This is a genomic window from Stenotrophomonas sp. GD03654 (genome assembly GCF_029845105.1).
Taxonomy (GTDB): domain Bacteria; phylum Pseudomonadota; class Gammaproteobacteria; order Xanthomonadales; family Xanthomonadaceae; genus Stenotrophomonas; species Stenotrophomonas africana.
Genome location: NZ_JAOCLC010000014.1, coordinates 1 through 56,710 on the forward strand (window position 1 = coordinate 1; position 56,710 = coordinate 56,710).

Genomic DNA, 56,710 nt, shown 5'->3' on the forward strand with positions numbered 1-56,710 from the left:
GGACCCACCCGCAGGCTCTCGACGGTTTCCTGCGTGCGCGGTTGCTGTAAAGCCGAGCCCATGCCCGGCTCTGGCCGAAGCCGGAGGGAAAGGAAGAGCAAAAGCAAAAGCAAAAGCAAAAGCAAAAGCAGCCAAGCATGGCTTGGCTCTACCAGAAGCGGTCATGCGTGCGCTCGCGGCTGTTGGGTCCGCCTTGTAGCGAGCCAAGCACCGCAGGGGAATCAGGGGCGAAGAGGCGCGGGTGTCTGAGCGAAGCGAGTTCCGCGCCGTCCCCTGATTCGCCGAGGAGCGCAGGGCACCGGCGCGCAGCGCCGGCTCGCGGATGGCGGCGCGTTTCTTTTGGTTACTTTTCTTTTCGCGCGAAAAGAAAAGTGACACCCCACCGCGGTCGCGGAAAGAGCCCGCCGGGCATGGCCCGGCGCTACGGGCGCGTGGGCGCGCGGAAATCCACTTATTGCAGGTCGCGAAGATTCAATTTCCGCAGCGTCGGGTTCTTCCATGCGGTGATCCCGGCCACGCTCAGCACGGCGAATCCACCCAGCACCACGGCCGGCACCAGGCCGAGCAGCTTCGCCATCGTGCCGGCATAGAACGCGCCCAGCTCGTTGGACGAACTGATGAAGATGCCGTTGATCGACGACACCCGTCCGCGCATCTCTTCCGGCGTGGCCAACTGCAGGATGGTCGAGCGGATCACCACCGAGACGCCATCGAAGGCCCCATAGAACAGCAGGATCAGCGCCGACAGCCAGAAGTGCTGCGACAGGCCGAAGCCGATCACGCACAGGCCGAACCCACCCACCGCGAACAGCAGCACGCGGCCTGCATTGCGATGCAGCGGGTGGCGGGCCAGCCACAGGCCCACGCACACCGAACCGAGTGCCGGCATCGCGCGCAGGATGCCCAGGCCCTCCGGACCGTGGTGCAGGATTTCGTGCAGGAAGGCCGGCAGCATCGCCACCACACCGCCCAGCAGAACCGAGAACATGTCCAGCGCCATCGCCCCGACCATGATCCGGTTGCCGACCACGAAGCGCGCGCCTTCGGCGATGCTCTTGAAGATGGGCGCGGCAGGACCGGTGTGCACCGGTTCTTCCACCTTCAACGTAGCCAGGCAGGCCATCGCCACCAGCGCAAAGGCTGTTGCCACCGCGTAGGACAGGCCCTTGCCACCGAAGCCGACCAGCACGCCGCCCAGTGCCGGACCGGCAACCATGCCGGCCTGGAACACCACCGCGCCGAGGCCGGCGCCGCGCGCGAACTGGTCGCGGGCCAGCACGCGGGCGAACAACGCGTTGTAGATCGGCGACAGGAAGGCGCGGACCATGCCGGTCAGGGCGATGGCCGCATAGATGGGCCACACGCCTTCGAACGGCAGCCAGCCCTTGGCCACGCTGGTCAGCACCAGCGCGGTGGCGATCAGTCCGGAGCAGGCCGCCATGCCCAACCGGCGCCGCGGCAGGTGGTCGACCAGATAGCCGGCGAATGGCGCCACGCAGAAGAACGGCAGAACCTCGGCCAGGCCGATCAGTCCCAGCGAGAACGGATTGCGGGTGACTTCGTAGATATGCCAACCGACGGTGACCGCCACCACCTGGTAGGACAGCATCGCGAAGATGCGGTAGGCCAGCAGCTTGGCGAAGCCGGGCCGGGACAGCAGGCCCAGCGCGGTGTCTTCGGCTGTGGCAGGCTCGCTCACGACGGATCGCGCTGCAGCTGCGCCTGCGCGGTCTCGCGGATGAAGGCCAGCATCGCCGCCACACCGTTGCTGCGGGTGGGGGAGAGGTGGCGGGCCAGGCCGATGTCCTGGATGTAGCTCGGTTCGGTGGCGAGGATCTCCTGCGCCGAGCGCCCGGAGTACACACGCAGGGCCAGGAAGATTAGGCCGGAAACGATGGCCGAATCACTGATGGCATGGAAGCGCAGCGACTGCGCGTTGCCTTCCGGCACGATCCAGACCATCGACTGGCAGCCGAGCAGGCGATGCTCTTCGGTCTTCCATTCTTCCGGGAAGGCCGGCAGCTTGCGGCCGAGGTCGATCAGGTACTGGTAGCGCTCGGACCAGTCGCCGAAGAAGCCGAATTCCTCGGCGATGGCGGTCTGTGCCTCGGCGGCGGTGGGTTCAAGCGGGAACGGGGAGTCGGTCACAACGGTCTCTACGGTGGGGCGTGGCCGGCGGACCGGCCACGGGGCAGGGCAGGTCAGCCGCGCTTGCGCGACCAGCGCACGCCCTGCGGGGTGTCTTCCAGCACGATGCCTTCGGCGGCCAACTGGTCGCGGATGGCATCGGAACGGGCGAAGTCGCGGGCCTTCTTGGCGGCGGCACGCTCGTCGATCAGGCCCTGGATGCGGGCATCGTCGCCGCCGTCGCTGGCCGCAGTGCCGAACCACTGTGCCGGGTCGGCCTGCAGCAGGCCCAGCGCCAGGCCCGCACCAAGAAGCTCGCCCTTCAGGCGTGCCTGTTCGGCCGGGTCGGTGGCCCGGCGTGCATCGGCGGCGATGCGGGCCACTTCGGCCAGCGCCTGTGGGGTGTTCAGGTCGTCGTCCAGGGTCGCCTCGACCGTGGACGGGATCGCCACGACCGCGTCGACCGATGCCAGTTCGCGCAGGGTGCCGTACAGGCGGTCCAGGGTGCGCACCGATTGTTCGATCAGGCCGTCGGACCAGTCCAGCGGCTGCCGGTAATGGGCCGACAGCAGGGCCAGGCGCAGCGCTTCCGGCGGATGCTGGCGCACCAGATCGTGCACGCGCTCGATGTTGCCCAGCGACTTGCTCATCTTGGCGCCGCCGAAGTTGAGCATGCCGTTGTGCAGCCAGAAGCGGGCGAAGATCTTGCCGCCGTGGGCGCATTCGCTCTGCGCGATCTCATTTTCGTGGTGCGGGAACTGCAGGTCGACGCCGCCGGCGTGGATGTCGATGGTCTCGCCCAGATGGGCGGCGGCCATCGCCGAGCATTCGATATGCCAGCCCGGGCGGCCACGGCCCCACGGCGATTCCCAGCCGGGCAGGTCGTCGCTGGACGGCTTCCACAGCACGAAGTCGCCCGGGTCGCGCTTGTACGGGGCCACGTCGACGCGGGCGCCCGCCAGCATTTCATCCGGGTCGCGGCGCGAGAGCTTGCCGTAGCTCTCGAAGCTGGCCACCGCGAACAGCACATGGCCTTCGGCGGCGTAGGCATGACCATCGGCGATCAGCTGTTCGATCATGGTGATGATCTGCGGCATGTGCGCGGTCACTTCCGGCTCGATGTCCGGCGGCACCACGCCCAGCGCGGCCATGTCTTCACGGTAGGCGGCGGCGAACCTGTCGGTGATGGTGCTGATCGGCACCCCCTGCTCACGTGCAGCGGTGTTGATCTTGTCGTCCACGTCGGTGATGTTGCGCGCGTAGCGCAGGCCACCGAAACGGCGCCGCAGCAGGTCGGCCAGCACCCCGAACACCACCGGGCCACGGGCGTTGCCGATGTGTACGTAGTTGTAGACCGTCGGGCCGCACACATACAGGGTCGGACAGGCCGGGTCGAGCGGAGTGAACGGTTCGAGCTGGCGAGTCAGGTTGTTGTGCAGGCGCAGGGTCATGGGGCTGTGGCTGGGGGACAAGCCTGTGATTTTAGAACGTGTCGGCCCCCTTTGGGGGCACCGCCTGCCACCGGTGGACGCCGGGTCCGCCCAAGGTGGGGTGGGCAGGAGCAGCGTGGACGGGTAATGTTCAGCCCCTTGCGCTCGCCACTGCCTACACTATTGCCGTGTCCTTGCCCCCTTCGCCAATGAAATCCACCGCGTTGCTGACCCTGGCCTGCCTGTCGGCGCTGGCCGCCGTGGCCCAGGCGCAGGAGGCCGAGCCCCGCAACCGGGTGGTGATCGTGGAGAACGTGAAGTTCGACTACGCGCAGGTGCTGAACGTCGAGCCCGTGTTCCAGACCCTCCGCGCGACCCGTACCGAAGAGCACTGCGAGCCGGTCTCGACCCGGACTCTGGCGCCGGTCAATGTCACCGGCGAGGAGCCGGTCGAGGACAAGGGCCGGATCAGCCGCTTCTGGGACTCGGTGCGCTCGATGTTCAAGCGCAGCGATGAAGAGGTCTCCGAGGACACCGCCGCCGAGTCACCGGCCCCGGCGCCGGCACCGGCCAACAACGGCCCGATGCTGACCCGCGACTGCCGCATCGTGCCGGTGGGGCGTGAATTCCGCAGGCCCATCGCCTACGACGTGGATTACGTCTACAAGGGCACCAAGTACCGCTCGCGGCTGCCGGAAGACCCCGGCAACCGGCTCAAGATCCGGGTGTCGATCACCCCCTGGGTCGGCCCCGAGCAGGGCACAGCCAGCAACCCCTGATTCTGCGACCCCGGCCCCTTGCGCCGGCCCCAGCCGCATGCAAAGATAATTGACCATGAAGCTCACCGACTTCCAGCACGACAGCAGCGCAGCCCGACAGGCGTCGGGCATGACCTCGCGTGCGCGTCGACCGGAACCCCACATCCTGGCTGGGTAACCGGAGCTTTTTGCTGTTCGTCCGAAAAAAACCCAGCTGCCCGGCTGGGTTTTTTCGTTTCTGCGTTCTGAAAGCTGCAACTGCAACCTTTTCGTTCCACCTTTGCTTCCTGTTTTCCCTTCCACCGCGTCGAACCCGGCGCCGCCACGCAAGGAAAGATGATGTCCCCCATGCACTTCCTGAACACCCAGGACTGGAGCCGCAGTGATCTCGACGCGCTGCTGACCCAGGCCGCGCTGTTCAAGCGCAACAAGCTCGGCGACCAGCTCAAGGGCAAGTCGATCGCGCTGGTGTTCTTCAACCCGTCCATGCGCACCCGCACCAGCTTCGAACTGGGCGCGTTCCAGCTCGGCGCCCACGCGGTGGTGCTGCAGCCGGGCAAGGATGCGTGGCCGATCGAGTTCAACCTCGGCACGGTGATGGACGGCGACACCGAAGAGCACATCGCTGAAGTGGCCAAGGTGCTGGGCCGTTACTGCGACATCATCGCCGTGCGCGCGTTCCCCAAGTTCATCGACTGGGCCTACGACCGCCAGGACATCGTCCTCAACAGCTTCGCCAAGTACTCGCCGGTGCCGGTCATCAACATGGAGACCATCACCCACCCGTGCCAGGAGCTGGCCCACATCATGGCCCTGCAGGAGCACTTCGGCACCCAGGACCTGCGTGGCAAGAAGTATGTGCTGACCTGGACCTATCACCCCAAGCCGCTGAACACTGCCGTGGCCAACTCGGCGCTGACCATCGCCACCCGCATGGGCATGGACGTGACCCTGCTGTGCCCGACCGCCGACTACATCCTCGACGAACGCTACATGGGCTGGGCCGAGCAGAACGTGGCCGAGAGCGGCGGTTCGCTGAAGATCAGCCATGACATCGACAGCGCCTATGCCGGTGCCGACGTGGTCTACGCCAAGAGCTGGGGCGCGCTGCCGTTCTTCGGCAACTGGGAGCCGGAAAAGCCGATCCGCGACCAGTTCAAGCACTTCATCGTGGACGAGCGGAAGATGGCGCTGACCAACAACGGTGTGTTCAGCCACTGCCTGCCGCTGCGCCGCAATGTGAAGGCCACCGACGCGGTGATGGATTCGCCGCAGTGCATCTCCATCAACGAAGCCGAGAACCGCCTGCATGTGCAGAAGGCGATCATGGCGGCGGTTGCCGGGCGCTAGATCGAACAAGGGGGTAGAGCCGACCGTTGGTCGGCTGCTCCCGCAGCGGCGCATCCAACATTCCAGCCGACCAACGGTCGGCTCTACCGAATTCTCATCCCCCAAGTGGACCTGACCCCCATGAGCAACAAAGACGTCGTTCTCGCCTTCTCCGGCGGCCTGGATACCAGCTTCTGCGTGCCGTATCTGCAGGAGCGCGGCTACAACGTGCACACCGTGTTCGCCGATACCGGCGGCGTGGATGATGAAGAGCGCGATTTCATCGAGAAGCGTGCCGCCGAGCTGGGCGTGACCAGCCACGTCACCGTCAACGGTGGCCCTGCCATCTGGGAAGGCTTCGTCAAGCCGTTCGTATGGGCCGGCGAAGGCTACCAGGGCCAGTACCCGCTGCTGGTCTCGGACCGCTACCTGATCGTCGATGCCGCGCTGAAGCGTGCCGCCGAACTGGGCACCAACATCATCGCCCACGGCTGCACCGGCATGGGCAACGACCAGGTCCGCTTCGACCTGGCCGTGAAGGCGCTGGGTGACTACCAGATCATCGCGCCGATCCGCGAGATCCAGAAGGAACACACCCAGACCCGCGCCTACGAGCAGAAGTACCTGGAAGAGCGTGGTTTCGGCGTGCGCGCCAAGCAGCAGGCCTACACCATCAACGAGAACCTGCTGGGCCTGACCATGTCCGGCGGCGAGATCGACCGTTGGGAAGCTCCGGGCGAGGGTGCCCGTGGCTGGTGCGCGCCGCGCAGCGAGTGGCCGGAACAGGCGCTGACCGTCACCCTGAAGTTCGTCGAAGGCGAAGCCGTCGAACTGAACGGCAAGGCGCTGCCGGGTGACCAGATCCTGGCTCAGCTCAACAAGCTGTTCGCCCCGTACGGCGTTGGCCGCGGCGTCTACACCGGCGATACCGTGATCGGCCTGAAGGGCCGCATCGTCTTCGAGGCTCCGGGCCTGGTTTCGCTGCTGGCCGCGCACCGCGCGCTGGAAGATGCGGTCCTGACCAAGCAGCAGAACCGCTTCAAGCCGGACGTGGCACGCAAGTGGGTGGAGCTGGTGTACGAAGGCTTCTACCACGACCCGCTGAAGACCGACATCGAAGCCTTCCTCAAGTCCTCGCAGGCCAAGGTCAACGGCGAAGTGGTGCTGGAAACCCGTGGTGGCCGCGTCGATGCAGTGGCGGTGAAGTCGCCGCATCTGCTCAACACCAAGGGCGCCACCTACGCGCAGTCGGCCGACTGGGGCGTGGAGGAGGCCGAAGGCTTCATCAAGCTGTTCGGCATGAGCTCGACGCTTTACGCGCAAGTCAATCGCTGAGCGATTGAATTGCGCGCACGTCTCCCGCGCATTCCACCTTAACCCTGCGCCGTTGGCGCGCCCCCTTCAACAAGAAGGGGGCTCTCCACCAGACGCATCACGGTAGCGCCGGGCCATGCCCGGCGGAATTCCACAGGATCTTTGTTTCATGCTTGAACAGACGCTCGATCACCTGCAGGCCCTGGTGTCCTTCGACACCCGCAACCCGCCGCGTGCGATCACCACCGGTGGCATCTTCGATTACCTGCGCGCGAACCTGCCCGGCTTCAACGTCGAGGTGATCGACCATGGCGCGGGCGCAGTCAGCCTGTACGCCGTGCGCGGGACGCCGAAGTACCTGTTCAACGTGCACCTGGATACCGTGCCGGACTCGCCGCACTGGAGTGCCGACCCTCTTGTGATGCGCCGCCTGGACGACCGTGTGGTCGGTCTGGGCGTGTGTGACATCAAGGGCGCTGCCGCTGCGCTGGTGGCGGCGGCCAACGCCAGCGATGGCGATGCCGCCTTCCTGTTCTCCAGCGACGAAGAAGCCAACGATCCGCGCTGTATCGCCGCGTTCCTGGCCCGTGGCCTGCCATACGAAGCGGTGCTGGTGGCCGAGCCGACCATGAGCGAGGCGGTGCTCGCGCACCGTGGCATCAGCTCGGTACTGATGCAGTTCGCCGGCCGCGCCGGGCATGCTTCGGGCAAGCAGGATGCGGCCGCCAGTGCGCTGCATCAGGCCATGCGCTGGGGCAACCGTGCGCTGGACCACGTGGAATCGCTGGCTTCGGCGCGCTTCGGCGGGCTGACCGGCCTGCGCTTCAACATCGGTCGCGTCGAAGGTGGGATCAAGGCCAACATGATCGCACCGGCTGCCGAAGTACGGTTCGGCTTCCGCCCGTTGCCATCGATGGACATCGATGGCCTGCTGGCGACCTTCGCCGGTTTCGCCGAACCGGAAGCGGCGGTATTCACCGAAACCTTCCGTGGCCCCAGCCTGCCGGCCGGCGACATCGCCGAAGCCGAGAACCGCCGCCTGCTGGCACGTGACGTGGCCGATGCGCTGGACCTGCCGATCGGCAATGCCGTGGACTTCTGGACCGAGGCCTCGCTGTTCTCCGCCGGTGGTTACACCACGCTGGTGTTCGGCCCGGGTGACATCGCCCAGGCCCACACCGCCGATGAGTTCGTGACGCTGGAACAACTGCAGCGCTACACCGACGCCGTGCACCGCATCATCGCCGCCGGCGCCTGATTATTCCCTTTCCGACGAAACCGAAATGTCTCCTGCCCTCCAGCCCCACCGCCAGACCCGCCAGACCATCGTGCGCCTGCTCTCCAGCATGGCCAGCGCGAAGGAGATCAGCCAGTACCTCAAGCGCTTTTCGCAGCTGGATGCCAAGCGCTTCGCCGTGGTCAAGGTCGGCGGCGCGGTGCTGCGCGACGACCTCGACGCGCTGACCTCTTCGCTGTCGTTCCTGCAGGAAGTCGGGCTGACCCCGATCGTGCTGCACGGCGCCGGCCCGCAGCTGGATGCCGAACTGTCGGCCGCCGGTATCGAGAAGCAGACCGTCAACGGCCTGCGCGTGACTTCGCCGGAAGCGCTGGCGATCGTGCGCCGGGTGTTCCAGCAGTCCAACCTGCGCCTGGTCGAGGCGCTGCAGCAGAACGGTGCGCGTGCCACCTCCATCACCGGTGGTGTGTTCGAGGCCGAGTACCTGGACGTGGACACCTACGGCCTGGTCGGTGAGGTGAAGAAGGTCAACCTGGCGCCGATCGAAGCCAGCCTGCGCGCCGGTTCGATCCCGGTCATCACCAGCCTGGGTGAGACCGCAGGCGGCCAGATCCTCAACGTCAACGCCGACTTCGCCGCCAACGAACTGGTGCAGGAACTGCAGCCATACAAGATCATCTTCCTGACCGGTACCGGCGGCCTGCTGGACGAGCAGGGCAACGTGATCGATTCGATCAACCTGTCCACCGAGTACGACCACCTGATCGCGCAACCGTGGATCCACGGCGGCATGAAGGTGAAGATCGAACAGATCAAGGATCTGCTCGATCGCCTGCCGCTGGAATCGTCGGTGTCGATCACGCGTCCGGCCGACCTGGCCAAGGAACTGTTCACCCACAAGGGCTCGGGCACGCTGGTGCGCAAGGGCGAAAAAGTGCTGCGCGCCACCGCCTGGGACGAACTGGACCTGCCGCGCCTGAAGGGTCTGATCGAATCCAGCTTCGGCCGCACCCTGGTGCCGGACTATTTCCAGAAGACCAGGCTGCTGCGCGCCTACGTCAGCGAGAACTACCGCACCGCGGTCATCCTCACTGATGAAGCTGAAGGCGTGTACCTCGACAAGTTCGCCGTGCTCGACGACGCACAGGGCGAAGGCCTCGGCCGTGCGGTCTGGAACGTGATGCTGGAAGAAACGCCGCAGCTGTTCTGGCGCTCGCGCCATGGCAACCCGATCAATCACTTCTACTACGCCGAGTCCGATGGCTGCTACAAGCAGGATCAGTGGAAGGTGTTCTGGTTCGGTGCCGATGGCATCGACCGGATCAAGACCTATGTCGATCATTGCGCGCAGCGCACCCCGAGCCTGCAGGGCTGAGCAATGAGCAACCTCGATGCCTGGAACACGGTTCCTACCCTGCGCGGCCAGCACGTAACCCTGCAGCCGCTGCAGATGGAACACGTGCCCGGCCTGCGCGATGCGCTTGAAGGCAGCGGCCTGGACCAGCTCTGGTACACCCAGGTGCCGTCGCCGGAACAGGCCGAGACCTATGTGCGGGCCGCGCTGCAGGCGCAGAGCGAAGGCAAGGTGCTGCCGTTCGTGATCCGTGATGCGGCTGGCGGAATCGTCGGCAGTACCCGTTTCTATGACATGGATGCCGGTGTGCCGAAACTCAGCCTCGGCTACACCTGGTATGCGCCGCGCGTGCAGCGTACCGGCGCCAACACCGAAGCCAAGCTGTTGCTGCTGCAGCACGCCTTCGAAACGCTGGGCTGCATCAGCGTGGTGCTGGAAACCAGCTGGTTCAACGCCACCTCGCGCACTGCCATCGCCCGCCTCGGCGCCAAGCAGGACGGCGTGCTGCGCAACCACAAGCGGCATGCCGATGGCACGCCGCGCGATACCGTCATCTTCTCCATCATCGATGCGGAATGGCAGGGCGTGAAGCGCCACCTGCAGTACCGCCTGGACAGTCACGCATGAACGATTCGACTTTCACCCTGGGCATCGTCGGTGCCCGCGGCCATACCGGCGCCGAGCTGATCAAGCTGGTGGCCGCCCACCCACGGCTGAAACTGGCTTTCGTCTCCTCGCGCGAGCGCGCCGGGCAGCGCCTGTCCGACCACCACCCGGAATTCCAGGGCGAGCTGCAGTACGAAAACCTGGACGCCGACGCGGTGGCGGCCAAGGGCGTGGACGCGGTGATCCTGGCCCTGCCCAATGGCCTGGCCGCACCGTTCGTGGCCGCGCTTGAAACCGCGAAACCGGACACCGTCATCGTCGACCTCTCCGCCGACTACCGTTTCGACAACAGCTGGTACTACGGCTTGCCGGAGCTGACCCGCGGCCGCTACAACGGCCAGAAACACATCAGCAACCCGGGCTGCTATGCCACGGCGATGCAGCTGGCGGTGCATCCGCTGCTGGACCTGCTGGCCGGTCCGCCGCAGTGCTTCGGTGTCTCCGGCTACTCCGGCGCCGGTACCACGCCGTCGGACAAGAACAACGTCGAACTGCTGGCCGACAACCTGATGCCCTACGCGCTGACCAACCACGTGCACGAGCGCGAGGTGTCGGTGCAGCTGGGTGTGGCTGTTGAATTCATGCCACATGTTGCGCCGCATTTCCGTGGCATCACGCTTACCGCCAACCTGTGGCTGAACCGCGTGCAGACCCGCGAACAGATCGTCGAGCGCTTCCAGCAGGCCTACGCCGGCGAACCCCTGATCGACGTGGTGGATGAAGCGCCGTGGGTCAGCCGCATCGCCGGCCGCCACGGTGCCCAGGTCGGTGGCTTCACCCTGGCCCCGGGCGGCAAGCGGGTCGTCGTGGTGGCGACCCTGGACAACCTGCTCAAGGGCGCGGCCACCCAGGCCATGCAGAACCTCAACCTCGCGCTGGGCATCGACGAACTGACGTCGATCCCGCACTGAACACGTATTCCGGAGCCCCCATGGCAGACCTTCTTTGGCAGAAGCCCGGCGTTGCTGTCGACGCCCAGATCCAGACCTTCCTCGCTGGCGATGACGTGATCCTCGACCGCGAGTTCTTCCTGCATGACATCGCCGCCAGCGCCGCGCATGCGCAGGGTCTGCAGCACATCGGCATCCTCAGCGCCGACGAGCTGGAAGGCCTGTTGCGCGAACTGGAGATCCTGGCGCAGGACTTCCGCGAAGGCCGTTTCGTGCTGGATACGCAGTACGAAGATGGCCACTCGGCGATCGAAGCGCGCCTGACCGAACGCCTCGGCGATGCCGGCCGCAAGATCCACACCGGCCGCAGCCGCAACGACCAGATCCTGGTCGCCACCCGCCTGTGGTTGAAGGAGAAGCTGCAGCGCGTGGCGCAGCTCAGCGCCGAGGTGGCCAAGGTCGCGCTGGACCGCGCACAGGCCGAGAAGGACCTGCCGGTTCCCGGCTACACCCACATCCAGCGTGCCGTGGTGTCCTCGGCCGGCATGTGGTGGGCCGGCTGGGCCGAGGCGTTCATCGACAACGCCATCCGCGCGCGCGACACCCATGCACTGGTTGACGCCAATCCACTTGGCACCGCCGCTGGCTACGGCGTGAACCTGCCGCTGGACCGCGAACACACCACGGCCGCGCTCGGTTTCGCGCGCATGCAGATCTCGCCGATCTATGCACAGCTGTCGCGCGGCAAATTCGAGCTGGCCGCACTGGAAGCACTGGGTGGCGCGACCCTGGACCTGCGCCGCATCGCCTGGGACCTGTCGCTGTTCACCAGCGCCGAGTTCGGTTTCGTCGCGCTGCCGGCGCAGTACACCACCGGCAGTTCGATCATGCCGAACAAGCGCAACCCGGACGTGATCGAGCTGATGCGTGCCACCCACGCCAGCGTGGCCGCTGCGCGCACCGAGATCGAGCAGCTGCTGTCGTTGCCGTCGGGCTACCACCGCGACCTGCAGTCGTCCAAGGGCGCCATCTTCCACGGTTTCGGCCGTGGCCTCGCCGCACTGGAGCTGCTGCCGGCGCTGCTGGCCAATCTGGAATGGCGTGACGACCGGCTGCGCGCAGCGATCGACTCGGGCATGTATGCCACCGACGTCGCCGTGGAAGCAGCCGTGGCCGGTGTACCGTTCCGTGAGGCCTACAAGGCCGCTGCAGCTGGTGCCGACAGCGCAGGGCAAGGACGCACGCCGGAAGGCAGCCTGGCCGCGCGTGTGTCGCCGGGTTCGGCCGCCGATCTGCGCCTGGACGAGCTGCACGCGCGCTGGCAGGCGCTGTCCTGATGGCGGGCACCGTCTACCTGGTGATGGCCATGCGCCGGCCGGACTTCAACGATGCAGCGGTGCAGCCGCACCGCGAATTCCTCGACGCGTTGCAGGCGCAGGGCAAGCTGCAGTTGACCGGTGGTTTCGCCGATGGCAGCGGTGGTGCCTATGTGCTGTGCAACGTGGACAGCCTGGCGCAGGCGCAGGCCATCATCGCCACCGATCCGCTGGTGACGATGCAGGCCTCCGACCTGACCGTGCACGAATGGAATACCCGCTGAGAGCCTGACCGATGATCCAGCACGCTGCCCACGTCGCCTCGCCGTTCCCCGAACAAGCGCTGCCGCCATGGCGGCGTGCGGTGCTGAAGGTCGGCAGCAGCCTGCTGGCGGCTGATGGCGGTGGCCTGTCGCCGCGCCACGCGCTGGGCCTGGCCCAGTTCGTCTCGGCCAATGTACTGGCCGGGCGCGAGGTGGTGATCGTGTCGTCCGGTGCGGTTGCGGCGGGGCGCGCGATCCTGCCGCGGGCCGATGAGCCCGGTGCGGCGATGGCGGCGAGGCAGGCGCTGGCCGCGCTCGGCCAGGCCCAGCTGATCGGGCTCTGGCAACGCTTCTTCGAGCGCCCGGTGGCGCAGGTGCTGCTGACCCATGACGACCTGCGCAACCGCCGCCGCTACCTCAACGCCCGCGCCACGCTCAACGAACTGCTGCGGCTGGGAGCATTGCCGGTGGTCAACGAGAACGACACCGTGTCGGTGGACGAGCTCAAGCTTGGCGACAACGACAACCTGGCGGCGACGGTGGCGGCGCTGGTCGATGCCGATGCGCTGTTCATCGCCACCGATATCGATGGCCTGTACAGCGCCGACCCGCGCACCGTGGCCGACGCGCGGCCGCTGCACGACGTGCCGGAACTGAGTGACGAGGTGCTGGCGATGGCCGGCGGCGCCGGCTCGCGCGCCGGTACCGGCGGCATGCGCACCAAGCTGGAAGCGGCGGCCAAGGCGGGTCGTCTCGGCATCGAAACCTATCTGTTCAATGGCCGCAGCGGTGACGTGGTACGCGCGCTGGCCCAGGACCGCCTGTTCGGTACCCGTATCCACGCCGCGCGCAGCCGTGAGGCGGCCCGCAAGCACTGGCTGCGGCACGCGCCGCTGGTCGAGGGTGCGATCGTGATCGATGCCGGCGCGGCGCAGGCGATGCGCGAGAAGGGCGCCTCGCTGCTGCCCGGCGGCATCACCGGCGCGGAGGGCATGTTCCGCCGTGGCGACATGGTGCAGGTGTGCTGGAACGCGCCACAGGGCCGCGTCTGCGTGGCGCGCGGCGTCAGCCAGTACGCGGCCGATGATGTGCGCCGGATCGCCGGCCGCCATTCGCGCGACATCGAGGCCGTGCTGGGCTACAACTACGGTGGCAGTGTCGTCCATCGCGACGATCTGGTGCTGCCATGACCGGTTTGAAGGACTCCCCGATGAGCGAAATCGAAGTGCAGGCACGTGCCTGCCGTGATTCGGCCCAGACCGTTGCCGGCCTCGACAGCGCGTCCCGCCGCACGTTGCTGCTGGCGATGGCCCAGGCACTGGAAGTGAATGCCGGGCTGATCCTGGCCGGTAATGCGCGTGACCTCGCCGCCGCGCGCGACAAGGGCGTTGGCAGTGCCATGCTCGACCGCCTGGCGCTGGACCCGGCACGCCTGTTCGCGATGGCCGAAGCCGTGCGTGAGGTGGCTGCGCTGCCCGATCCGGTCGGCCAGATCACCCGCGACGATGTGCGTCCAAACGGCATCCGCGTGCAGAAGGTACGCGTGCCGCTGGGCGTGATCGCAATGATCTACGAGGCGCGCCCGAACGTGACCGCCGAAGCGGCCGCGCTGTGCCTGAAGGCCGGCAATGGCGTGATCCTGCGCGGTGGCTCCGAGGCGATCCACTCCAACACCGCCATCGCCCAGGCGCTGGCGGGTGCCTTGCAGGCCAATGGCGTACCGCCGGCAGCGGTGACCGTGCTGACCGACCTGCGTCGCGAAGCAATGCTGGAACTGCTGCAGCTGCATGAGCTGATCGATCTGGCGATTCCGCGCGGCGGCGAAGGCCTGATCCGCTTCGTTGCCGAGCATGCGCGGGTGCCGGTGATCAAGCACTACAAGGGTGTCTGCCACCTGTTCGTGGATGCCAGCGCCGACCTCAGCAAAGCCATCGATCTGCTGGTGGACGGCAAGTGCAGTCGTCCGTCGGCCTGCAATTCGCTGGAGACCCTGCTGGTGCACCGCGATGTGGCCGAAGCGTTCCTGCCACGCGTGGCCCAGGCGCTCGGTGAGCGTGGCGTGCAGCTGCGCGCCGATGCGCAGGCGCAACCGCTGCTGCCGGGCAGCACGGCGGCGACCGATGAGGATTACGCTGCCGAGTTCCTCGACCTGGTGCTGGCCGTGCGCGTGGTTGATGACCTCGAGGCGGCCATCGCGCACATCCGCCGCTATACCTCCGACCATACCGAAGTGATCGCCACCGAAGACGCCGGCCACGCCGAGCGCTTCGTCACTGCGCTGCGCTCGGCGGTAGTGATGGTCAATGCCTCATCGCGTTTCTCCGATGGTGGCCAGCTGGGCCTGGGCAGCGAGATCGGCATTTCCACCACGCGCCTGCACGCGTACGGCCCAATGGGCCTGGAGGCACTCACCGTCGAACGATTTGTCGTGCGCGGTGAAGGGCAGACGCGCAAGTAGATCCACGCCATGCGTGGATGCTCTTCGCGGTAGACCCCGGTGGGTCACACCACCTCGCGACGGATGCCGATCGGTCGCGCGTGATCGTCCATGTGCAGCGTGGCGGCCTTGCAGGCCAGCAGGCGCTCGGCCAGCCCGGTGCTGGCCCCGAGGTCAGCGGCCACTTCATTGAGGCTGGCCAACGGTCGCGGCAGGCGCCGGTCGTGGCCACGGAAGCGCGCGCGGTTGTACTCGGCCCAGCCGATCAGCAGCACGCTGGCGCACAGCAGCATCAGTGGCAGCGCCACCAGCACATAGGGGTCGAACTGGCTTTGCCGTTCGTACAGCTGCCGCCAGGCCAGCTGTCCGCCGATCAGCCACGACACCAGGGTCACCAGTGGTGCCCACAGGTAGAAGTAGAAGCCCCAGAACGCCAGGGTGACGAATCCCCAGGCAGTGCGCTGGAAGCGCGGTTGATGGTGTGGCTTGCGGATCATCCGCGAGTCGAAGCGGTTGGACGGGTGTCGTGCGTTCATCGGATCCCCCGGTCGGGGCTGGTCCAGGTGGCGCGCTTGCTGCGACGGCGCAGCAGGGTCTTGGGAAGCGCCACCAGGGTGGTGGAAAGGCTGATCAGCCAGTACGCCATCGGGTACCAGATGACCCAGAAGTAATTGCGTCCAATCTGTGTTTCGTAACGCCGGTCGATGATCAGGCTGCTGGCGAACTGCAGCAGGCAGACCAGGGCCAGGATCACGCCATGCCACTGCGGAAGCAGGCTGGCGATGTGCAACTCTGGTGGCAGTTCGATGAACTTGCCCAGTGCCCACAGCAGCACGATGAACAACATCGTGTAGGCCCAGATCACGCTCAGCACGTACTCCAGCAGTACGCCCCACATGCGCCGCTCCTTCCAGTGCAGCAGCGAGCCGGCGTGGCGCAGCATCACTTCCACGCCGCCCTGCGCCCAGCGCAGCCGCTGCCGCCACAGGCCCTTCAGCGTTTCCGGCATCAGGATGAAGCACAGCGCATTGGGTTCGTAGCGGATGTCCCAGTGCGCGCGCTGCAGGCGCCAGCTGATGTCGATGTCCTCAGTGACCATGTCGTCCGACCACCAGCCGACCTGATGCAGGGCGGTGCGTCGGAAGCCGGCGATCACTCCGGAGATGGTGAAGATGCGCCCGTACACGCGCTGCGCGCGCTTGATCATGCCGATGATCGAGGAAAACTCCGCCACCTGAAGGCGTCCGAGCAGGGTGGAGCGGTTGCGGATGCGCGGGTTGCCGGTCACTGCACCAACCCGGTTGCCGCTGACCAGGTGCCAGACCATCCAGTGCAGCGCATGCTCTTCCAGCATTGCATCGCCATCAATGCACACCAGGTATTCCGAGCGCGCGGCCAGCGCACCCATGCGCAGCGCATTGGCCTTGCCCAGGTTGCGGTCCAGGTGCAGTACGCGCAGCCGCGGATGCTGCGCTGCCAGTGCGTCCAGTCGCGCGCCGGTGTCATCGCTGCTGCCATCATCGATGGCGATCACTTCGTAGTCGGCGGGATAGCGCTGGGCCAGCACCGCAGTGAGCGTATCGTCCAGGTTCTCCGCTTCGTTGTGGCAGGGCACCAGCACGGTTGCGAAGGGGGGATCGAGCATCAACGGCGGATCGTTGCGCGGGCGCGAGTGGCGCTCGCGCCGGAAGTAGTAGTACAGGCCGCCGGACATCCAGAAGAACGCCATCACCATCGGGTAGTAGAAGGCGAACTGGAACAGGACCTGCAGCAGCGGATGCATGTCCATGTCACTTCTCCGGGTACGGGAAGTTGCCGGCGGACATCGCCGCGCGGGCATCGCGGGTGGAGGGCTGGTCGGCGATGAAGTCGTCCGGGTACCAGGCGAAGTGGTGCACGCCCTGCGCCTGCAGCTGGCGGATCTGTGCACGCAGGCGCTCGGCGGGAATCGGCTTTCCATTGCGCCAATCGACGGTCTGCAGTTCGAACAGCGTGTGTTGCAGTTGGGGATCGTGCGCGCGCACTGCCGCCAGCAACTGGTCGAGCCAGCGTTCGGGGTGCTTGCTGCCTTCCATCCATGGCATCGCCATCAGTGCGGTCTGGTCGTAGGCCTTGTTGAACAGGTCCAGGCGCTGCGCGAACCAGGCCTCACTCTGCGGGCGGAGTACCGGCTCGGCATACAGGTTGCGTACCGTGGCCAGCTTCGGCCGCCAACGCTGCGCACTGTCGCGCAGGGCCAGGGTGAAGGCGATCAGTGCCTGGGTACGTGCGCTGCCATCTTCACCGGCCGCCAGAGTGGGCAGCTCGGTGTCGCGCAGGTAGCCGTCGTCATGGAACAGCAGACCTTCAAAGTAGGAATTGACCGCCAGATCCTCGTAGCTGTCGAGCATGATCTGCCTGGCCTTCGGGTTGGTGAAATCCAGGCGGTACATGCCGTCGGCATCACCGTTGCGGATCGCCAGCGCCTTTCGCTGCACCGGGTCGGGCAGCTCGAAGCCGAGCACCGGCAGCCACGCGTAGACCTTCACGCCCGCGCGGGATTTCAGCTGCCAGGCGACGCGGCTGAACAGGTCCGCGCGCATCGGCATGTGGCGGTTGGGGAAGTAGAGTGCATCGGCGGTGTTGTTGCCGTCCGGATCGGCGAACGCCTGCAGGTAGACGTGCGTCGGTGCGATGCGCTTGACCCGCTCGATCAGCGCATCCAGATTGCGTGCCTGCTGCGCCGGATCCGGGTCGTACACATCATCGAGGTCGATCTGCAGAGCGCGGATGCCGTCGAGCGCGACATCACGGCGCAGTTCGTAGGCCAGCCCTTCCACGGTCGGGTTGTCGCTCACCAGCAACCGCGCCAACCCGTGCAGGTCACTGGCCACCGGGGTGCTGCGCCCTTCCAGGTCGAATGAGACCGGCATGCCCAGCTGTTCGGCGATCTCGTTGCTCAACCGGTTGTAGGCCGCGTATGGCCAGACAATGGCGCGCGGGCGCACGCCCAGGTGCTGCTCGATGCGCTGCACGCTGCGCGAGAGATCGGCGCGAAGTCGCTGCTCGTATTGCGCCTCGCTCTCGTAGCTTCGCGTGGCTGGGGTGTAGATGCGGGTGACCACGGCGGGCGTCGAATTGCCCTGTGGATTGGCAAGCACGCCGTGGTGCAGGTCGTCGGTATGGCTGGCCACTTCGATCAGACCGCTGTCATGCATCTGCTTCAACTGCGCCCAGGTGACGAAGTCGTCGTGGCCGAATGGGCGGTAGCCGTAGTCGATGGTGCGGCCCGGTGCCATGTCCACATAGTCGGTGATCACCGCTACCAGGGCCGGGTAGTGGTAGGCCCGCAGCAGCGGAAAGGCTTTGTCGTAGACGCTGCGCAGGCCATCGTCGAAGGTCAGCAGCACCGGTTTCGGAGGCAGCGTCGCACGGCCCTGCGAGGCCTCGATCAGCTGTGACAGCGAAACCGGGTGGTATCCATGCGCGCCCAGCCAGTCCAGGTGCGCGGCGAAGTTCTGCGTGCTCACCGCATAGGTATCGGCATCGCCCTTGGCGGCCACCTGGTCGCGGATGTCGTGGTAGCTGAGGATCAGCAGGCCGTTGTCGATCGCATCAAGATGCACGGACTGCTGCGCGAACGCCGGTGGCACGCAGGCCAGCAGCAGGAGCACGATCAGTCGCAGGAAGCGGGTCATGTCAGTCTCCCCAGCGCAGTGCAGCTTCGAAGCCGATATGGCGCTCGCGATGGCCGTCGTACACCGGCCGCGACCAGCGCACGCCATACTCGAACACGCGACCGGGGCCCAGCTGCCACTCGTGCATGTAGGACACCGACGGCACCAACGCACTGCCGAAGCCGTCCTGCCAGTAGTCGCCCAGCGAGACGGTCAGCCGGTGCCGGAAGTGGCGCTCGTAATGGCGCCACAGCTGCTGGTCGATGCGCAGGCCGATCTCGACCATCCGGTCGCGCTTCGGGTTGAAGTAGGGCGCATCGTCGCGGCTGCCACGACTGGTGTAGGCACTGGCCAGGCCATCGACCAACCAGCGGGGGCGGGTCAGCAGGCGCTGTTCGAGGCGGGTGCCGAACAGTTCGCGATGGTTGCCATCTTCATAGCGGAAGCGGCTGGCGCCGAACATCCAGTGCGTGCGTTCGCTGCGCCGGTAGTCCACCTGTGCGCTTACGCTGTCGGCGGTGATGCCGGCCGAGCGTGCCTGCATCGATGCCTCCGGATCATTGCGTGCGGCCACCACGCCGGCATGCCAGTGGTCGTTGAACTGCCAGCCGACGCCGACGCGCAGGCCGGTATCGCCAATGTGGTCGTTGGCGCGCAATACCGCTGCTTCCGCATCCAGTTGGCCGAAGCGGTAGCGTACGCCTGCGCCGAGCCACAGCGGATCGATGCGCTGGTCCTGGAAATCGGTGGAGCGCCGGTCGGCGAGGGCGAACAACCGCCAGCGGTCGTCGAGGATCGGTGTCTCCACTTCCACGCCGTAGTGGCGATCGTTGTTTCCCAACGGCGAGGTGCCACCGCCACCGGAACTGCGTCCGATGTCGGTCCATGCCTTCAGCTGCCAACCGCGATGCGCGCGCCAGGCCTGGTCCATGCGTTCGACCGCCGGTTGCGTCGGGTAGCGCGCGATCAGGTCGTCGTGCAGCGGCCGCGCCAGGTCGTCGCGCTGCAGGGCGACGTAGGCCTCCTCCATTCCCAGCCGAGGTTCGATGTCACGCGGGTCCAGCGCTTGGGCCATCTGCTGGCGCTGCAGCGCCCGGCGTGGCCAGCCACGCATCATGTAGACGCTGCCCAGTGCACTCTGCAGGCCGCCGTTGCCCGGCGCGATGTCCACCATCGATTCCAGGTCGTGCTGCGCGGTACCCAGGTCGCCGCTGTAGGCGCGCACCATCGCCAGATTCAGGTCGGCCTCGTAACGTGACCAGTTCGCGTACGGTGATTTGCCGTTGCTCCAGCGCCACGCCGGCGCCTTGTCACGCCAGCCCTTCAGCAGGTCGATCGCCTTTTCCTGCTGCTCGCTCTCCAGGTAGGCATAGGCCAGTTCCGAATGCGAGGCATCGCGTGTCGGGTCGCCGGCCACTGCCGCCTGCAGCACCGGAATGGCCTCTTCCGGATGCAGGGTGCCCATCAGCGAATCGCCGACCGCAGGCAGCACATAGTCGGGCAGGGCATGGCCTTCGGCCTGAAGTGCGCGGGCTTCCTCGCGCACCTGCGCATGGCGGCCCAGGCGGTTGAGCAGGATCAGCCGATCCATGCGGATACGCAGTGGTGCCTGCGAGGATGGGGTGCCTTCGCCGCCAAGGTAGCGCTGCATGCGTGCCAGGGTCGATTCGGCCTCTTCGAGGCGGCTGTCCTCGCTGCTGCTGTAGGCCAGGCTCCAGACCACCAGCTTGGCCAGGTAGTCTCCTTCCAAGCGCTGCTTCTGCGCGGCGTCGAACAGCTGCGGGCGCTGCTGGTAAAGCTCCCACGCGCGCCAGGCGTTGCCGATGTCGCCCAGGGTCAGCACGCGCAGCTTGAACAGCAGGTCGTCATCCGGTTGTTGCTGGCTGGCGCGCTCGATCGCGCCCAGGGCATCCAGCCAGCGCGCCTGGTCGCGGTAGTGACCGATCTCGGCCAGGGCCGCCTCGCGGTCGGGCGGGGCAGCGCTGCTGGCCCAGGCCAGCGCGGTACAGGCAAGGCCGACGCAGAGCGCCAGCCGACGGTGGACAACCATTGGGGACCCCCTTGGCTTCCAAACCAGACAACCTGAAAAATGTGACGCACATCACATGCCAGCTTTTGGCGTGGCCGTGGCCCGCGTCACTCCCTTCGTGCATGCCCGTCCCATCAGGACGGATACAACCCGGACAGCGACCTGCAATGTCTTGTCTGAAACGAGAGTCCCCCGCACACCGAGTGGTGGCCTGGGCGGCGATGCCGCCCCCATGCCCGATGCCGTCACGCGGCAAGGATGAGCATTCACCGGCACTATCCGCCCGGAATTGTCAGTCCGGCGTCAAAATTCCCAGGGTGGCTGACGAGCGGTAGGCGGGGCGGTCTGGTGGCCCCGGCCGGTTACCAGAGATCTTCCAGTTTCCGCGGCTTGCAGGCCACCCACGAGGCGCACAGCATCAGGGTGGCGCAGCCGAACAGGAAGCTGAACGGGAGGGTCCAGCCGTCGCTGACCGTGTGCAGCCAGCCGACCAGGAACGGGCCCAGGCAGCTGAAGCTGTAGCCCACGCCCTGCATGAACCCGGACAGCGCCGCCGAGCCGGTGGGGGTGCGGGTGCGCAGGTTGATCAGGGTCAGCGCCAGCGGGAAGGTGGACGGACCGACGCCGAGCAGGCAGGCCCACAACAGCGGCGCCTTCATGGGGGCGAGCAGCAGGCCGGTGAAGGCGATCACGAACGAGAAGAAGCCGATCAGCACCAGCGGGAACGGGTTTTGCAGGCGCACCGCCATCGACGGAATGACCAGCGACGGCAGCAGGCCCAAGGCCGAGAACACGGCCACCATCACACCGCCGAACGCGGGTGTGCCACCGGCCTCGACCACGATGCGCGGCAGCCAGGTGAACATCGAATAGGTCATCAGCGAGGTCATGCCGAACATCAGCGTCATGCTCCAGCCCAGCGACGTGCGCCAGACCTTGCCGTGCGGCTGCGCAGTGGGATCGCTGGCATCCGCCTGCGGCTTCGGCGCACGCCTGGCCAGCAGCAGCCAGGGAAGCGCAGCGGCCAGCGCCAGCAGCGCCCACATGCCCAGCGACACGCGCCAGCCTGCAGCGTTGGCCACCGGCACCGCAAGCAGGGCCGGCAGCATCGTGCCCAGCTGCAGCACGCTGATGTACAGCGTGCTCATGGTGCCGACCTTGTTGGCGAAGTAACGCTTCACCAGCGGCGGCACCACCACGTTGCCGATGCCCATGCCGGCAAGTGCCACCACCGAACCGAGCAGCAGCGTGCCGACGTTGCCGGCGCTGGAGCGCAGCAGCAGGCCGGCCATCGCCATCACCATCGCCAGCAGGGTGGTGCGTTCCAGGCCAAGGCGCCGCGCCAGCGCCGGCGTGGCCACGCCGAACAGTGCGAACGAGGCGGTCGGCAGCATGCCCAGCACGCCCGTCATGGTGGTGCCGAAGCCGAACTGCTGGCCCAGTACGTCGAGTAGCGGGGTGATCGAGGTGACTGCGGTACGCAGGTTGATCGCCGCAAGCAGGATGGCGGCGAACGCCAGCACGCGTCCGTGCAGCAGCGACGGCGAATCGGAAGTGGAGGAACTCATCGGTGGTCCTTGCAGGTGTCGCATGCCGCAGCAACGGCATGCAGCGCCGGCATCGGTCTACGCCGAAGCGGCAGGTGGGGGAGTGGCTGCGTGCAGGCCGGCAGCGCGGCCCATTGTACGTGTGCGGTCCGGCAAGGTCCTGTCATGCGGGCGTGCCGGGCGCCGGATACAAAAAAACCCGGAGGACTGTCGTCTTCCAGGCTTCTTGGTGACCACCGAAGTGGTCGGGGAGACAGGATTCGAACCTGCGACCTCTACGTCCCGAACGTAGCGCTCTACCAGACTGAGCTACACCCCGAAGGGAGCCGCCTATTCTAGCGATTCACCCCGATGGCGGCAAGGGGTGAATGCTGTTTTCTTCACGCTGCCGAAGCAGTGCCACTTCAGGGAACAAAAAAGCCTGGACGACTTCACCAGGCTTCAATGCGACCACGTGAGTGGTCGGGGAGACAGGATTCGAACCTGCGACCTCTACGTCCCGAACGTAGCGCTCTACCAGACTGAGCTACACCCCGAAGGAGCCGCCTAAGATACCGTGTGAAGGCCCAGGCGGCAAGGTTTTTTTACAGCTCAGCGACGATTTTCTTTCTCGATGCGGTTCTGCTCGCGGGCTTCGAACCACATGCCGTTGAGGATGGCCACCGTCGAGGCGAGGCCGGCGCCGAGAATCCAGGCGAAATACCACATGGTCAATCTCCTTTGTTCAAGGGTGTGCCGACCGTGGGCCGGCACACCGGCAATCAGTAAGCGTTCGGGTTGTTGCCCATCTCATCGGTGGTGGTCTTGCCCTTCAGCACGCGGTACACCCAGGTGGTGTAACCGATGATGATCGGCAGGAACACCGCCGTGGCCAGCAGCATGATCCACAGGGTCAGGTGGCTGGACGAGGCATCCCACACGGTCAGGCTGGAGGTGGGCTGGCTCGAGGACGGCAGCAGGAACGGGAAGATGGCGAAGCCGACGGTCAGGATGATGCCGGCGATGGCCGCACCGGAGGCGATGAAGGCCAGGCCGCCGCGACGGGCACGCAGCAGCACCGCACTGGCCAGCAGGCCGGCCAGGCCGAGCAGCGGGGCCAGGATCGTGGCCGGCATCGTGCTGTAGTTGCGCATCCAGCCACCGGCGGCGCCCAGTTCGGCGGTCTTCAGCAGCGGATTGGTGGCGCCATCGGTGACCACCTGCGAGGTGATCTGGTAACCCGGCAGGCCGAAGGCCACCCAGGCGCCACCGACGGCGAACAGCACGAAGGCGATGATCGCGGCGATGCTGCCGAAGCGGGCCGCACGCTCGGCCACCGGGCCATCGGTCTTCAGCACCAGCATGGCGGCACCGTGGGCGACCAGCATCGACACGCTGAGCAGGCCGGCCAGAAGCGCGAAGGGCATCAGCAGGCCGAAGAACGAGCCGGTGTAGAAGATGCGCATGCTGTCATCGAAGTGGAACGGCACGCCCAACACCACGTTGCCCACTGCCACGCCCATGATCAGCGCCGGGATGAAGCCGCCGATGAACAGCGCCCAGTCCCAGGTGTTGCGCCAGCGCTCGCTGGGCATCTTGCTGCGGAACTTGAACCCGACCGGACGCAGGATCAGGGCGAACAGGATCACGAACATCGCCAGATAGAACCCGGAGAAGCTGACCGCATACAGCGGTGGCCAGGCGGCGAAGATCGCACCGCCACCGAGCACCAGCCACACCTGGTTGCCTTCCCAGACCGGGCCGATGGTGTTGATCACCAGCCGGCGCTCGGCATCGTTGCGGGCGACGAAGGGCAGCAGGGTGCCCACGCCCAGGTCGAAACCATCCATCACGGCGAAACCGATCAGCAGGATGCCGAGCAGCAACCACCAGATCACGCGCAGCGTGGTGTAGTCCAGAAGAATGAAATCCATCTTGGTTCTCCTGCCTCAGGCCTGGCCGGCGGCCGGCGCCGAGGCATTGTGGGAAGCATGCGGCTGGGGCGACTGCAGCGACGGCAGCACCTCGTCCGGACCCTTGCGGATCGCCTTGAGCATCAGCTTGATCTCGACCACGATCAGCGCGGTGTAGATCGCGGTGAAGCCGGCCAGGGTCAGCACGATTTCATGCAGGGCCAGGCCCGATGCTGCATAGAAGGTCGGCAGCACGCCGTCGACCGCCCACGGCTGGCGACCGTATTCGGCCACGAACCAGCCACATTCGATTGCGATCCACGGTGCCGGCAGCGTCCACAGGGCCAGGCGCAGGAACCAGCGCTTGTCCTGGAAGTTGTTGCGGCAGGAGTAGTAGAAGGCCAGCGCGAAGAAGGCGATCAGGTAGAAGCCCAAGCCGGCCATCACGCGGAAGGTCCAGAACAGCGGCATCACCCGCGGCACGGTGTCCATCGCCGCCTGCGAGATTTCCTGCGGGGTGGCGTTGAGGATGTCATCGCGGTATCGCTTGAGCAGCAGGCCATGGCCCAGGTCCTGCCAATGGCGGTCGAACATCTCGCGCGCTTCAACGTCGTTCTTGTTCGCGCGCAGGCGTTCCAGCGCACCGTAGGCCAGCTGGCCGCCGCGCACGCGGTGTTCGGCGCGCTCGACCAGTTCCAGGATGCCCGGAATCGGCTGGTTCAACGAACGGGTGGCGATCAGGCCCATCAGGTACGGGATCTTCACCGCGTAGTCGTTCTGGTGGGTTTCCTGGTTCGGGATGCCGAAGGCGGTGAAGTCGGCCGGTGCACGCTCGGTCTCCCACATCGCTTCGATCGCGGCCAGCTTCATCTTCTGGTGTTCGCTGGCGGCGTAACCGCTCTCGTCACCCAGCACCACCACCGACAGCGACGACAGCAGGCCGAAGGCTGCGGCCACGGCGAACGAACGACGGGCCAGGTCCTTGTGCTTGTTGCGCAGCAGGAACAGGGCGCTGATCGCCATCACGAACACCGCACCAGTCACGTAACCGGCGCTGACGGTGTGCACGAACTTGGCCTGCGCCACCGGGTTGAACACCACGGCCATGAAGTCGACGACTTCCATGCGCATGGTTTCCGGATTGAACACCGCGCCGGTCGGGTTCTGCATCCAGCCGTTGGCGATCAGGATCCAGATCGCCGACAGATTGGTGCCCAGCGCCATCAGCCAGGTCACCATCAGGTGCTTGACCTTGCTCAGGCGGTTCCAGCCGAAGAAGAACAGGCCGACGAAGGTGGCTTCCAGGAAGAACGCCATCAGGCCTTCGATCGCCAGCGGCGCACCGAAGATGTCACCCACGTAGTGGCTGTAGTAGGACCAGTTCATGCCGAACTGGAATTCCATGACGATGCCGGTGGCAACGCCCATGGCGAAGTTGATGCCGAACAGGACGCCCCAGAACAGGGTCATCCTGCGCCAGATCTCCTTGCCGGTCATCACATACACGCTCTCCATGATGGCCACCATGAACGACAGGCCAAGCGTGAGCGGGACGAATAGGAAGTGGTACATCGCGGTCAGAGCGAATTGCAGCCGCGACAGTTCTACGACTGTCTGATCAATCATGGCCTGGCTACCTCGTTGGATAGTGCCGTTGCAGGTGGCGGGAAGGGTGGTCTACGACGTGAATGATGTGACCGACTACTTCAAACAGCCTTGATCCAGATCAATGTATGAACAGGTGTCCCGGTTGATCGTATGCCAACCTGATGAAGACTGCGACCGCCGGCCGCAGGGGCGGGCTATTGCCTGCGCCTACAATGCCGTGTCTCCCCCGTTGCCCGTGAAGACCCCTTGAGCGCTGCCGAAACGACCCCTGACGGCCTTTCCCCGGAAGCTGAAACCGCCCGCCAGCGGCGTGTACGCACGGCCTGGCTGGCCGATCTGGCACGGTCCGCCCGGGGCCGCCAGCGGCTGGCGGCGGTGTGCATCAGCCTGTCCGGCGGGTTGCTGGTCGGGCAGGCTGCGGCCATTGCCTGGTTGGTGCAGACGGTGCTGGTGGAGCGCGCACCGCTGGCGTCGGGTCTGCCGGTGCTCGCTGGACTGGCCGTGATCCTGGTGCTGCGCACGCTGCTGGGCAGTACCAGCCAGGCGGCTGCCGGTGATGTGGCCGATGCCGCGCGATTGGCGTTGCGCGAGCGTGTGTTCGCGCGTCTGCTCGGCCATGGGCCGCTGTGGCTGCGCCAGCGCCGCACCGGCGAGCTGGGCGAGCTGATGCTGCATCACGGCGACGCGATTGAAAGCTACTACAGCGGCTTCCTGCCGGTGCGCACCGAAGTGGTGGTGGTGCCCCTGCTGATCCTGGCCGCGGTAGCCTGGGTGGACTGGGTGGTGGCGTTGATCCTGCTGTTCACCGCACCGCTGGTGCCGTTCTTCATGATGCTGGTGGGCTGGGGCGCCGAAGCCGCCGGCCGTGCGCAACTGGGCGAGCTGGCGCGGATGAGCGGCCACTTCGCCGACCGCATCAAGGGCCTGGGCCTGCTACGCCTGTATGGCCGTGGCGAGGCCGAACTGGAAGGTATCGAGGCGGCTGCAGAAGGCGTACGCGTGCGCACCCTGAAGGTGCTGCGCATCGCCTTCCTGTCGTCCACGGTGCTGGAGTTCTTCGCCTCGGTGAGCGTGGCGATGGTCGCGCTGTACCTGGGCTTGAGCTACCTGGGCATGATGTCGCTGCACTCGACGGTGCCGACCCTGGGCGCGGGCCTGTTCTGCCTGCTGCTGGCGCCGGAGTTCTATGCGCCGCTGCGGCGTTTGGCTGCGCACTACCATGACCGCGCCAACGCACTGGCAGCGGCGGCCGAGGTTGAGCGTCTGCTGCAGTCGTTGCCGGACGAGCAGGGCCTGATCGAGAACGAGGTTGCACCGCTGGCGGTGGAGCCGGCCGAGGCCGCGTTGCCGCCGTTGCGGGCGCAGGGGCTGGTACTGCGCCCATTGGGCGCCCCCCACGATGTGCTGCAGGATCTGGATGTACTGCTGGAACCGGGCCAGCGGCTGGCCCTGGTCGGTCCCAGCGGATCCGGCAAAAGCACGCTGCTGGAAGCACTGGCCGGTTGGTTGCCGCCGCGTGCCGGCAAGCTGCAGTTGCGGCCCGGCGTGCAGGTGGCCTATGCGAGCCAGCGACCGTACCTGTTCCATGGCAGCATCGCCGACAACCTGCGCCTGGCCGATCCCGGTGCCAGCGATGCGCGCCTGCGCGCGGTGGCCGAGGCCTCGCAGGTGCTGCAGTTCGCGCAGCGCCTGCCGCAGGGCCTGGATACGGTGATCGGCGAACGCGGCTTTGGCCTGTCCGGTGGCGAAGCGCGCCGTATCGGCCTGGCCCGCCTGTTGCTGCGCGACCCGCAGGTGCTGCTGCTGGACGAACCCACCGCGTTCCTCGATGCCGATACCGAAGCGGCGCTGCTGCGCAGCCTGGCAGCCTATGCACGTGGACGCAGCGTAGTGGTTGCCACCCACAGCCCGGCGGTGATCGCCTGGGCCGACCGTTGCCTGCTGTTGCCGGAAGGCCGGCTGGTGGAACCGGCACAGGCGGTGCGCGCATGAGTCGTTCGCCTGATTCGCTGCGCGCGGTGTTTCTGCGCCATCGTCCGCGCCTGCTGCTGACCGTGCTGCTGCTGTGGATCACGATGCTGGCCGGCACCGCCCTGCTGGGCCTGTCCGGTGGTTTCCTTACTGCGGCCGCGCTGGCAGGTGCTGCGGGCCTCGGCCAAGGCTTCAATTTCTTCTCGCCCTCGGCCGGCATCCGTGGCCTGACCATGGCGCGCATCTTGTCGCGCTACTTCGAAAAGCTGGTCGGCCACGACGCTACCTTGCGCATCGCCCGCGACCTGCGTGTGTGGTTCTTCCGCCGCGCGCTGCCGCTGGCGCCGGCACGGCTGGGTGCTACGCGCACCGGCGAGCTGCTGGCGCGCCTGCTGGGGGACATCGGCGAAGTGGATGGGCTGCTGGTGCGTGCGATCGGGCCGCTGGTGGCGCTGGGCGCGCTGTCACTGGTGGCGGTCGCCTCGGCAGCGCTGATCCTGCCCTCGGCAGCGGTACTGCTGGCGGTGCTGGCGCTGCTGATCGCCTTCGGTGTGCCGTGGCTGGGCGTGCGTGGTCGTGACGATGAGGAGGCCGACCGCGCCGCGCATCGCGCTGCCCTGCGTACCGTGGCCTTCGAAGGACTGGAAGGCGCGGGTGATCTGGCTGCGCTGCACGCCGATGCGGCGTGGCAGCTGAAGGTACGCGTGGCCGCCAAGCAGCTGGCTTCGCGGGATCGTCGTCGGCGCTGGCGCCTGATCGCGGCCTCGACCCTGCATGGCCTGGTGGCCGGGATGGGCCTGGTGGCGATGCTGGCATTGGCCCTGCATGCGGCCGAACAGCAGCGCATCGCGCCGGAAATGGCGGCGGGGCTGGTGTTCCTCACTGTGGCGCTGATCGAGCTGTGGGCGGGCATGGGCCTGGCCTGGCAGTCGCTGCAGTCCGGGCGCATCGCCGCCGGTCGCCTGCAGGCCATCGTCGAGCAACCGCCGACGGTGGACGATCCGCTGGCACCGCAGGCGGTGCCACAGTCCGCGCGCGTGCATTGGGATGACGTGCATTTCCAGTGGCCGGGTGCTGCGCGGCCGGTGTTGTGCGGCCTGCAGCTGACCCTGGCGCCGGGCGAGCGCATCGCGATTCGCGGTGACAGCGGCAGTGGCAAGACCACGCTGTCGAGCCTGCTGCTGCGGCTGTGGGATCCGCAGCAGGGACGGCTGACCTACGGTGGCCGCGATCTGCGTGATTTCGCCCAGGCCGACTGGCACCGGCAACTGGCGTGGCTGCCGCAGAACGCGCCGGTGTTTGCCGGCAGCGTGGCCGAGAACCTGCGATTGGGTGATTCCGACGCCAGTGACGCAGCGTTGTGGGCGGTGTTGCGTCGCGTGCGCCTGGGCGAATGGGCCGAGCGCAACGGTGGCCTGCAGACCTGGGTGGGCGAGAACGGCGCGACGATGTCGGCCGGCCAGGCACGACGTCTGGCGCTGGCGCGCGCACTGCTGCGTAATGCGCCGATCCTGCTGCTGGACGAACCGACCGAAGGCCTGGACGTGGACACCGCACGTGCGTTGCTGCAGGACCTTTCCGGGTTGCTGGACGGACGCAGCCTGCTGATCATCACCCACGACGACCTGCCCGAAGGCGTGGTCGATGCGCAGTACCGGTTGCGTGATGGGGTGTTGGTGCGCGAAGTGCTTCGGTAGATGCCGACCTTGGTCGGCACATCCACGCATGGCGTGGATCTACTGTAGAGCCGAGCCCATGCTCGGCTTCGGAAGCAAGTCAGCCGAGCCGGTCAATGGGAAAACTCGCGCAGCATCACCGCGATCGAGGCCACGTTGGCCAGCACGCACAGCCAGAACACCCACTGGAACGCGGCCTTGCGGTGCTTGTGGCGGAACATCGCCTGGCCCAGCAGCGCGCCGGGCCAACCGCCGGCAAAGGCCAGCAACTGCAATGTACGCTCGGGAATACGCCATTGCTTTCGCTGTGCCGCGCGCTTGTCGTGGCCATACAGCCCGAACGACACCGCGCTGCCCAGCAGGCACCAGCCACCCAGCCACAGCGGCAGCACACCGCTGATCATCAAGGCGGCCAGCGCGCCGAATGCGGCCAGCGCGAGATTACGCCGCCACGCCACTTACAGTGCGTCGAGGAAGCCGCGCACGGCCGGACCGAAACGCTCGAAATCGACGAGGAAGGCGTCGTGGCCCTGTGGCGATTCCAGGCCGATGAAGCGGGCATCGGCGCCGCCGGCGCGCAGGCCATCGGCGACCTGTTGCTGCTGCTGCACCGGGAACAGGATGTCGGTGTTGGCGCCGATCGCCAGCGCCTTTTCCACCCGGATCTTCGCCAGGCCGGCCAGCACATCGCCATCGGCGTACTCGGCCAGATCGAACCAGTCCATCGAACGGCTCAGGTACAGGTAGCAGTTCGGATCGAAGAAGCGCACGAAACGCCGTGCGTGGCCTTCCAGATAGCTTTCCACCTGGAATTCGAGGCCGAACGGATCGTCGTCGGCCTGGTCCGAATCCAGCCGCACGCGGCCGAAGCGGCCATCCCATTCCAGTGCGGAGCGGTAAGTGATCACGCCCAGCTTGCGCGCCATGCGCATGCCGGACTCGGGGTATTCGGCATCGTCGTAGTGGCCACCATTCCAGCGCGGATCAAGACGGATCGCCTCGCGCTGCAGTGAACGGATCGCGATCGAGAACGGCAGCGCCTGCGCACTACCAGAAATGTTGACGTGGCTGCGCGCGATGCCCGGTTGCAGCATCAGCACGGCCAGCGCGGTCATGCCGCCCATCGAATTGCCGACCACACAGGCCAGCTGCTCGATGCCCAGTGCCCGCACGACTTCGATCGCGGCGCGTGCGCCGTCTTCGATCGACAGCTCGGGGAAGTCGAGGCGATACGGTTCACCCGTGGCCGGATTGAGCGAGGCCGGACCGGTCGAACCCTTGCAGCTGCCCAGCGAGTTCACGCAGACCACGAACCAGCGGTCGGTATCGATCGGCTTGCCGGGGCCGACCATCCCTTCCCACCAGCCCGCTGCCGGGTTGGCGTCGTTGGCTGCCGCGTGTGCATCCGGCGACAGGCCGGTCACGATCAGGATCGCGTTACTGGCGTCGGCCGCCAGTGTTCCCCAGGTTTCATAGGCCACGCGCGCGCTGTGCAGGGCGCCGCCGCGCTTGAACGGGAAGGGCGAGGGCAGGGCGTGGAAGCGGGTGCCGGGCGGGATGAATTCGGTCATGCAGGCATTCTAGCGGGGCCGCATGCTAGCGGGGCCGCATGTGGAGCTGGCGACACGCTGGTTTCCATCGGCGATGCACCCGGACCGGATCGTCACATTCACGCATGGCGCGGATCTACTGTAGAGCCGAGCCCATGCTCGGCTGCCGTTGGTTTCCCAGCATTCCGCAGCCGAGCATGGCTCGGCTCTACGGGTCAAGGGAACCGCAGCTCCACCACGCCCTCATGCGGCAGGCTCACCTTCACCGGAACGCTCTGCAGGTCATCCTCGCTGCGGTTGGCGCTGCCGGTGCGCGAGATGCGTGCCAGCACTTCCACCTCACGATGGGCCGACAGCGGTGCGGTCGGCATCGGGCTGTCTCCGTCGCCCAGCCCTACCGTGGCCGGGAGGCCGGCCAGGGGCAGCTTGCGAGCGGCCACCGGCATCGGCGGGCCGCCGACGGCACGGGCCAGCACGAACACCTGGGTGCTGGCGGGCCAAACGGCGTTCTTCAGCGCAGGCAGCTGCACACGCACCTGCAGCAGCGCTGCTGGCGCCGCAGCGGCAGCATCGGGCGCCTGGCCGGCGGCCTCGCGGGCGATGGCGATCTGCGCCTGCAGCGCCTGCGCGGCGCCGGGCTCAAGCCGTGGCAGCAGGGCGCCCCACACGTCAGCGGCCTCGGCATTCTTTCCGCGCTGGCGCAGGGCGATGCCCAGCAACCAGCTGGCGCGCTCGGCATCGGGTGCCTGTGCACGTGCCTGCTGCAACCAGGCCATCGCGGTGTCATCGAACTGCTTGCCGGCATCGGCCTGCGCACGTGCCTGCGCGGCTTCCACCAGCACGCCCGGATCATCCGGTGCCAATGCGGCGGCCCTCGCGAAGGCGTCTGCCGCGGCCGAGACATTGCCCAGTTCGGCCTGCGATCGGCCCAGCAGCGCCCAGCCATCAGCCCGCTGCGGATCGCGCTTCAGTGCATCCTGCAGGGCCTGCACGCCATCGCGCAGGGTGGCTACCGATGGCGTCGGTTGTACCTGTGCTGCACGCGGATCACCGACCAGCAGATACAGGCAGGCACCGGCCACGCCGAGCGCGAGCGCGCCGACCACGAAACCGCGGCGCCCATGCTGGCGCAGTGGCCACAGCACCAGCGCCGCCATCAGTGCGGCCACCAGTCCAGCCAGCATCGGCAGCCAATGGCTCACCATCCGTCTCCTTCATCGGTCTTGCTGGCCGGCACGGCGGCGACCGCGCGGCCACGGCGGCGGACGATGCCCAGCACCACCAGAGCACCCGCACCGAGCATCAGCAGGGGACCGCCCCACAGCAGCCAGGTACCCGGCTGCAATGGTGGCTGGTAGAGCACGAACTCGCCGTAGCGGGCGACCAGGAACTGCTTGATCTGCGCGTCGTCGTGGCCCTGCTGCATCAGCTGCAGCACCTCGCGACGCAGGTCCTGGGCGATCTGCGCGTTGGAATCGGCCAGCGACTGGTTCTGGCACTGTACGCAGCGCAGCTGCGCGGCCAGGTCGTGAAAGCGGCGTTCTTCGGCGCCATCGCGGAACTGCAGCGGCTGCGGATCGTGCAGCGGCTGCTGTGCCACCGCGGCCAGCGGCAGCATCAGAAGCAGCAGTGCCAGCAGCCAGCGCATGGGCTCAGGGCGCCGTGTGCAGCGTGCTACCGGCATTGCCCTGGGCCTTCTCGATCTTTTCCAGCGCCGGAATCAGCTTCTCGTCGACCACGCGCTGGGTCATCGCACCGCTGTACTTCCAGCGCACGATGCCGCTGCCGTCGACAAGGAAGGTCTCCGGTGCCGCGGTCACACCCCAGTCGATCGCGGTGCGGCCTTCGACGTCGCTGAGCACGACCATGAACGGGTTGCCCAGCTGTTCCAGCCAATGCAGGGCATCGGTCGGGTCGTCCTTCCAGTTGTAGCCGATCACGCGCACGCGCTTGCTCTCGGCGAAACGGGTCAGCACCGGGTGTTCCTCGCGGCAGGCCGCGCACCAGCTGCCCCACACGTTCAACAGATACGGCGCGCCGCGCAGGTCGTCGCTGTGCACGATCATTTCCGGGTCGTGCAGCACCGGCAGGGCGAACGCCGGCGCCGGCTTGTCGATCAGCGCCGATGGCAGCACGTCGCGCTGCGGATCACCTGATTTCATCACCCCGTAGATCATCAGCCCGAGCAGGCCGAAGAAGAACAGCACGCCGATCACGATGGCTACCGGCGGCAGCGGGCGGGAGGTGCGCGGGGCGGGGGACTCGGACATGGAAACTCCTACGGACGACGGAAACGGCGGTCGGCGGCGGTGATGAATCCGCCCAGGGCCATCAGCAGCGCGCCCAGCCAGATCCAGCGCACGAACGGCTTGATATGCACCCGGACCGCCCATGCATTGTTGCCCAGCGGCTCGCCCAATGCCACGTAGACGTCGCCGTCGAAGCGTGCATCGATGCCGGCCTCGGTCATCACCTGGCCGCCGCTGGCGTACTGGCGCTTCTCCGGGTGCAGCAGGGCCAGTTCGCGGCCGTCGTGGAACACCCGCAGGTGACCGCGGTCAGCGATGAAATTGGGGCCTTCGCGATGGTCCACGCCTTCGAAGCGCACTTCGTAGCGACCGACCACCAGCTGCTGGCCCGGGGCCAGCGCCACTTCGCGCTGCACGTTCAAGGCTTCCACCAGCAGCGCGCCGGCCAGGAACACGGCGATGCCGGCGTGGGCAACGATCATGCCGAGCATTTCGGCGGTGAAGCGGCCGTTGCCGCGCAGTCGCTGCCAGACGAAGCGTGCGGTACCGAGTGCGACCCAGGCCGCAGCGGCCACGCCGATGCCGGCCTTCCAGCCGTTCTGCGGCGCCTGCCACCAGGCCAGCGCGCCCAGCAGCAGCGCCAGGCCCAGCCACGGTGCCAGCAGCGCGAAGGCGCGCGAGGGCTGGTCACGCTGCCATTTCACCAGCGGGCCGAACGGCAGCAGCAGGATCATCGGTGCCATCAGCAGCAGGAACAGGCTGCCGAAGTAGGGCGGGCCGACCGAGATCTTCCCCAGCGACAGCGCATCGGCCAGCAACGGATACAGCGTGCCGAGCAGCACCATCGCGCAGGCCGTGGCCAGCAGCAGGTTGTTGGCCAGCAGCAGGGTCTCGCGCGAGGTGGCGGTGAAGCCTCGGCGTGGATCGTCGGCGTCCACGCTCAGCTGGCTGGCGCGCAGGGCGTACAGCAGCAGGCTGCCACCGACCAGCACCGACAGGAAGACCAGGATGAACAGGCCGCGCGAGGGATCGGCTGCGAACGAATGCACGCTGGTCAGCACGCCGGAGCGCACCAGGAAGGTGCCCAGCAGTGACAGCGCGAAGGCGGCAATCGCCAGCAACAGCGTCCAGCTGCCGAAGGTGCCGCGCTTTTCGGTGACGGCCTGCGAGTGGATCAGTGCCGCACCGACCAGCCATGGCATGAAGCTGGCGTTCTCCACCGGGTCCCAGAACCACCAGCCGCCCCAGCCCAGCTCGTAATAGGCCCACCAGCTGCCCAGCGCGATGCCCAGGGTCAGGAAACCCCAGGCGACGTTGGTCCAGGGTCGCGTCCAGCGCAGCCAGCGCGCATCCACGCGACCTTCCAGCAGCGCCGCTACCGCGAATGCGAACGGAACGGCGAAGCCCACGTATCCGATGTACAACATCGGCGGATGGATGATCAGCCCCGGGTCCTGCAGCAGCGGGTTGAGGTCGCGACCTTCCAGCGGCGCCGGGTTCAGGCGCAGGAACGGATTGGAGGTGAAGATCAGGAAGGCGAGGAAGCCGACGCTGACGATGCCCATCACCGCCAGTACGCGCGCCTGCACCGGTGCCGGCAAGTGCCGCGAGAACAGCGCCACCGCGCCGGTCCACAGTGCCAGCACCAGCGCCCACATCAGCAGGGAGCCCTCGTGCGCGCCCCAGACCGCCGAATAGCGGTAGATCATCGGCAGCAGCGAATTGGAGTTCTCGGCCACGTAGCGCACTGAGAAGTCCTGCTGCACGAATGCGGCGGTGAGCACCGCGAACGCGCCGGCGATCAGCAGCAGCTGCGCGAAGGCAGCAGGCCGTGCCACCGCCATCCATGCCGTGTTGCTGCGATGCGCGCCAACCAGTGGCAGGCTGGCCTGCAGCAGCGAGGCCAGCAACGCGCACAACAGCAGGATCTGACCCAGTTCGGGCAGCACTCAGCGCACCTCGGGTGCCGTTACCGGCACGTCGTGCTTGCGATGGGCGTCGCCCATCTTGTCGGCCACTTCCTTCGGCACGTACTTCTCATCGTGCTTGGCCAGCACCTCGTCGGCGACGAAGGTGCCGTCCTGCAGGCGACCAGTGGCGACCACCGCGGTGCCTTCGGCAAACATGTCCGGCAGGATCCGCGACGTGGTCACTGCCAGCTGGGCATCGCCGTCGGTCACTTCAAATCGTGCTTCCAGCGAGCCGACCGGTCGGTTGAAGGAACCTTTCACCACCATGCCGCCCAGGCGGAAGCGCGACTGCGCATCGACATCCCCGCGCAGCACTTCCGAAGGTGTGTAGAGGTAGGCGATGTTGCGCTCCAGCGCCATCGCCACCAGCGCGGTGGCCAGCCCGGAGGCGAGCAGGGCCAGCAGTACCCAGGCCAGGCGACGGCGTTGTACCGGCGTCATCGTTCCAGCTCCGTCGACAGCGGCGCTGCAGCATCCTGTTTGACGGCGCGGGTCTGCTGCCGCTGCTGACGGGCCAGCGCCAACCGGCGTGCCACACGCAGGCGCAGCCATGAACCGATGGCATCGGCGCCGAGCACCAGTACGAACACGGCGTAGGCGCCGATCACATAGGGCAGGTGGGTCATGATCGGGCCTCCCCGGCCGCACGTGCGGCATCGACGCGGCCACCGACCCAGGCCTTGCCGGCCTCGCGGTCGAGATTGTCGGCGCGGGCCTTGGCCAGCACCGAGCCGGCGAACCAGAACTTGGTGCCGATCACCATCCACCACAGTGGCGCGATCATCGCGCTGCTGATCGCCGATTCACCGAACACGCTGATCGACTGGCGCTGGTGCAGGCCGCCCCACCAGTCCACCGAGTAGCGGATCACCGGCAGCAGGCTGACACCGACGATGGCCAGCAGGCCGGCCGCGCGCGCGGCGCTGCGGCGGTCCTCGATGGCGTGGTACAGGCCAATCACGCCCAGGTACAGGAACAGCAGCACCAGCTCGCTGGTCATGCGCGGGTCCCAGTCCCACCAGGTGCCCCAGGTGCCCTTGCCCCAGATGCTGCCGGTCAACAGGGTGATCAGGGTGAAGCCGGCACCCATCGGCGCACACGCCATGGCCAGGATCTCGCAGACCTTGATCCGCCAGATCAGGGCGATGGCGGCATACAGCGCCATCAGCGCGAACACGAACAGGCTCATCCAGGCACTGGGCACGTGGATGTAGAGGATGCGGAAGCTGTCCAGCTGCTTGGCTTCCGGCGGCACCACCAGCAGCGCCTGCCACATGCCGACCAGTAGCACCGGCACCGCAGCCAGGTAGAACACCCGCGACCAGCGGGCAGCGAAGCGGTCGAACGTGGGAGGCGAACCGAGTTGGTGGAACCAGCGGACAATCGGATTCATGCGTGGCGGCTATCCAGCAGGGGGGGATTGGCTCTCAGCTCGGTCAACTCAGAGAAATACGTATTGCAGCGGCAGTGGCCAGCGGTGCCAGCACCAGCGCGACCAGCAGGCCGGCGCCCAGCATCAGCAGCGCACCGACCGGATCCTGCCCGCGTCCGGCTGCCACCAGACTGCCTGCGCCGAACACCAGCACCGGCACGTACAGCGGCAGCGACAGCAACGCCACGAGAATACCAGAGCGTCGGATGCCCACGGTCAGCGCGGCGACCACGCCACCGATCAGGCTCAGCAACGGCGTTCCCAGCAGCAACGATGCCAGCAGCATCGGCAGCTGGTCATGCGGCAGATGCAGCATTTCGGCCAGCAGCGGGCTGACCACGATCAACGGCAGGGCGGTGGTGGCCCAGTGCAGCAGCACGCGCACCAGCACCAGCCAGGCCAGCGGCACCGGCGCCAGCAGCCATTGTTCCAGCGAGCCGTCTTCGGCATCGGAGCGGAACAGTGAATCCAGCGACAGCTGCCCGGCCAGCAGCACAGCAAGCCACAGCACTGCGCCTGCGGTGGCGGCCAGCAGGTTTGGCTCGCGGCCCTGGGCCAGCGCGAACAGCACCACCACCAGCACCGCGAACAGCAGCGGCTGCAGCGCGTCGCCGCGGCGCCGCCAGAGCAGGCGCAGGTCGCGCTTGAGCAGGGCGCCTGCGGTCTGCCACAGGCCCGGTTCGGTGCCCGGCGCGATCATGCGGCACCGCCGAGGTCGAGCTGGCGGGTCCGCACCGGCGGTGCGGCATAGGCGCCGTGGGTGGTGACCAGCGCAGCGCCACCGGCGCGCAGGTGCGCGGAAATCATCCGGTTGACCAGAGTGATGCCCTCCAGGTCGAGGTTGGCGTAGGGTTCGTCGAGCAGCCACAGCGGCGCCGGCGACAGCCAGATGCGCGCCAGTGCCAGCCGCCGCTTCTGCCCGGCCGATAGATGCCGCACAAGGGTTTCCTCATATCCGGCCAGGCCGACAATGGCCAGCGCGTTGCCCGGCATCTGCCGTGCGCGGCGGCCGTGCAGGCCGCACAGGAAGTGCAGGTTCTCCAGCGTGTCCAGGTCTGGCTTCAGCGCCGGCAGATGGCTGAGGTAGGCCACGTAGCGTGCACGTTCGGCATTGTTGGCCGGCTTGCCGTCGATCCGCACCTGCCCGGCCCCGGGCCGGGCCAGGCCGGCCAGCACGCGCAGCAGCGTGGTCTTGCCGGCGCCGTTGCCGCCCTGCACCAGCAGGGCTTCGCCGGCGTCCACATGGAAGTCCAGCGGGCCGAACACCGGCTCGTCATTGCGGGAGAAGCTCAGGCCGCTGGCAGCCAGCAATGCAGGGGTGTTCAAGGGGCAAAGGTCTTCATGCCGGAGTGCGGCGGCAATTGTAGCGGTGAATGCCGATGGTAGTGCCGGCCTCTGGCCGGCAATTTCGCCACCTGCCAGCCGAAGTTGCCGGCCGGCAGCCGGCACTACCGACGCGCGGATTGCGTAAACTCGCAGGTCTGTTCCCCCACAGCCCAGGCCGATGCAACCCACCACCAAGCTGCCCAAGGTCGGTACCACGATCTTCACCGTGATGTCCCAGCTCGCCGCCGAACACGGCGCAGTCAACCTGGGCCAGGGTTTTCCGGACTTTTCGGCGCCGCAGCGCCTGATCGACGAGACTGCCAGGGCGATGGTCGCCGGGCTGAACCAGTACCCGCCGATGACCGGCGTGGCGCCGCTGCGCCAGGCCATCGCGCAGAAGGCGCTGGACTGCTACGGCGCCCAGGTCGATGCGGACAGCGAGATCACTGTCACCAGCGGTGGCACCGAGGCCATCTTCAACGCCATCCACGCCGTCGTGCGTGCCGGCGAGGAAGTGATCGTGCTCGACCCGGCCTATGACTGCTACGAACCGGCGATCGACCTGGCCGGTGCCAAGGCCGTACATGTGTCGCTCGATCCGCAGACGTTCGCCGTCGACTGGGACCGCGTGCGTGCGGCGATCACCCCGCGCACCCGCATGTTGATCGTCAACACCCCGCACAATCCGTCCGGCGCGATGCTGTCGGCGCAGGACATGCAGGCACTGGCCGAGCTGCTGCGTGGCACGCAGATCTACCTGATCTCCGATGAGGTGTACGAACACATCATCTACGACGGCCGCCGCCATGAATCGGCGCTGCGCTACCCGGAACTGCGCGAGCGCGCGTTCGTGATCTCCAGCTTCGGCAAGACCTACCACTGCACCGGCTGGAAGATCGGCTATGCGATCGCACCGCCGGCGCTGACCGCCGAGTTCCGCAAGGTGCACCAGTACAACACCTTCACCAGCTTCGGCCCGGCGCAGTACGGCTTCGCCGCGATGATCCGTGACGAGCCCGAGCACCACCTGGAGCTGGGCGCGTTCTACCAGGCCAAGCGCGACCGCTTCCGCGAGCAGCTGGCCGGCACCCGCCTGAAGGCGCTGCCGGTGCCGGGTGGCTACTTCCAGCTGGTCGATTACTCGGCCATCAGCGACCTGCCAGACCATGAGTTCGTGAAGTGGCTGACCATCGAGAAGGGCGTCACTGCCATTCCGCTGTCACCGTTCTACGAGAACCCGCCGGCCGGCCAGCGCCTGGTGCGTCTGTGCTTCGCCAAGAACGAAGCGACCATGGACGCGGCCATCGAACGCCTGCGCCTGCTGTGAGCGGAGGGCTGAACATGCAGGACCTGCGCATTTCCCTCGTCCAGGGCGACACCCGCTGGCACGACCCGGCGGGCAACCGCGCCTACTACGGCGCGCTGCTGGCGCCGCTGGCCGGCAACACCGATCTGGTGATCCTGCCGGAGACCTTCACCAGTGGCTTCTCCAACGAAGCCATTGCCCAGGCCGAAGGCATGGACGGCCCGACCGTGGCCTGGGTGCGCGAGCAGGCCAGGGCCTTGGACGCGGCGGTGATCGGCAGCGTGCAGCTGCGTGATGGCGATGGCGTCTACAACCGCCTGCTGTTCGCCACGCCCGATGGTGAGCTGCAGTACTACGACAAGCGCCACCTGTTCCGCTACGGCGGCGAGCACGAGCGTTATGCCGCCGGTCGCGACCGCCTGAGCGTGGAATGGAAAGGCTGGCGGATCAATCCGCAGGTCTGCTACGACCTGCGTTTCCCGGTGTTCTGCCGCAACCGCTACAACGTGGAGCGTCCGCAGCAGCTGGATTTCGACCTGCAGATCTTCGTCGCCAACTGGCCTTCGGCACGCGCCTATGCGTGGAAGACACTGCTGCGTGCACGTGCGATCGAGAACCTGTGCTTCGTTGCTGCGGTGAACCGTGTCGGCGTCGATGGCAACCAGCTGCACTACGCCGGCGACAGCGCGGTGCTGGATTTCCTCGGCCAGCCGCAGGTGGAGATCCGCGAACGCGAACAGGTGGTCACCACCACCATTTCGGCCGAGGCGCTGGCGGCACACCGCGCACGTTTCCCGGCGATGCTTGATGCCGACGCCTTCCATCTGGACGAACAGGCCTGAGCGACGGCCTGAACGCTGCCGCACCAGCGCGCGCGCCTGCATTCAACCTGCACGCGCGCGCTGCTAGATTCGCCGCCAGTCCGACCGAACGGGAAGTCCCGCCATGAACAAGCCCTTCGCCCTGCTGCTGGCCCTGTCTGCCGCATCGCTCGCCCCGGCCGCGCACGCTGCCGGCAACCTCGATTGCGAGCTGCGCTACAACCTGTCCGGCTGGTCGCTGATCTACAAGACGGCTTCCGGCAATGGCACGGTCACCTGCAGCAACGGCGCCAGCATGCCGGTGCACATCCAGATGAAGGGGGGCGGCCTGACCGTGGGCAAGTCGAAGATCACCAACGGGCGCGGCAATTTCACCGGCGCGATCAGCATCGACCAGCTGCTGGGCACTTACGCGTCGGTTGGTGCACATGCCGGTGCGATGAAATCCAGCAATGCGCAGGTGATGACCAAGGGCGACATCTCACTGGCCCTGTCCGGTACCGGCAAGGGCTGGGACCTGGGCGTGGACGGTACCGCGTTCACCCTCAGCCGGCGCTGAGGCGCGACGGCTCGGCAGCTCCCCAGCTGATGCGGATGTAGTGCTGTTCGGAGTCGCTCAATAACCGTTCGATACCGAAACCATTCTTCAGCAGCTGCGCGACCACGTCTTCGACGAGCTGCTCGCTGGCCATTACCTGGTTGAAGCCGAACACGATGTAGCGTCGGCCATTTTCCGAGCCGATCTGGATAGCGTTGTCGAGATCGCGGTAGAACAGTTCGATTGGGCGCTTGGCAGCATCGGCGTTGGCGCGGGCCTGTTCGGCGGTGATGGTGATCACGGGCATCTGTCTTGTGTGGGAGAGCGCGCACGATAGCCGGGGAATCAAAACCATTCCCGGAAGGCGCGCACAGTGCGCTGCTTTTGCAGCAATTCCTAGGCTGCAACGGGACGCCGCCGCTGCAGCCACAAGGCCAGCAGGCCACACACGATGAGGGTCGGTGCCAGCAGCTGCACTGCACCGACCAGCGCCATCGCCGCACCGATCAACAGGTAGTAGAGCAGGCCGAACAGCGCGCCTGCGCTGCCGAGACAGTGTGGATAGCCACGCAGGGCCTGGCCGAGCACATTGGGAATGGCAAGGCCGAAGCCCGTCACCACCGGCACCATCGCCGCGACCAGGGCGGGGTGATCATGCAGCAGCGCAGCCAGCAGGCCTCCCGTCAGAACCAAGCCTGCGGCGATGCGGATACGCGCGGTTGTGGAAACGCCTGCACGCAGCAGGCAGCCATTGCCCCACGCGCCCAATGCCGAGCCCAGTGCCAGCACCGCGCCGCTGGCGCCGAACCAGGTGGCTGGCCAGTGCAGGCGCGCGAACACGAAGGGGCCGAGTACATACCAGCTGTACATCGCCACGTTGAAGGCCATCACCAGCAACGCGTGTGACCAGATCCAGCGATCGCGCAGCAGCTGCCGCAGCAGCAGCAGCATGGGCGTGTGCGGGATCTGTGCAGGGCGACTTTCACGCAGGCCTGCCAGGCATGCCACCGCCAGCAGGGCGGCGATCAGCAGCAGGCCGGACTGTACGCCGACATAGCCATGGGTGGCGACCAGCAGCGTGCCCAGTGCAAGGCCGATGGCCGGGCTCAGGGCCAGGGCCATGCCGATCCAGGAGAATGCCTGCGCCAATGCCGGCCCCCGCAGATGGTCGCGCAGCACGGTCTGGGTGACCACCGAAGCGGCGGCGGCGCCGACTGCGGCCAGCGCCTGGGCCAGCAGTACCTGGCCGAAGCTGCCTGCCATCAGGCCGCCCAATGCAGCCACTGCGAAGACGCCGAGGCCACAGAGAAGGGCGGGGCGGCGACCGAGGCGATCGGCCAAGCGCCCCCACAGCAGCACGCCTGCAGCGAAGCCGAACAGGTACAGGCTCATGGCCTGGCTGGCGGCACTCGGCGGCAAGGAGAAGCGTTTGGCCAGATCGGCCAGGGCCGGGCTGTACAGGGTCTGTGCCAGCTGCGGAAACATCAGCAGTGCAATGGTCAGCAACAACAGGCGGCGCGACATGCGGGCGCTCCAGGAACAGGGCCGCGCATTGTGGTCGCGTCCGCAATGGCGCACCCTGTCTAATCTGTCATTGGATGTATGAAATCAGACATGGCCTGGTTGCAGCCGGACGCGCACTTCGACGCCGATGCCTGGAGCGCTCCGGTGCTGGGTATCGCGGCCTCACTGGCGGATCACGATTCGGGTTGGCACCAGCACGCACGCGCGCAGCTGCTGTATACCCGGCAGGGCTGTACACGCCTGACTTACGGTGATCGCATCAGCCTGCTGCCGCCCGCGCGCGCCGCGTGGATCCCGGGTGGGCTGCGCCATCGCGCGCAGATGCGCCAGGCGGTCGACTACCGTTCGTTGTACTTCGACGCCAGCCTGGCGGCCCAGCTGCCCCGGCAGCCGGCGATCATCGGCGTGGGTCCGCTGCTGCAGGCGTTGCTGGAGCCGATCGCACAGGCACCGTTCGACCAGGACTGGCAGGCGCCGCGTGCGCACCACCAACTGGCGTTGTGCGTGCTGGAAATCGCCGCTGCACCGCTGGCGCCGATGGACCTGCCTTTACCGCGTGATCCACGAATCACACGTTGCCTGCCGCTGGCCGAACAGCTGCCGCCCGAACTGGGGGAGCTGGCCGCGCGCACGGGCCTGAGCGCGCGTACCGTCGGCCGGTTGATGCAACGTGATACCGGCATGAGCTATCAGGCCTGGCGCCAGCAATGGCGCCTGATGCGGGCCATGGAGCTGCTGCTGCTCGGCCGTCGCGTCGCGCATGTGGCCCAGGACACCGGCTTCTCCGCCGAGAGCCCGTTCATCGCCTTCTTCCGCAGCATGACCGGCACCACGCCCGCCGCGTTCCAGCGCCACGCAAAAGGGGACGGAGGGGATTAAGTCGCTTTCGCCCCTTCGACACACACAGTGGCAAAAACGACTTAATCCCCTCCGTCCCCTTTTCAACGAAAAACCCCGGCCGGAGCCGGGGTTTTTCATTTCAGTCGGGTCGGTGATCAGCCGCCGCGCGGGCCGCTGCGGCGCGGGCCGCCCGGACCGCGGTTGCCGCCGGGGCCACCCGGGCCACGGTTGCCACCCGGACCGCCCGGGCCGCGATTACCGCCCGGACCACGGTTGCCGCCGCCCGGACCACGACCGCCCGGACGGGCGCCCTGCGCCGGCTTCGGGCTGCCATACGGGTTGAAGCCCGGAGTGGCGTGGTCGGACGGGAAGCTCGGGGCATTGCCCGGATGGCCATACGGGTGCTTGTTGCCCTGGCCCTGCGAGCGGTTGCCCGCACCGGCCGGACGGCCCTGGCCGCCTGCGCCGCTCCGGCCTTCGCCGCCGAAACCGCCACGGCCCTGGCCGCCACCGGCGCCTGCGCCCGGACCCTTCGGCTTGCCGTACGGACGGCCCTGGCCGCCTGCACCCGGACCACGGGCGCCGGGGCCACGTGCGCCCGGACCGGCATTGCGATGGCCGCTCGGGCCGGTGCTCACGCCATCCGGCACGTACCAGGTGCGGAACGCCGCCGGATTGCCTTCCGGCAGCGAACGATCGTTCTTCTGGGCGCGCTGCTTGAACGGCTTCTGCGACTGCTTGGCTGCCGCTTCACCGCTGACCGTCAGGCCGCCCTTGAAGCCGCCACCCTTGCCGCCGCGACCACGGCCGCGGTCTTCGCGGACGTTGTCGAAACGACGCAGCTCGCGGCCTTCGTCGGCGGTGTTGTGGCCGTTGACATAGGCATTGCCGCGGCCACCTTCGCGCACGCGCACGGTGGTCTTGGCGGCGCGGCGCTGGCCGATCACCGGCTGCAGCGTCAGTGCCGACGGTGCGCCTTCTTCCAGCTTCAGCTGCGCGCGCAGGGCTTCCACCTGGGCGGTGCCCAGTTCCACCGAATGGCCACGGGCCAGTTCGCGCGGCAGGCTCACCTTGCCATAGCGGGTGCGCTTCAGGCGGCTGACCTGGCAGCCCTGCGATTCCCACAGGCGGCGCACTTCGCGGTTGCGGCCTTCCTTCACCACGACGCGGAACCAGTCGTGCGAATCGGTGCCGCCGATGCGTTCGATCTCGTCGAACTTGGCCGGGCCGTCTTCCAGTGCCACGCCACGGGTGAGGCGGTCGACGATGGCGTCGGAGACCTTTTCCTCGCCTTCCGGCGCACGCACGCGCACCACGTACTCGCGCTCGACCTCGAACGACGGGTGCATCATGGCGTTGGCCAGTTCACCGTCGGTGGTGGCCAGCAGCAGGCCGGTGGTGTTGATGTCCAGGCGGCCGATCGCGATCCAGCGCGCGCCCTTCAGCGGCGGCAGCGATTCGAACACGGTCGGGCGGCCTTCCGGATCATCGCGGGTGGTCACTTCGCCTTCCGGCTTGTTGTAGACCAGCACGCGCGACGGCTCGGCCAGGGCGGTGGCGACGAAGCCACGGCCATCCAGTTCGATCTTGTCGCCGCTCTTGACCGACATGCCGGTCTGCGCGACTTCACCGTTGACCTTGACCAGGCCTTCGGCGATGCGCTGTTCCAGCGCGCGGCGCGAGCCGAGGCCGGCCTGGGCCAGCACCTTGTGCAGGCGCTCTTCCAGCTTGAACTGTTCGGAGGTGGCTTCGCGCTTCAGCGAGAGCTTGTTACGGGGGGTGTCACTCATCAGTTTTGCTCCGGCCGACGGTTTCGAGGTCGGCCTCTGGTTCGGAATCGGCTTGGTCAACAGCCACGGTCGTCATCGCGACGGCGTTGTCTTCGCGTTCGTTCACTGGCACCGCGCGCTCGCCCGGCGCGGAATCGGGGTGCCCATCATCGAGGGGCGAAGGTGCTTGCTCATCGGAAGCCGACGCAGACGCTGCATCGGCGGAATCGGGGGTGTCGCTGCCGGCCAGGCCGGTGTCATCGTTCGCGGCAGCGCCATCGGCGCCAGCCGAAATGTCAGGACCGTCGGCACTGGCGGCGGCCGGTGCGTCACGGTCCAGGGACAGCTGGGGTTCCAGCTCGCCCAGGTCCTTCAGTTCCGACAGTGGCGGCAGCTCATCCAATCGCTTCAGGCCGAAATAATCCAGAAAGCCCTTGGTGGTGCCGAACAGCGCCGGCTTGCCGGGCACATCGCGGTGGCCGACCACGCGGATCCACTCGCGTTCTTCCAGCGCCTGGATGATGTTGCTGCTGACCGCCACGCCGCGCACCTGCTCGATCTCGCCGCGGGTGATCGGCTGCCGGTAGGCGATCAGCGCCAGGGTTTCCAGGGTGGCGCGGGTGTAACGGGTCTTGCGTTCGGTCCACAGCCGGCTGATCCAGCCATGCACTTCGCCGGTGACCTGGTAGCGGAAGCCGGAGGCGACCTCGACCAGTTCCACGCCGCGCCCTTCGCAGGCCTCGCGCAGGCGTTCCAGTGCGCGTTCGATGCTACCCGGAGGTGCCGGTTCCTCTTCCGGGAACAGATCCTTCAGCTGGGCCAGGGTGAGCGGCTGGCTGGAGGCCAGCAGGGCACCCTCGACAATGCGGTTGATCAGCAATTGATCCATCGGCAGTCAGCGCTCACTCGTCTGCATTGGCGGCGTCGTTGTCGTCGAATTCGCTGCTGAACTGCAGCGGGGCATTGGTGTTGCCGGCGGCCAGCGATTTCACGTAGATCGGCGCCAGCGGTTCTTCCTGGACGATGTCCAGCAGCTGTTCCTTGGCCAGCTCCAGCACCGCCAGGAACGTGACCAGCACGCCCAGCTTGCCTTCTTCGGCCGTGAACAACCCTTCAAAACGATAGAACTTGCCATCTTCCAGGCGTCCCAGCACTTCGCCCATGCGTTGCCGCACGCTCAGTGCCTCACGCTTGATGGCGTGGCCGCTGAACAGCTCGGCGCGCTTGAGCACGTCGTGCAGCGCCAGCAGCATCTCCTTCAGGTCCACCGGCGGCGGCAGCTTCACCGTAGCGCGTTCGGGCATGAAGGCATGCGCCACCGTCGTGTCGCGATCCTGGCGGGGCAGGGCGTCGATGTCCTCGGCGGCCTGCTTGAAGCGTTCGTACTCCTGCAGCCGGCGCACCAGCTCGGCGCGCGGGTCGGCCTCATCGCCTTCCTCGCTGACCGGGCGTGGCAGCAGCATGCGCGACTTCACTTCGGCCAGGATCGCCGCCATCACCAGGTACTCGGCGGCCAGCTCGAAGCGCAGCTCGCGCATCACGGTGATGTATTCCACGTACTGCCGGGTGATCTCGGCAACGGGAATGTCCAGGACATCCAGGTTCTGGCGGCGGATCAGGTACAGCAGCAGGTCCAGCGGGCCTTCGAAGGCATCCAGGATGACTTCCAGCGCGTCCGGCGGAATGTACAGGTCCTGCGGAATCTGCAGGACCGGTTGCCCATGCACCACGGCCAGCGGCATTTCCTGCTGCTGTGGGGCGGGCGGCCGGGTTGGCGGGTTCGCGTCGAGCGCGAGTTCGGAAGTCATCTAATGGACATCAGGATTGCAACGGACCAGTCGCGGCACCGGGTTCGCCGGGCCAACGCCACGGAGCCCCAGGGCACCAGACACGCCGGGATCGGCGCGATTCCACACATATCAAACAGCAGGACGCGCCGCAGGAAACGGCGGCGACGGAACTACGGGGAGGTCGTCTACGTGGCCCGGCCAGGTGGACCGGTTTGAAGCAGCGGGACGGTCGTCGGGGGCTGCGTTGGCCGCAAAAACCGACGGGCTGCTGCATCCAGCCACGTGCAATGGAGTCTAGGGTAAGCCTTTGTCGCGCCAGTGTCCAGCCGGGCCGGGGCAGGGGCCGCATTGGCTAGAATCTGCGGACCCGACAACGCAAGCGAGGAAATGCCGGTGTGGTATGTGATCGAAGGGTATGACGGCCAGGATGTGCTGGCGCAGCGGCTGCAGGCGCGGCCGGAACACCTGGCGCGGTTGCACGCGCTGCGCGACGAGGGACGCCTGCTGCTGGCCGGCCCGTGCCCGGCGGTGGACAGTGAAGACCCGGGCCCGGCCGGTTTCAGCGGCTCGGTGGTGATCGCGCAGTTCGAGTCGCTGCTGCAGGCCCAGGCCTGGGCCGACGCCGACCCGTACGTGGCGGCCGGCGTCTACACCCGCGTGCAGGTGCGGCCGTTCCGCAAGGTGTTGCCGTGAACGCGGAACGGATCTCGCGAATGCGTGATGCGCTGCAGCATGCCCTGGCGCCGAGCGTGCTCGAGATCGAAGACGACAGCCATCGCCACGCCGGCCATGCCGGTGCGCGCGACGGTCGCGGCCATTTCAACGTGCATGTGGTCAGTGAACGCTTCGCCGGACTGGGCCCGCTGGCCCGGCATCGCGCGGTGTACGCCGCACTGGGGTCGATGATGGAGACCGATATCCACGCGCTGTCCATCCGCGCACATACCCCGTCAGAACAGGGCTGAGCCCTTGTCCCGCACTGTCCTGGCCGGTCCGCACGGGCCTCGCCGCGGACAGATTTTCATGTCCATTTCGGGACATTCGCCTAACGGACTGTTTACAAGCCCAGATGGAAACGCTTACATTCCGCGCCAATGCTGGTAGGTCCAAGCCGTGGAGGGCGGCTTCGTGAACAAGGCAGCTATCACAATCAAAGACGTCGCTCGCGAAGCCCGGGTCTCCGTGGCCACGGTTTCCCGCGCGCTCAACGGGCATGAAAATGTCGCCGAACCGGTCCGCCAGCTTGTGCTGGAGGTCGCCGCACGGCTGCGTTACACCCCGCACGCCGCCGCCCGCAGCCTGAGCAGCCGCCGCACCAATACGGTGGGCGTGGTGCTGCCGGATCTGTACGGCGAGTTCTTCTCCGAGCTGATGCGTGGCATCGACAACGTCGCCCGTAGCCGCCGCCAGCACCTGCTGGTGTCCAGCTATCACGGCGACCAGGAACAGCAGGGCGCGGCCCTGCGCGCCATGCGCGGTCGCGTCGACGGCCTGCTGGTGCTCTCGCCCTATGCCGAGAGCCCCGGTTTCCTGACCGACAACCTGCCGCAGTCGTTGCCGACGGTGTTGATCAACACCTATCTGCCCGGGCAGGACCACCCGGTGCTGAGCATTGACGACCATGCCGGTGCGATGGCGATGACCCGCCACCTGCTGGACGCCGGCCACCGCCGCATTGCATTCATTTCTGGCCCGGACCTCAACTTCGACGCGCGCGAGCGCCTGCGCGGCTTCCGTGACGCGCTGGTGGCTTTTGGCAGTGGCGCCGAGGGCATCGAGCTGCCCGGTGATTTCGACGAAGCTTCCGGCCATCGCGCCGGTCAGGAGTTGCTGGCAGCCGGAGCGCTGCCCGATGCCGTGTTCGCCGCCAACGACATGATGGCCCTGGGCTGCCTGTATGCGTTCACGCAGGCAGGGGTCCGTGTTCCGGCCGATGTCGCCCTGGCGGGTTTCGATGACATTCCACTGGCGCGTTTCGTCCACCCGTCGCTGACCACCATGCAGGTCAGCATCGCCGAGCTCGGCGACCGGGCCATGACGCGCCTGCTGCAGTTGATGGACGGCACCTCCACGGACGGGACAGGGGACAAGCAGACCCTGGTTCCCCGCTTGATAGTTCGCGATTCCACCACTCCGCCATCGGGCCATTGAAGCCAGAGGCGTTCCTTCTTTTTTGATTGATCGCAGGTACCGCGCAAGCGGTTACCGCCACCCGGAGATTGAGTTGATGATGCACACCACCTTCCGCACGCCGGCACGCCGGCTGCTGAGCACCGCACTGGTCAGCTGCCTGATGCTGGCCGCCGCTCCGAACGTCATGGCGCAGTCGGCCAACGCCAGCCTGCGCGGCCAGGTTTCCGGCGCCCAGGCCGGCGCCGAAGTCACCGCCACCAACGTGGCCACCGGTACCGTCCGTCGCGGCACCGTGCGTGCCGATGGCAGCTACTCGCTGATGGGCCTGGACCCGGGCACCTACGACGTGGTTGCCAACGGCCAGTCGCAGAAGGTCACCGTCACCGTGGCCTCGACCGCTACGCTGAACTTTGCCGGCGCTGCCAGCAGCACCCCGGGGTCGACCGCGGCCACCAACCTGGACACTGTCAACGTCGTCGCGCCGACCCTGCTGCAGGAAGTGCGCACCTCCGAAGTCGGCAAGACCGTCAGCCTGCAACAGATCCAGACCACCCCGCAGGTCTCGCGCAACTTCCTGGAGTTCGCCGACGCGGTGCCGGGCCTGATCTTCACCCGTGACGCCAAGGGCAATACCTCGCTGCGCGGCGGTGCCACCAATGCCGATGGCACCAATGTGTACATCGACGGCGTGGGCCAGAAGAGCTACGTGAAGGGTGGCGGCGTGGCCGGCCAGTCCGGCAGCGCCGGCAACCCGTTCCCGCAGCTGGCCATCGGTGAATACAAGGTCATCAGCGGCAATTACAAGGCCGAGTATGGCCAGGTGTCGAGCGCCGCAGTGACTGCTGCGACCAAGTCCGGTACCAATGAGTTCAAGGGTGAGGCGTTCTACCGCTACACCGATGAGGACATGCGTGCCAAGACCCCGGCCGAGCGTCAGGGCGGCAAGGACAAGATGGTCTCGGCCGAGAAGGAATACGGCTTCGCCCTGGGCGGCCCGATCATCCAGGACAAGGCGCACTTCTTTGTCACCTACGAAGCCAAGCGCTTCGATCTGCCGGTCACCATCGCGCCGGACGGCGCGGTCACCGGCGCTGCGGGCCTGCTGCCGCCGGCCGGCGCCGCCGGCCTCGGCCCGGCCAGCCAGCCGTTCCAGCAGGATCTGATCTTCGGCAAGATCGACTTCGAGCCGACCGACAACGATCGCATTGAACTGACCTTCCAGGACCGCGACGAAACCCAGTCGCAGTTCAGTGGCCAGACCTCGCCGCAGGCCGGACGCGAAGTGGTCAATACCGACCGTCGCTACGCCCTGCGCTGGAACCACAGCGGTGAGCGTTACTACAACGAATTGATGGTCACCCACGAGGATTCGTTCAACAATCCGACCCCGCTGACCCTGGCCAACGGCATCACCTACACCGCGCCGGACGGTCCCGAAGACCGCACCGTGGTGAAGATCGGCGGTGCATCGGCTCTGGATTCGCAGGTGAAGGGCCAGAAGGGCTGGTCGATCGAAGACAACCTGACCCTGGATGGCATCCAGTGGGCCGGTGACCACACCATCAAGATGGGCGTGAAGTACAAGCAGATCGACCTGTACGCTTCCGACGCGGCGCAGATCAACCCGACCTTCACCTATTCCCTGGGAGACCCGGACTTCCCGGATTCGATTCCGTACAAGGCGCAGTTCGTCAAGCCGGTGACCGGCGTGTCGGGCGTGTCCGGCGAAGTGCGTTCGAAGTCCAAGCAGTACGGTGTGTTCATCCAGGACGACTGGCAGGTCAACGACCACCTGCAGCTGAACATCGGCCTGCGCTGGGACTACGAAAAGACCCCGACCTACCTGAATTTCGTCACCCCGCAGCAGGTGGTCGACGCCATCTATTCGCAGGATCCGCGTGCGCCCGCCGGCCAGACCTACGCCGATTCGCTGGCACTGGGTGGCCTGGACATCAGCGACTACATCAGCAACGGCCACAACCGCAAGGCGTTCAAGGATGCCTGGCAGCCGCGCCTGGGCTTCTCGTATGACATCAATGCCGACGAGCAGCACGTGATCCACGGCGGTGCCGGCCGGTCCTACGACCGCGACCTGTTCGACAACCTGCAGCTGGAAACCACCAAGCTGGCTTTGCCGCAGCCGACCATCTACTTCCGCAACCCGGCCACCGGCACCTGCATCAACGGCCAGGCCGCCTGCTATGACTGGAACCCGAACCTGCTCAACGGCATCGGCAACCTGCAGTCACTGGTCGGCGCGACCAGCAATGCCGGTCTGGAAGTGGACCTGCTGAACAACAAGCTGAAGGCGCCGTACTCGGACCAGTTCAGCCTGGGCATGAGCAACCGGATCGGCGAGTGGCTGACCGACGCCACCATCGCTCGCACCCTGAGCTACGACGGTTTCGCCTTTACCCTGGGCAACCGTTACCCGACCGGCCAGTTCTTCGATGACCCGCGCCTGTGCGGTGGCACCGACCCGGGCCTGAGCCAGGCGTGGAGCTGCAACGTGCCGGGCTTCGGCAGCCTGATCATCGGCCAGCAGGGCATCAAGACCCGTGCCACCCAGGTGCTGCTGTCGGCGCAGAAGCCGTTCACCAAGGAAAGCGGCTGGGGTACCTCCATCGCCTATACCTGGACCACCGCCCGCCACAATCGCGACATCAACGAGAAGTACGCGTTTGACCGCGGTCTGATCGGCGACTATCCGACCATCCGCTCCAACGGCGCACCGCGCCACCGCCTGGTGGTGACCGGTTCGTACGCGGGCTTCTGGGGCATCACCTTCGGCGGCAAGATCACCCTGGCCACCCCGACGGCCGTCAACGACTGGTACCCGGTGATGCAGGCCAGCGGCTACACCCTGCCGACGCCGCAGGCGGCCGTGCCCAACGCCACCGGCAAGTTCCTGGTGGGCGGCAAGATCTTCGGCTACCGTTCGGTCGACCTGCAGGCGACGAAGACGTTCAAGATGCCGGGCGATACCGAGCTGTACGCACGTATCGACATCATCAACGTCTTCAACTTCGACAACTTCTCCACCTACAACTACGTCAAGACCAACGGCAAGCTGCAGGCCAGCTACAACGAGACCGGCGACATCATCGGCACGCCGCGTCAGATCAAGGCCGAAGTGGGCTTCCGCTTCTAAGCCCGGGTGTAGATGCACGACCCGATGCCGCCGCTCCGCCGGCGGCATCGGTCGCGGGAAAACGGCAATGGCCGGCTTCGTGCCGGTCCATTGCCCACGCCGCTGCCGGGCAGGGCGCAGCGGCGTGGGCAATGATCGCGGTGTCAAACCACGTTTCTCGTGGTTTTTTTTGAACGCAGCTTGTAAACGATTTCAGATCATTGGACGTTATGCTCTCCCATCGATCAGACCACCGGAGGAATCGCGCCATGCAGGCACGCCATCTGTTGTCCGCCGCGGCGTTGAGCCTGGCTGCTGCTGCCTGCCAGCCGGCCCAGCAGGAGCCTGCCAAGCCGCGGCCGCCGGTGATCCTGATCGAGGCCGATGCACCGCCGCGGCCGATGAAGCCGGAGCTGCCGCCGCTGTTCGATGACATCGAGCGCCGTACTTTCCAGTTCTTCTGGGACACCACCAACGAGATCAACGGCCTGACCCCGGACCGCTACCCGTCGCGGCCGTTCGCCAGCATCGCCTCGGTCGGCTTCGCGCTGACCGCCTATCCGATCGGCATCGAGAACGGCTGGGTCAGCCGCAACCAGGCGATCGACCGCACCCTGACCACCCTGAAGTTCTTCCGCGACGTGCCGATGGGCCCGCAGCGCACCGGCAAGGCCGGCTACAAGGGCTTCTACTACCACTTCCTGGACATGCAGGAAGGCCGCCGGTACGACAGCTGGGTCGAGCTGTCCTCGGTGGATACCGCGCTGCTGATGATGGGCGTGCTGTTCGCGCAGTCGTACTACGATGGTGACGATCCGCGCGAAAAGGAAATCCGCCAGATCGCCGATACGTTGTACAAGAAGGTCGACTGGCCGTGGTTGCAGCAGCGCGCGCCGCTGATCTCGATGGGCTGGTTCCCCGAGAGCGGCTTCATCGACCACGACTGGATGGGCTACAACGAGGCGATGATGGTCTACATCCTCGCCCTGGGTTCGCCGACGCACCCGGTCAGCCCGGATGCGTGGACGGTGTGGACGCGTACCTATGACAACGACTGGGGCGTCTACCAAGGCCAGGAGTACCTGTCCTTCGGCCCGCTGTTCGGCCATCAGTACAGCCACGTCTGGATCGACTTCCGCGACATCCAGGACGCGTACATGCGCGAGCGTGGCAGCACCTACTTCCTCAACAGCCGCTCGGCCGCCCTGGCCCAGCGCGAGTATGCCATCGCCAATCCGATGCAGTGGAAGGAGTACGGCGAAAACGTGTGGGGTTTGACCGCCAGCGACGGACCACAGAACACCACCCAGGACTATCGCGGCGAGCAGCGCCAGTTCCGCCATTACTCTTCACGCGGCGCTGGCCTGCGCGAGAATTTCGATGACGGCACCATCGCCCCCACTGCCGCGATCGCGTCGGTGGTGTTCGCGCCGGAACAGGTGATCCCGGCCACGCTGGAGATGCACAAGCGCTACGGCGATTACATCTATTCCAGCTACGGCTTCCTGGATTCGTTCAATCCCAGCTTCAACTACGACATCCCGATCAAGACCGGCCGCGTGGTTCCGGATCGTGGCTGGGTCGCCAGCGACTACATCGCCATCGACCAGGGGCCGATCCTGACCATGATCGCCAACTACCGCAATGACTTCGTCTGGGAAGTGATGAAGAAGAACCCGTACATCCGCAAGGGCCTGGAGCGGGCGGGGTTCAGTGGTGGCTGGCTGGCGCCGGAAGGTTCGTTCCAGCCGCTGGAACTGCAGAAAGACGAAAAGGCCGCGGCGGCACGCGCGGTGGGTATCGCCGAATCACGCGCGGCTGCCGCGCAGGAACAGAAGAACAATGCCAACCGCAACACAGGCCAGGGCAAGTAACCCGATGCCGAACTGGATCGACCGTCTGCGCCGCTGGACACTGCCAGCCCTGGCCGCACTGGCCGTGGCCGGCTGCGCCCGCACCGAACCGGGCACCACCACCGTGCGCTTCTGGGCGATGGGCCGCGAAGCCGAGGTGGTCAGCGAACTGATCCATGAGTTCGAAGCCGAGAACCCGGGCATCAAGGTGGATGTGCAGAACATCCCGTGGACCGCTGCGCACGAAAAGCTGCTGACCGCGTTCGCCGCCGACGGTCTGCCAGACGTGTGCCAGCTCGGCAACACCTGGGTGCCGGAGTTCGCCGAGCTGGATGCGCTGACCCCGCTGCAGCCGTTCGTGCAGCGTTCGGCCGTGGTCGACCCGAAGGACTACTTCCAGGGCATCTGGGATACCAATGTGATCCATGGCGAGCTGGTCGGCGTGCCGTGGTATGTCGACACGCGTCTGATCTACTACCGCAAGGATCTGCTGGCCAAGGCCGGCTACGACCACCCGCCGCGCACGTGGGCGGAGTGGGACGAACAGATGGCGGCGATCAAGCGCATGCAGGGCCCGAACCGCTATGCGGTGCTGATGCCGATCAACGAGTTCGAGCAGCAGCTGTCGCTGGCGCTGCAGCAGCCCGATCCGCTGCTGCGCGACGATGACACCCGCGGCAATTTCGCCAGCCCGGGGTTCCGCCGCACGTTGGCCTTCTACGCCAACATGTTCGAGCAGGGCTGGGCGCCGAAGATGTCCGAGACGCAGATTTCCAACGTTTGGGATGAGTTCTTCCGCGGCTTCAACGTGTTCTACATTTCCGGCCCCTGGAACATCCGCGAGTTCAAGAAGCTGCAGCCCAAGGAACTGGAAGGGCAGTGGGGCACGGCCGCGCTGCCGGGTCCGGACGGTCCGGGCGCCGGCATTGCCGGGGGGACCAGCCTGGTGATCTTCCGCAAGTCGCAGCAGAAGGAAGCGTCGTGGAAGCTGATCGAGTTCCTGTCGCGCCCGGACATCCAGGCCCGTTTCCATTCCATCATCGGTGACCTGCCGCCGCGCCGCAGCGCCTGGAGTGCCCCGTCGCTGGCCAACGATCCGCTGGCGGCCGCGTTCCGCGACCAGCTGGAGCGGGTCAAGCCGACCCCGAAGGTGCTTGAGTGGGAGCGCATCGTGCAGGAAATGCGCATCGTCACCGAGAAGGTGGTGCGCGGTGGCCTGGCGCAGGACCAGGCCGTGGAAGAGCTGGACCAGCGCGTGGACAAGGTGCTGGGCAAGCGCCGCTGGATGCATGAACAACAACGCCTGCAGCAGCGCGTGCCGGCGCCGCAATCGAGCAGTGCCGTGGCCGCCGGGAGCGTGCAATGAAACGTACTTCGCTTGCCGGCTGGATCTTCGCCGGTCCCTCGCTGATCGTGCTGGGCATGTTCTTCGGCCTGCCGGTGGCTTCGGCGCTGGCGCTGAGCGTGACCGACTTCGACCTGTATGCCTTGGCTGACAGCAGCAACCTGCGCTTTGTCGGCCTGGGCAACTACATCGATCTGCTACAGACGCCGATGTTCTGGAAGTCGTTGTGGAATACCACTTACTTCGTGTTGATCGGCGTGCCGTTGTCGATTGGCGTGTCGCTGGGCGCAGCGATGCTGCTGAATGCACCGGCCGCGCGTTTCAAGGCGCTGTTCCGCACCGCGCTGTTCGCGCCGGTGGTGACCACGCTGGTAGCGGTGGCGGTGATCTGGCGCTACCTGTTCCATACCAGCTACGGGCTGGTGAACTACGGCCTGGGCCATCTGGGCATCAGTCCGATCGACTGGCTGGGCGATCCCAACTGGGCGATGCCGACCATCATGCTGTTCGCGGTGTGGAAGAACTTCGGCTACAACATGGTGATCTTCCTGGCGGGCCTGCAGGCGATCCCGCATGACCTGTACGAGGCCGCCCGCATCGACGGTGCCTCGCGCTGGAAGCAGTTCCTGCACATCACCCTGCCGATGCTCGGCCCGGTGCTGCTGGTGGTCGGCGTGATCACCGTGTCCGGCTACTTCCAGCTGTTCGCAGAGCCCTACGTGATGACCCGTGGCGACCCACTGCAGAGTACCGTCAGCGTGCTGTATTTCATGTTCGAGGAAGGCTTCAAGTGGTGGAACCTGGGACGCGCCTCCGCGGTGGCGTTCCTGCTGTTCCTGATCATCCTGGCGGTGACCACCGTGATGCTGCGTTTCGGCCGCAAGAGGCAGTTGGTATGAGTCGTGAAATCGGCCAGTCGCGCTGGTACCCGTGGTTGATCAATGGTGCGTTGCTGGTGCTGGCCCTGGTCAGCCTGGCGCCGTTGCTGTGGATGCTCTCGGTCTCGTTCATGCCGCAGGGCGAGGCGACCCACTTCCCGCCGCCGCTGCTGCCGTCCAGCATCACCACGCGCAACTACCATGAGTTGTTCGCGCGCACCGGCATGGGCGGCAACTTCGCCAACAGCCTGCTGGTGTCGGTCGGCATCACCCTGGGTTCGCTGCTGCTCAACACGATGGCCGGCTACGCCTTCGCCAAGCTGAACTTCGTTGGCCGCGAGCGCCTGTTCCAGGTGTTGATGGCGGCGCTGGTGATCCCGGCACAGGTAGCGATGCTGCCGCTGTTCCTGCTGATGAAGCAGCTGGGCCTGGTCAACAGCTTCGGCGGCGTGATCGTGCCGGCGCTGGCCAGCGTGTTCGGCATCTTCCTGGTGCGCCAATACGCGCGTTCGATTCCGGACGAACTGCTGGAAGCGGCCCGCATCGACGGGGCAGGGGAGCTGCGCATCTTCTTCCAGATCGTGCTGCCGATGCTCAAGCCGGTGCTGGTGACCCTGGCAATCTTCACTTTCATGGGCGCATGGAACGATTTCATGTGGCCGTTGATCGTGCTGACCGATCAGGAGCACTACACTTTGCCGGTGGCGCTGGCCACCCTCTCGCGCGAGCACATCATGGACGTGGAAATGATGATGG

The 56,710-nt window shown here is 66.7% G+C and carries 52 protein-coding genes and 2 tRNA genes (1 of these 54 cut by a window edge); 25 read left to right on the plus strand and 29 right to left on the minus strand.

The annotated features are described in order from the left end of the window. Nucleotides 1–451: 451 nt before the first annotated feature. The 3 genes from N5J73_RS07665 to cysS are packed head-to-tail and all read right to left on the minus strand — an operon-like array spanning nt 452 to nt 3,578. Entirely contained in the window at nt 452–1,699 is a 1,248-nt protein-coding gene (locus N5J73_RS07665) for an MFS transporter (protein ID WP_049447588.1), read from the minus strand. Beyond that, nucleotides 1,696–2,148, minus strand: a complete 453-nt coding sequence (locus tag N5J73_RS07670) for a SufE family protein (protein WP_010486631.1) — start codon at nt 2,146–2,148, stop codon at nt 1,696–1,698. Before N5J73_RS07670 ends, N5J73_RS07665 begins: the two co-directional genes overlap by 4 nt. Nucleotides 2,149–2,201: 53 nt before the next feature. Continuing rightward, entirely contained in the window at nt 2,202–3,578 is a 1,377-nt protein-coding gene (cysS, locus tag N5J73_RS07675; RefSeq protein WP_049447898.1) for a cysteine--tRNA ligase, read from the minus strand. A gap of 188 nt (nt 3,579–3,766) precedes the next feature. On the opposite strand from cysS, the gene N5J73_RS07680 reads away from it, so the two are divergent. The 11 genes from N5J73_RS07680 to N5J73_RS07730 all read left to right on the plus strand — a co-directional run bounded on the left by N5J73_RS07680 (nt 3,767) and on the right by N5J73_RS07730 (nt 15,142). Next, nucleotides 3,767–4,336, plus strand: a complete 570-nt coding sequence (locus N5J73_RS07680) for a hypothetical protein (RefSeq protein WP_049447897.1) — start codon at nt 3,767–3,769, stop codon at nt 4,334–4,336. 318 nt (nt 4,337–4,654) lie between these two features. Then, nucleotides 4,655–5,665: an N-acetylornithine carbamoyltransferase gene (locus N5J73_RS07685; RefSeq protein WP_049447896.1), complete on the plus strand. Its 1,011-nt coding sequence runs from the start codon at nt 4,655–4,657 to the stop codon at nt 5,663–5,665. 120 nt (nt 5,666–5,785) lie between these two features. Further along, on the plus strand, nt 5,786–6,979 hold the full coding sequence (locus N5J73_RS07690) for an argininosuccinate synthase (RefSeq protein WP_049447895.1): 1,194 nt from the start codon (nt 5,786–5,788) through the stop codon (nt 6,977–6,979). Between the two features lie 148 nt (nt 6,980–7,127). Then, entirely contained in the window at nt 7,128–8,216 is a 1,089-nt protein-coding gene (locus N5J73_RS07695) for an acetylornithine deacetylase (RefSeq protein ID WP_049447894.1), read from the plus strand. Between the two features lie 25 nt (nt 8,217–8,241). After that, the gene (locus N5J73_RS07700; RefSeq protein ID WP_049447893.1) at nt 8,242–9,570 is read left to right on the plus strand and encodes an acetylglutamate kinase; all 1,329 of its coding nucleotides are present in this window, start codon (nt 8,242–8,244) and stop codon (nt 9,568–9,570) included. A 3-nt stretch (nt 9,571–9,573) separates the two neighbouring features. Continuing rightward, complete coding sequence (locus N5J73_RS07705) at nt 9,574–10,176, plus strand: GNAT family protein (RefSeq protein ID WP_049418141.1); 603 nt, start codon at nt 9,574–9,576, stop codon at nt 10,174–10,176. Further along, nucleotides 10,173–11,126 carry an N-acetyl-gamma-glutamyl-phosphate reductase gene (gene argC / locus N5J73_RS07710; protein ID WP_049447892.1) on the plus strand — a complete coding sequence of 318 codons (954 nt, stop codon included), beginning with the start codon at nt 10,173–10,175 and terminating at the stop codon, nt 11,124–11,126. Before N5J73_RS07705 ends, argC begins: the two co-directional genes overlap by 4 nt. A 20-nt stretch (nt 11,127–11,146) precedes the next feature. Continuing rightward, entirely contained in the window at nt 11,147–12,442 is a 1,296-nt protein-coding gene (argH, locus tag N5J73_RS07715) for an argininosuccinate lyase (protein WP_049447891.1), read from the plus strand. Further along, nucleotides 12,442–12,705 (plus strand): YciI family protein, encoded by a 264-nt coding sequence (locus tag N5J73_RS07720; RefSeq protein ID WP_049447890.1) that lies wholly within the window; start codon nt 12,442–12,444, stop codon nt 12,703–12,705. The genes argH and N5J73_RS07720 overlap by 1 nt, the downstream gene beginning before the upstream one ends. Before the next feature lie 11 nt (nt 12,706–12,716). Continuing rightward, the gene (gene proB / locus N5J73_RS07725) at nt 12,717–13,874 is read left to right on the plus strand and encodes a glutamate 5-kinase (protein ID WP_049451507.1); all 1,158 of its coding nucleotides are present in this window, start codon (nt 12,717–12,719) and stop codon (nt 13,872–13,874) included. Beyond that, complete coding sequence (locus N5J73_RS07730; protein WP_049445732.1) at nt 13,871–15,142, plus strand: glutamate-5-semialdehyde dehydrogenase; 1,272 nt, start codon at nt 13,871–13,873, stop codon at nt 15,140–15,142. Before proB ends, N5J73_RS07730 begins: the two co-directional genes overlap by 4 nt. 44 nt (nt 15,143–15,186) lie before the next feature. Here N5J73_RS07730 and pgaD read toward each other — a convergent pair whose 3' ends face one another. The 10 genes from pgaD to N5J73_RS07780 all read right to left on the minus strand — a co-directional run bounded on the left by pgaD (nt 15,187) and on the right by N5J73_RS07780 (nt 25,871). Then, nucleotides 15,187–15,657, minus strand: coding sequence for a poly-beta-1,6-N-acetyl-D-glucosamine biosynthesis protein PgaD (gene pgaD, locus N5J73_RS07735; RefSeq protein ID WP_049445730.1), 471 nt, complete (start codon nt 15,655–15,657; stop codon nt 15,187–15,189). Next, entirely contained in the window at nt 15,654–16,910 is a 1,257-nt protein-coding gene (gene pgaC, locus N5J73_RS07740) for a poly-beta-1,6-N-acetyl-D-glucosamine synthase (RefSeq protein WP_049445728.1), read from the minus strand. Before pgaC ends, pgaD begins: the two co-directional genes overlap by 4 nt. Before the next feature lies 1 nt (nt 16,911). Beyond that, entirely contained in the window at nt 16,912–18,798 is a 1,887-nt protein-coding gene (gene pgaB / locus N5J73_RS07745; protein WP_049445727.1) for a poly-beta-1,6-N-acetyl-D-glucosamine N-deacetylase PgaB, read from the minus strand. A 1-nt stretch (nt 18,799) separates the two neighbouring features. After that, nucleotides 18,800–20,827 (minus strand): poly-beta-1,6 N-acetyl-D-glucosamine export porin PgaA, encoded by a 2,028-nt coding sequence (gene pgaA / locus N5J73_RS07750; RefSeq protein ID WP_049445725.1) that lies wholly within the window; start codon nt 20,825–20,827, stop codon nt 18,800–18,802. A gap of 341 nt (nt 20,828–21,168) precedes the next feature. Next, the gene (locus tag N5J73_RS07755; protein ID WP_049445724.1) at nt 21,169–22,374 is read right to left on the minus strand and encodes an MFS transporter; all 1,206 of its coding nucleotides are present in this window, start codon (nt 22,372–22,374) and stop codon (nt 21,169–21,171) included. Between the two features lie 221 nt (nt 22,375–22,595). Next, nucleotides 22,596–22,672 (minus strand) — tRNA-Pro (locus N5J73_RS07760). A 140-nt stretch (nt 22,673–22,812) separates the two neighbouring features. Next, nucleotides 22,813–22,889, minus strand: a tRNA-Pro gene (locus N5J73_RS07765). 55 nt (nt 22,890–22,944) lie between these two features. Next, a complete protein-coding gene (gene cydX, locus N5J73_RS07770) occupies nt 22,945–23,061 on the minus strand; it encodes a cytochrome bd-I oxidase subunit CydX (RefSeq protein WP_005410354.1) in 117 nt (38 codons plus the stop codon). A gap of 53 nt (nt 23,062–23,114) precedes the next feature. Next, a complete protein-coding gene (cydB, locus tag N5J73_RS07775) occupies nt 23,115–24,266 on the minus strand; it encodes a cytochrome d ubiquinol oxidase subunit II (protein ID WP_049443553.1) in 1,152 nt (383 codons plus the stop codon). Between the two features lie 15 nt (nt 24,267–24,281). Then, complete coding sequence (locus N5J73_RS07780; protein WP_049443555.1) at nt 24,282–25,871, minus strand: cytochrome ubiquinol oxidase subunit I; 1,590 nt, start codon at nt 25,869–25,871, stop codon at nt 24,282–24,284. A 228-nt stretch (nt 25,872–26,099) separates the two neighbouring features. Here N5J73_RS07780 and cydD point away from each other — a divergent pair, with 228 nt between their 5' ends. Both cydD and cydC read left to right on the plus strand, forming a co-directional pair. Then, entirely contained in the window at nt 26,100–27,845 is a 1,746-nt protein-coding gene (gene cydD / locus N5J73_RS07785; RefSeq protein ID WP_049451466.1) for a thiol reductant ABC exporter subunit CydD, read from the plus strand. Next, a complete protein-coding gene (gene cydC, locus N5J73_RS07790; RefSeq protein WP_049447355.1) occupies nt 27,842–29,521 on the plus strand; it encodes a thiol reductant ABC exporter subunit CydC in 1,680 nt (559 codons plus the stop codon). Before cydD ends, cydC begins: the two co-directional genes overlap by 4 nt. A 92-nt stretch (nt 29,522–29,613) precedes the next feature. Here the strand turns inward: cydC and N5J73_RS07795 are convergent, their stop codons facing one another. The 11 genes from N5J73_RS07795 to ccmA form a co-directional block, all read right to left on the minus strand. Beyond that, the gene (locus N5J73_RS07795; RefSeq protein WP_049447356.1) at nt 29,614–29,958 is read right to left on the minus strand and encodes a DUF1294 domain-containing protein; all 345 of its coding nucleotides are present in this window, start codon (nt 29,956–29,958) and stop codon (nt 29,614–29,616) included. After that, a complete protein-coding gene (locus N5J73_RS07800; protein WP_049447357.1) occupies nt 29,959–31,071 on the minus strand; it encodes a homoserine O-acetyltransferase in 1,113 nt (370 codons plus the stop codon). Between the two features lie 194 nt (nt 31,072–31,265). Then, a complete protein-coding gene (locus N5J73_RS07805) occupies nt 31,266–32,255 on the minus strand; it encodes a cytochrome c biogenesis protein (RefSeq protein WP_049447358.1) in 990 nt (329 codons plus the stop codon). Beyond that, nucleotides 32,249–32,698, minus strand: coding sequence for a cytochrome c-type biogenesis protein (locus N5J73_RS07810; protein WP_049447359.1), 450 nt, complete (start codon nt 32,696–32,698; stop codon nt 32,249–32,251). The genes N5J73_RS07805 and N5J73_RS07810 overlap by 7 nt, the downstream gene beginning before the upstream one ends. A 4-nt stretch (nt 32,699–32,702) precedes the next feature. Then, entirely contained in the window at nt 32,703–33,320 is a 618-nt protein-coding gene (locus N5J73_RS07815) for a DsbE family thiol:disulfide interchange protein (protein WP_049447360.1), read from the minus strand. An 8-nt stretch (nt 33,321–33,328) separates the two neighbouring features. Beyond that, the gene (locus tag N5J73_RS07820; RefSeq protein WP_049447361.1) at nt 33,329–35,248 is read right to left on the minus strand and encodes a heme lyase CcmF/NrfE family subunit; all 1,920 of its coding nucleotides are present in this window, start codon (nt 35,246–35,248) and stop codon (nt 33,329–33,331) included. Further along, the gene (gene ccmE / locus N5J73_RS07825; protein ID WP_049447362.1) at nt 35,249–35,710 is read right to left on the minus strand and encodes a cytochrome c maturation protein CcmE; all 462 of its coding nucleotides are present in this window, start codon (nt 35,708–35,710) and stop codon (nt 35,249–35,251) included. It abuts the gene before it with no gap. Next, nucleotides 35,707–35,895, minus strand: coding sequence for a heme exporter protein CcmD (locus tag N5J73_RS07830; protein ID WP_032129786.1), 189 nt, complete (start codon nt 35,893–35,895; stop codon nt 35,707–35,709). Before N5J73_RS07830 ends, ccmE begins: the two co-directional genes overlap by 4 nt. Then, nucleotides 35,892–36,662: a heme ABC transporter permease CcmC gene (gene ccmC / locus N5J73_RS07835; protein ID WP_049447363.1), complete on the minus strand. Its 771-nt coding sequence runs from the start codon at nt 36,660–36,662 to the stop codon at nt 35,892–35,894. The genes N5J73_RS07830 and ccmC overlap by 4 nt, the downstream gene beginning before the upstream one ends. 43 nt (nt 36,663–36,705) lie before the next feature. Then, nucleotides 36,706–37,401: a heme exporter protein CcmB gene (gene ccmB, locus N5J73_RS07840; protein WP_049447364.1), complete on the minus strand. Its 696-nt coding sequence runs from the start codon at nt 37,399–37,401 to the stop codon at nt 36,706–36,708. Further along, on the minus strand, nt 37,398–38,027 hold the full coding sequence (gene ccmA / locus N5J73_RS07845) for a heme ABC exporter ATP-binding protein CcmA (RefSeq protein ID WP_049447365.1): 630 nt from the start codon (nt 38,025–38,027) through the stop codon (nt 37,398–37,400). Before ccmA ends, ccmB begins: the two co-directional genes overlap by 4 nt. A gap of 178 nt (nt 38,028–38,205) precedes the next feature. Here ccmA and N5J73_RS07850 point away from each other — a divergent pair, with 178 nt between their 5' ends. The 3 genes from N5J73_RS07850 (at nt 38,206) to N5J73_RS07860 (ending at nt 40,713) form a co-directional block, all read left to right on the plus strand. Then, nucleotides 38,206–39,354, plus strand: coding sequence for a pyridoxal phosphate-dependent aminotransferase (locus tag N5J73_RS07850; RefSeq protein ID WP_049447366.1), 1,149 nt, complete (start codon nt 38,206–38,208; stop codon nt 39,352–39,354). A 14-nt stretch (nt 39,355–39,368) separates the two neighbouring features. Next, complete coding sequence (locus N5J73_RS07855; protein ID WP_049447367.1) at nt 39,369–40,175, plus strand: amidohydrolase; 807 nt, start codon at nt 39,369–39,371, stop codon at nt 40,173–40,175. 103 nt (nt 40,176–40,278) lie between these two features. Then, complete coding sequence (locus N5J73_RS07860) at nt 40,279–40,713, plus strand: hypothetical protein (protein WP_049447368.1); 435 nt, start codon at nt 40,279–40,281, stop codon at nt 40,711–40,713. On the opposite strand, the gene N5J73_RS07865 is transcribed toward N5J73_RS07860, so the two are convergent. Then, nucleotides 40,700–40,999 (minus strand): hypothetical protein, encoded by a 300-nt coding sequence (locus N5J73_RS07865; protein ID WP_226053707.1) that lies wholly within the window; start codon nt 40,997–40,999, stop codon nt 40,700–40,702. The genes N5J73_RS07860 and N5J73_RS07865 overlap by 14 nt on opposite strands. Nucleotides 41,000–41,088: 89 nt before the next feature. Beyond that, nucleotides 41,089–42,216, minus strand: coding sequence for an MFS transporter (locus tag N5J73_RS07870; RefSeq protein WP_049447369.1), 1,128 nt, complete (start codon nt 42,214–42,216; stop codon nt 41,089–41,091). Between the two features lie 90 nt (nt 42,217–42,306). On the opposite strand from N5J73_RS07870, the gene N5J73_RS07875 reads away from it, so the two are divergent. After that, a complete protein-coding gene (locus N5J73_RS07875) occupies nt 42,307–43,095 on the plus strand; it encodes a helix-turn-helix transcriptional regulator (protein WP_049447370.1) in 789 nt (262 codons plus the stop codon). 116 nt (nt 43,096–43,211) lie between these two features. Here the strand turns inward: N5J73_RS07875 and N5J73_RS07880 are convergent, their stop codons facing one another. From N5J73_RS07880 to N5J73_RS07890, 3 genes are read right to left on the minus strand one after another with little or no spacing between them, the layout of a single operon-like run. After that, nucleotides 43,212–44,846 (minus strand): pseudouridine synthase, encoded by a 1,635-nt coding sequence (locus N5J73_RS07880; protein WP_049447371.1) that lies wholly within the window; start codon nt 44,844–44,846, stop codon nt 43,212–43,214. Continuing rightward, a complete protein-coding gene (gene scpB, locus N5J73_RS07885; RefSeq protein ID WP_049447372.1) occupies nt 44,839–45,714 on the minus strand; it encodes an SMC-Scp complex subunit ScpB in 876 nt (291 codons plus the stop codon). The genes N5J73_RS07880 and scpB overlap by 8 nt, the downstream gene beginning before the upstream one ends. Nucleotides 45,715–45,727: 13 nt before the next feature. Then, on the minus strand, nt 45,728–46,633 hold the full coding sequence (locus N5J73_RS07890; RefSeq protein WP_010486714.1) for a ScpA family protein: 906 nt from the start codon (nt 46,631–46,633) through the stop codon (nt 45,728–45,730). 375 nt (nt 46,634–47,008) lie between these two features. Between N5J73_RS07890 and N5J73_RS07895 the strand changes: the two genes are divergently transcribed. The 8 genes from N5J73_RS07895 to N5J73_RS07930 form a co-directional block, all read left to right on the plus strand. Then, nucleotides 47,009–47,308: a YciI family protein gene (locus tag N5J73_RS07895; protein WP_032129789.1), complete on the plus strand. Its 300-nt coding sequence runs from the start codon at nt 47,009–47,011 to the stop codon at nt 47,306–47,308. Between the two features lie 20 nt (nt 47,309–47,328). Then, nucleotides 47,329–47,580, plus strand: coding sequence for a BolA family protein (locus tag N5J73_RS07900; RefSeq protein ID WP_049447373.1), 252 nt, complete (start codon nt 47,329–47,331; stop codon nt 47,578–47,580). Between the two features lie 148 nt (nt 47,581–47,728). Further along, nucleotides 47,729–48,766 (plus strand): LacI family DNA-binding transcriptional regulator, encoded by a 1,038-nt coding sequence (locus N5J73_RS07905; RefSeq protein WP_049447374.1) that lies wholly within the window; start codon nt 47,729–47,731, stop codon nt 48,764–48,766. A 76-nt stretch (nt 48,767–48,842) separates the two neighbouring features. Further along, nucleotides 48,843–51,899 carry a TonB-dependent receptor gene (locus N5J73_RS07910; RefSeq protein ID WP_049447375.1) on the plus strand — a complete coding sequence of 1,019 codons (3,057 nt, stop codon included), beginning with the start codon at nt 48,843–48,845 and terminating at the stop codon, nt 51,897–51,899. 248 nt (nt 51,900–52,147) lie between these two features. Next, a complete protein-coding gene (locus N5J73_RS07915; protein ID WP_049447376.1) occupies nt 52,148–53,752 on the plus strand; it encodes a glucoamylase family protein in 1,605 nt (534 codons plus the stop codon). Nucleotides 53,753–53,756: 4 nt separating this feature from the next. Further along, nucleotides 53,757–55,097, plus strand: a complete 1,341-nt coding sequence (locus tag N5J73_RS07920; RefSeq protein ID WP_049447377.1) for a sugar ABC transporter substrate-binding protein — start codon at nt 53,757–53,759, stop codon at nt 55,095–55,097. Continuing rightward, the gene (locus tag N5J73_RS07925; RefSeq protein WP_006378065.1) at nt 55,094–55,975 is read left to right on the plus strand and encodes a sugar ABC transporter permease; all 882 of its coding nucleotides are present in this window, start codon (nt 55,094–55,096) and stop codon (nt 55,973–55,975) included. Before N5J73_RS07920 ends, N5J73_RS07925 begins: the two co-directional genes overlap by 4 nt. Continuing rightward, nucleotides 55,972–56,710, plus strand: partial view of a carbohydrate ABC transporter permease gene (locus N5J73_RS07930; RefSeq protein ID WP_006378064.1) — the 5' portion only. It continues 98 nt past the right edge of the window; 739 of the gene's 837 nt are visible here — the first part of the coding sequence; the start codon lies at nt 55,972–55,974; the stop codon falls past the right edge of the window. The genes N5J73_RS07925 and N5J73_RS07930 overlap by 4 nt, the downstream gene beginning before the upstream one ends.

What these genes read in the sequence shown, in the direction of transcription:
- N5J73_RS07720 (WP_049447890.1), top strand. Translation starts at nt 12,442, where the DNA reads ATGGCGGGCACCGTCTACCTGGTGATGGCCATGCGCCGGCCGGACTTC.
- N5J73_RS07685 (WP_049447896.1), top strand. Translation starts at nt 4,655, where the DNA reads ATGTCCCCCATGCACTTCCTGAACACCCAGGACTGGAGCCGCAGTGAT.
- pgaA (WP_049445725.1), bottom strand. Translation starts at nt 20,827, where the DNA reads ATGGTTGTCCACCGTCGGCTGGCGCTCTGCGTCGGCCTTGCCTGTACC.
- N5J73_RS07700 (WP_049447893.1), top strand. Translation starts at nt 8,242, where the DNA reads ATGTCTCCTGCCCTCCAGCCCCACCGCCAGACCCGCCAGACCATCGTG.
- N5J73_RS07860 (WP_049447368.1), top strand. Translation starts at nt 40,279, where the DNA reads ATGAACAAGCCCTTCGCCCTGCTGCTGGCCCTGTCTGCCGCATCGCTC.
- N5J73_RS07890 (WP_010486714.1), bottom strand. Translation starts at nt 46,633, where the DNA reads ATGACTTCCGAACTCGCGCTCGACGCGAACCCGCCAACCCGGCCGCCC.
- N5J73_RS07880 (WP_049447371.1), bottom strand. Translation starts at nt 44,846, where the DNA reads ATGAGTGACACCCCCCGTAACAAGCTCTCGCTGAAGCGCGAAGCCACC.
- cydC (WP_049447355.1), top strand. Translation starts at nt 27,842, where the DNA reads ATGAGTCGTTCGCCTGATTCGCTGCGCGCGGTGTTTCTGCGCCATCGT.
- ccmB (WP_049447364.1), bottom strand. Translation starts at nt 37,401, where the DNA reads ATGATCGCGCCGGGCACCGAACCGGGCCTGTGGCAGACCGCAGGCGCC.
- N5J73_RS07870 (WP_049447369.1), bottom strand. Translation starts at nt 42,216, where the DNA reads ATGTCGCGCCGCCTGTTGTTGCTGACCATTGCACTGCTGATGTTTCCG.
- N5J73_RS07810 (WP_049447359.1), bottom strand. Translation starts at nt 32,698, where the DNA reads ATGCGCTGGCTGCTGGCACTGCTGCTTCTGATGCTGCCGCTGGCCGCG.
- proB (WP_049451507.1), top strand. Translation starts at nt 12,717, where the DNA reads ATGATCCAGCACGCTGCCCACGTCGCCTCGCCGTTCCCCGAACAAGCG.
- cydB (WP_049443553.1), bottom strand. Translation starts at nt 24,266, where the DNA reads ATGGATTTCATTCTTCTGGACTACACCACGCTGCGCGTGATCTGGTGG.
- N5J73_RS07690 (WP_049447895.1), top strand. Translation starts at nt 5,786, where the DNA reads ATGAGCAACAAAGACGTCGTTCTCGCCTTCTCCGGCGGCCTGGATACC.
- cydX (WP_005410354.1), bottom strand. Translation starts at nt 23,061, where the DNA reads ATGTGGTATTTCGCCTGGATTCTCGGCGCCGGCCTCGCCTCGACGGTG.
- N5J73_RS07780 (WP_049443555.1), bottom strand. Translation starts at nt 25,871, where the DNA reads ATGATTGATCAGACAGTCGTAGAACTGTCGCGGCTGCAATTCGCTCTG.
- N5J73_RS07855 (WP_049447367.1), top strand. Translation starts at nt 39,369, where the DNA reads ATGCAGGACCTGCGCATTTCCCTCGTCCAGGGCGACACCCGCTGGCAC.
- pgaC (WP_049445728.1), bottom strand. Translation starts at nt 16,910, where the DNA reads ATGGACATGCATCCGCTGCTGCAGGTCCTGTTCCAGTTCGCCTTCTAC.
- N5J73_RS07830 (WP_032129786.1), bottom strand. Translation starts at nt 35,895, where the DNA reads ATGACCCACCTGCCCTATGTGATCGGCGCCTACGCCGTGTTCGTACTG.
- N5J73_RS07875 (WP_049447370.1), top strand. Translation starts at nt 42,307, where the DNA reads ATGGCCTGGTTGCAGCCGGACGCGCACTTCGACGCCGATGCCTGGAGC.
- N5J73_RS07910 (WP_049447375.1), top strand. Translation starts at nt 48,843, where the DNA reads ATGATGCACACCACCTTCCGCACGCCGGCACGCCGGCTGCTGAGCACC.
- N5J73_RS07920 (WP_049447377.1), top strand. Translation starts at nt 53,757, where the DNA reads ATGCCGAACTGGATCGACCGTCTGCGCCGCTGGACACTGCCAGCCCTG.
- N5J73_RS07705 (WP_049418141.1), top strand. Translation starts at nt 9,574, where the DNA reads ATGAGCAACCTCGATGCCTGGAACACGGTTCCTACCCTGCGCGGCCAG.
- ccmC (WP_049447363.1), bottom strand. Translation starts at nt 36,662, where the DNA reads ATGAATCCGATTGTCCGCTGGTTCCACCAACTCGGTTCGCCTCCCACG.
- N5J73_RS07730 (WP_049445732.1), top strand. Translation starts at nt 13,871, where the DNA reads ATGACCGGTTTGAAGGACTCCCCGATGAGCGAAATCGAAGTGCAGGCA.
- N5J73_RS07900 (WP_049447373.1), top strand. Translation starts at nt 47,329, where the DNA reads ATGCGTGATGCGCTGCAGCATGCCCTGGCGCCGAGCGTGCTCGAGATC.
- N5J73_RS07815 (WP_049447360.1), bottom strand. Translation starts at nt 33,320, where the DNA reads ATGTCCGAGTCCCCCGCCCCGCGCACCTCCCGCCCGCTGCCGCCGGTA.
- N5J73_RS07800 (WP_049447357.1), bottom strand. Translation starts at nt 31,071, where the DNA reads ATGACCGAATTCATCCCGCCCGGCACCCGCTTCCACGCCCTGCCCTCG.
- pgaB (WP_049445727.1), bottom strand. Translation starts at nt 18,798, where the DNA reads ATGACCCGCTTCCTGCGACTGATCGTGCTCCTGCTGCTGGCCTGCGTG.
- N5J73_RS07805 (WP_049447358.1), bottom strand. Translation starts at nt 32,255, where the DNA reads ATGGTGAGCCATTGGCTGCCGATGCTGGCTGGACTGGTGGCCGCACTG.
- N5J73_RS07680 (WP_049447897.1), top strand. Translation starts at nt 3,767, where the DNA reads ATGAAATCCACCGCGTTGCTGACCCTGGCCTGCCTGTCGGCGCTGGCC.
- scpB (WP_049447372.1), bottom strand. Translation starts at nt 45,714, where the DNA reads ATGGATCAATTGCTGATCAACCGCATTGTCGAGGGTGCCCTGCTGGCC.
- N5J73_RS07755 (WP_049445724.1), bottom strand. Translation starts at nt 22,374, where the DNA reads ATGAGTTCCTCCACTTCCGATTCGCCGTCGCTGCTGCACGGACGCGTG.
- N5J73_RS07925 (WP_006378065.1), top strand. Translation starts at nt 55,094, where the DNA reads ATGAAACGTACTTCGCTTGCCGGCTGGATCTTCGCCGGTCCCTCGCTG.
- N5J73_RS07850 (WP_049447366.1), top strand. Translation starts at nt 38,206, where the DNA reads ATGCAACCCACCACCAAGCTGCCCAAGGTCGGTACCACGATCTTCACC.
- pgaD (WP_049445730.1), bottom strand. Translation starts at nt 15,657, where the DNA reads ATGAACGCACGACACCCGTCCAACCGCTTCGACTCGCGGATGATCCGC.
- cysS (WP_049447898.1), bottom strand. Translation starts at nt 3,578, where the DNA reads ATGACCCTGCGCCTGCACAACAACCTGACTCGCCAGCTCGAACCGTTC.
- argC (WP_049447892.1), top strand. Translation starts at nt 10,173, where the DNA reads ATGAACGATTCGACTTTCACCCTGGGCATCGTCGGTGCCCGCGGCCAT.
- N5J73_RS07695 (WP_049447894.1), top strand. Translation starts at nt 7,128, where the DNA reads ATGCTTGAACAGACGCTCGATCACCTGCAGGCCCTGGTGTCCTTCGAC.
- N5J73_RS07915 (WP_049447376.1), top strand. Translation starts at nt 52,148, where the DNA reads ATGCAGGCACGCCATCTGTTGTCCGCCGCGGCGTTGAGCCTGGCTGCT.
- N5J73_RS07865 (WP_226053707.1), bottom strand. Translation starts at nt 40,999, where the DNA reads ATGCCCGTGATCACCATCACCGCCGAACAGGCCCGCGCCAACGCCGAT.
- ccmE (WP_049447362.1), bottom strand. Translation starts at nt 35,710, where the DNA reads ATGACGCCGGTACAACGCCGTCGCCTGGCCTGGGTACTGCTGGCCCTG.
- argH (WP_049447891.1), top strand. Translation starts at nt 11,147, where the DNA reads ATGGCAGACCTTCTTTGGCAGAAGCCCGGCGTTGCTGTCGACGCCCAG.